This window comes from Actinoplanes sp. NPDC048988, assembly GCF_043197815.1.
GTDB lineage: Bacteria > Actinomycetota > Actinomycetes > Mycobacteriales > Micromonosporaceae > Actinoplanes.
Genome location: NZ_JBICTW010000007.1, coordinates 330,314 through 384,178 on the forward strand (window position 1 = coordinate 330,314; position 53,865 = coordinate 384,178).

General features: G+C 70.0%; 49 protein-coding genes and 1 pseudogene (1 of these 50 running past the window's edge). 24 read left to right on the forward strand and 26 right to left on the reverse strand.

The features are described 5' to 3' along the window. Together ACGFJ7_RS24385 and ACGFJ7_RS24390 are read left to right on the forward strand one after the other, a co-directional pair. On the forward strand, positions 1–530 hold the 3' portion of the coding sequence (locus tag ACGFJ7_RS24385) for a DUF2637 domain-containing protein (protein WP_392643938.1). 130 nt of this gene lie to the left of the window's left edge; only the last 530 of its 660 coding nucleotides appear in the window; its start codon lies off the left edge, out of view; the stop codon is at positions 528–530. A 16-nt stretch (positions 531–546) separates the two neighbouring features. Further along, complete coding sequence (locus ACGFJ7_RS24390) at positions 547–843, forward strand: hypothetical protein (RefSeq protein ID WP_392643940.1); 297 nt, start codon at positions 547–549, stop codon at positions 841–843. Between the two features lie 394 nt (positions 844–1,237). Here ACGFJ7_RS24390 and ACGFJ7_RS24395 read toward each other — a convergent pair whose 3' ends face one another. Beyond that, positions 1,238–1,471, reverse strand: a complete 234-nt coding sequence (locus tag ACGFJ7_RS24395; RefSeq protein WP_392643942.1) for a hypothetical protein — start codon at positions 1,469–1,471, stop codon at positions 1,238–1,240. 138 nt (positions 1,472–1,609) lie between these two features. Between ACGFJ7_RS24395 and ACGFJ7_RS24400 the strand changes: the two genes are divergently transcribed. Then, entirely contained in the window at positions 1,610–1,861 is a 252-nt protein-coding gene (locus tag ACGFJ7_RS24400; RefSeq protein WP_392643944.1) for a GntR family transcriptional regulator, read from the forward strand. Between the two features lie 420 nt (positions 1,862–2,281). On the opposite strand, the gene ACGFJ7_RS24405 is transcribed toward ACGFJ7_RS24400, so the two are convergent. The 6 genes from ACGFJ7_RS24405 to ACGFJ7_RS24430 form a co-directional block, all read right to left on the reverse strand. Next, positions 2,282–2,857, reverse strand: coding sequence for an HNH endonuclease signature motif containing protein (locus tag ACGFJ7_RS24405; protein ID WP_392643946.1), 576 nt, complete (start codon positions 2,855–2,857; stop codon positions 2,282–2,284). Between the two features lie 192 nt (positions 2,858–3,049). Then, on the reverse strand, positions 3,050–4,252 hold the full coding sequence (locus ACGFJ7_RS24410; protein ID WP_392643948.1) for a phage portal protein: 1,203 nt from the start codon (positions 4,250–4,252) through the stop codon (positions 3,050–3,052). A gap of 63 nt (positions 4,253–4,315) precedes the next feature. Then, positions 4,316–5,500: a phage major capsid protein gene (locus ACGFJ7_RS24415; protein WP_392643950.1), complete on the reverse strand. Its 1,185-nt coding sequence runs from the start codon at positions 5,498–5,500 to the stop codon at positions 4,316–4,318. Between the two features lie 1,847 nt (positions 5,501–7,347). After that, entirely contained in the window at positions 7,348–7,848 is a 501-nt protein-coding gene (locus ACGFJ7_RS24420) for a MarR family transcriptional regulator (protein WP_392643952.1), read from the reverse strand. Between the two features lie 256 nt (positions 7,849–8,104). Then, on the reverse strand, positions 8,105–9,748 hold the full coding sequence (locus ACGFJ7_RS24425; RefSeq protein WP_392643954.1) for a recombinase family protein: 1,644 nt from the start codon (positions 9,746–9,748) through the stop codon (positions 8,105–8,107). Next, positions 9,714–9,983, reverse strand: coding sequence for a hypothetical protein (locus tag ACGFJ7_RS24430; RefSeq protein WP_392643956.1), 270 nt, complete (start codon positions 9,981–9,983; stop codon positions 9,714–9,716). Before ACGFJ7_RS24430 ends, ACGFJ7_RS24425 begins: the two co-directional genes overlap by 35 nt. 97 nt (positions 9,984–10,080) lie before the next feature. On the opposite strand from ACGFJ7_RS24430, the gene ACGFJ7_RS24435 reads away from it, so the two are divergent. The 3 genes from ACGFJ7_RS24435 to ACGFJ7_RS24445 all read left to right on the forward strand — a co-directional run bounded on the left by ACGFJ7_RS24435 (position 10,081) and on the right by ACGFJ7_RS24445 (position 16,428). After that, positions 10,081–12,987, forward strand: coding sequence for an ABC transporter permease (locus tag ACGFJ7_RS24435; RefSeq protein WP_392643958.1), 2,907 nt, complete (start codon positions 10,081–10,083; stop codon positions 12,985–12,987). Continuing rightward, positions 12,984–15,929: an ABC transporter permease gene (locus ACGFJ7_RS24440; RefSeq protein WP_392643960.1), complete on the forward strand. Its 2,946-nt coding sequence runs from the start codon at positions 12,984–12,986 to the stop codon at positions 15,927–15,929. The genes ACGFJ7_RS24435 and ACGFJ7_RS24440 overlap by 4 nt, the downstream gene beginning before the upstream one ends. Before the next feature lie 91 nt (positions 15,930–16,020). Continuing rightward, complete coding sequence (locus ACGFJ7_RS24445; RefSeq protein WP_360249828.1) at positions 16,021–16,428, forward strand: hypothetical protein; 408 nt, start codon at positions 16,021–16,023, stop codon at positions 16,426–16,428. 11 nt (positions 16,429–16,439) lie between these two features. On the opposite strand, the gene ACGFJ7_RS24450 is transcribed toward ACGFJ7_RS24445, so the two are convergent. Next, positions 16,440–17,282, reverse strand: a complete 843-nt coding sequence (locus tag ACGFJ7_RS24450; protein ID WP_392643963.1) for a P1 family peptidase — start codon at positions 17,280–17,282, stop codon at positions 16,440–16,442. Between the two features lie 22 nt (positions 17,283–17,304). Next, positions 17,305–18,897, reverse strand: coding sequence for a methyl-accepting chemotaxis protein (locus tag ACGFJ7_RS24455; RefSeq protein ID WP_360249822.1), 1,593 nt, complete (start codon positions 18,895–18,897; stop codon positions 17,305–17,307). Between the two features lie 93 nt (positions 18,898–18,990). Between ACGFJ7_RS24455 and ACGFJ7_RS24460 the strand changes: the two genes are divergently transcribed. After that, positions 18,991–21,084, forward strand: coding sequence for an alpha-galactosidase (locus ACGFJ7_RS24460; RefSeq protein ID WP_392643965.1), 2,094 nt, complete (start codon positions 18,991–18,993; stop codon positions 21,082–21,084). 57 nt (positions 21,085–21,141) lie between these two features. Here the strand turns inward: ACGFJ7_RS24460 and ACGFJ7_RS24465 are convergent, their stop codons facing one another. Continuing rightward, a complete protein-coding gene (locus ACGFJ7_RS24465; RefSeq protein ID WP_392643967.1) occupies positions 21,142–21,708 on the reverse strand; it encodes an NADPH-dependent FMN reductase in 567 nt (188 codons plus the stop codon). Between the two features lie 202 nt (positions 21,709–21,910). On the opposite strand from ACGFJ7_RS24465, the gene ACGFJ7_RS24470 reads away from it, so the two are divergent. The 3 genes from ACGFJ7_RS24470 to ACGFJ7_RS24480 are packed head-to-tail and all read left to right on the forward strand — an operon-like array spanning position 21,911 to position 24,947. Beyond that, on the forward strand, positions 21,911–23,179 hold the full coding sequence (locus ACGFJ7_RS24470) for an extracellular solute-binding protein (protein ID WP_360249813.1): 1,269 nt from the start codon (positions 21,911–21,913) through the stop codon (positions 23,177–23,179). Beyond that, complete coding sequence (locus ACGFJ7_RS24475; protein WP_392643970.1) at positions 23,176–24,108, forward strand: carbohydrate ABC transporter permease; 933 nt, start codon at positions 23,176–23,178, stop codon at positions 24,106–24,108. Before ACGFJ7_RS24470 ends, ACGFJ7_RS24475 begins: the two co-directional genes overlap by 4 nt. Beyond that, the gene (locus ACGFJ7_RS24480; protein WP_360249807.1) at positions 24,108–24,947 is read left to right on the forward strand and encodes a carbohydrate ABC transporter permease; all 840 of its coding nucleotides are present in this window, start codon (positions 24,108–24,110) and stop codon (positions 24,945–24,947) included. Before ACGFJ7_RS24475 ends, ACGFJ7_RS24480 begins: the two co-directional genes overlap by 1 nt. Positions 24,948–24,995: 48 nt before the next feature. Here the strand turns inward: ACGFJ7_RS24480 and ileS are convergent, their stop codons facing one another. Then, positions 24,996–28,100: an isoleucine--tRNA ligase gene (gene ileS / locus ACGFJ7_RS24485; RefSeq protein WP_392643972.1), complete on the reverse strand. Its 3,105-nt coding sequence runs from the start codon at positions 28,098–28,100 to the stop codon at positions 24,996–24,998. 317 nt (positions 28,101–28,417) lie between these two features. Here ileS and ACGFJ7_RS24490 point away from each other — a divergent pair, with 317 nt between their 5' ends. Next, complete coding sequence (locus ACGFJ7_RS24490) at positions 28,418–30,139, forward strand: amylo-alpha-1,6-glucosidase (protein ID WP_392643974.1); 1,722 nt, start codon at positions 28,418–28,420, stop codon at positions 30,137–30,139. Here ACGFJ7_RS24490 and ACGFJ7_RS24495 read toward each other — a convergent pair. After that, positions 30,117–30,344: a hypothetical protein gene (locus tag ACGFJ7_RS24495; protein WP_392643976.1), complete on the reverse strand. Its 228-nt coding sequence runs from the start codon at positions 30,342–30,344 to the stop codon at positions 30,117–30,119. The two genes, ACGFJ7_RS24490 and ACGFJ7_RS24495, sit on opposite strands and share 23 nt — an antisense overlap. Positions 30,345–30,830: 486 nt before the next feature. After that, positions 30,831–31,676 (reverse strand): alpha/beta fold hydrolase, encoded by an 846-nt coding sequence (locus ACGFJ7_RS24500; protein ID WP_392643978.1) that lies wholly within the window; start codon positions 31,674–31,676, stop codon positions 30,831–30,833. 117 nt (positions 31,677–31,793) lie between these two features. On the opposite strand from ACGFJ7_RS24500, the gene ACGFJ7_RS24505 reads away from it, so the two are divergent. Then, positions 31,794–32,219 (forward strand): ArsR/SmtB family transcription factor, encoded by a 426-nt coding sequence (locus ACGFJ7_RS24505; RefSeq protein WP_392643980.1) that lies wholly within the window; start codon positions 31,794–31,796, stop codon positions 32,217–32,219. Then, positions 32,152–32,784 (forward strand): SRPBCC family protein, encoded by a 633-nt coding sequence (locus ACGFJ7_RS24510; RefSeq protein ID WP_360249789.1) that lies wholly within the window; start codon positions 32,152–32,154, stop codon positions 32,782–32,784. Before ACGFJ7_RS24505 ends, ACGFJ7_RS24510 begins: the two co-directional genes overlap by 68 nt. On the opposite strand, the gene ACGFJ7_RS24515 is transcribed toward ACGFJ7_RS24510, so the two are convergent. After that, a complete protein-coding gene (locus ACGFJ7_RS24515; RefSeq protein WP_392643982.1) occupies positions 32,763–34,835 on the reverse strand; it encodes a BTAD domain-containing putative transcriptional regulator in 2,073 nt (690 codons plus the stop codon). The two genes, ACGFJ7_RS24510 and ACGFJ7_RS24515, sit on opposite strands and share 22 nt — an antisense overlap. Positions 34,836–35,241: 406 nt before the next feature. On the opposite strand from ACGFJ7_RS24515, the gene ACGFJ7_RS24520 reads away from it, so the two are divergent. Continuing rightward, positions 35,242–35,775: an RICIN domain-containing protein gene (locus ACGFJ7_RS24520; protein ID WP_392643984.1), complete on the forward strand. Its 534-nt coding sequence runs from the start codon at positions 35,242–35,244 to the stop codon at positions 35,773–35,775. Positions 35,776–36,462: 687 nt separating this feature from the next. On the opposite strand, the gene ACGFJ7_RS24525 is transcribed toward ACGFJ7_RS24520, so the two are convergent. After that, positions 36,463–36,735 (reverse strand): hypothetical protein, encoded by a 273-nt coding sequence (locus ACGFJ7_RS24525; protein ID WP_392643986.1) that lies wholly within the window; start codon positions 36,733–36,735, stop codon positions 36,463–36,465. 49 nt (positions 36,736–36,784) lie between these two features. On the opposite strand from ACGFJ7_RS24525, the gene ACGFJ7_RS24530 reads away from it, so the two are divergent. The 3 genes from ACGFJ7_RS24530 (at position 36,785) to ACGFJ7_RS24540 (ending at position 39,367) form a co-directional block, all read left to right on the forward strand. Next, positions 36,785–36,925: a hypothetical protein gene (locus ACGFJ7_RS24530; RefSeq protein ID WP_392643988.1), complete on the forward strand. Its 141-nt coding sequence runs from the start codon at positions 36,785–36,787 to the stop codon at positions 36,923–36,925. 194 nt (positions 36,926–37,119) lie between these two features. Further along, positions 37,120–38,394: a hypothetical protein gene (locus ACGFJ7_RS24535; RefSeq protein WP_392643990.1), complete on the forward strand. Its 1,275-nt coding sequence runs from the start codon at positions 37,120–37,122 to the stop codon at positions 38,392–38,394. Beyond that, on the forward strand, positions 38,384–39,367 hold the full coding sequence (locus ACGFJ7_RS24540; protein ID WP_392643992.1) for a TIGR03617 family F420-dependent LLM class oxidoreductase: 984 nt from the start codon (positions 38,384–38,386) through the stop codon (positions 39,365–39,367). Before ACGFJ7_RS24535 ends, ACGFJ7_RS24540 begins: the two co-directional genes overlap by 11 nt. Here the strand turns inward: ACGFJ7_RS24540 and ACGFJ7_RS24545 are convergent. Continuing rightward, complete coding sequence (locus tag ACGFJ7_RS24545) at positions 39,325–40,269, reverse strand: alpha/beta hydrolase family protein (protein WP_392643994.1); 945 nt, start codon at positions 40,267–40,269, stop codon at positions 39,325–39,327. The genes ACGFJ7_RS24540 and ACGFJ7_RS24545 overlap by 43 nt on opposite strands. 243 nt (positions 40,270–40,512) lie before the next feature. After that, complete coding sequence (locus ACGFJ7_RS24550; protein ID WP_360249768.1) at positions 40,513–40,890, reverse strand: DUF427 domain-containing protein; 378 nt, start codon at positions 40,888–40,890, stop codon at positions 40,513–40,515. 187 nt (positions 40,891–41,077) lie between these two features. Here ACGFJ7_RS24550 and ACGFJ7_RS24555 point away from each other — a divergent pair, with 187 nt between their 5' ends. The 6 genes from ACGFJ7_RS24555 (at position 41,078) to ACGFJ7_RS24580 (ending at position 43,586) form a co-directional block, all read left to right on the forward strand. Continuing rightward, complete coding sequence (locus ACGFJ7_RS24555) at positions 41,078–41,422, forward strand: hypothetical protein (RefSeq protein WP_360249766.1); 345 nt, start codon at positions 41,078–41,080, stop codon at positions 41,420–41,422. 63 nt (positions 41,423–41,485) lie between these two features. Continuing rightward, positions 41,486–41,950: a YbaK/EbsC family protein gene (locus ACGFJ7_RS24560; RefSeq protein ID WP_360249763.1), complete on the forward strand. Its 465-nt coding sequence runs from the start codon at positions 41,486–41,488 to the stop codon at positions 41,948–41,950. 30 nt (positions 41,951–41,980) lie between these two features. Continuing rightward, positions 41,981–42,340 (forward strand): UBP-type zinc finger domain-containing protein, encoded by a 360-nt coding sequence (locus tag ACGFJ7_RS24565; protein ID WP_360249761.1) that lies wholly within the window; start codon positions 41,981–41,983, stop codon positions 42,338–42,340. A 100-nt stretch (positions 42,341–42,440) separates the two neighbouring features. Continuing rightward, positions 42,441–43,010, forward strand: a complete 570-nt coding sequence (locus ACGFJ7_RS24570; RefSeq protein WP_360249758.1) for a DUF2087 domain-containing protein — start codon at positions 42,441–42,443, stop codon at positions 43,008–43,010. Then, a complete protein-coding gene (locus tag ACGFJ7_RS24575) occupies positions 43,007–43,237 on the forward strand; it encodes a DUF6959 family protein (RefSeq protein ID WP_392643998.1) in 231 nt (76 codons plus the stop codon). The genes ACGFJ7_RS24570 and ACGFJ7_RS24575 overlap by 4 nt, the downstream gene beginning before the upstream one ends. 133 nt (positions 43,238–43,370) lie before the next feature. After that, entirely contained in the window at positions 43,371–43,586 is a 216-nt protein-coding gene (locus ACGFJ7_RS24580; RefSeq protein ID WP_392644000.1) for a hypothetical protein, read from the forward strand. Positions 43,587–43,593: 7 nt separating this feature from the next. Here the strand turns inward: ACGFJ7_RS24580 and ACGFJ7_RS24585 are convergent, their stop codons facing one another. From ACGFJ7_RS24585 to ACGFJ7_RS24620, 8 genes and pseudogenes are all read right to left on the reverse strand, one after another. Further along, on the reverse strand, positions 43,594–44,043 hold the full coding sequence (locus tag ACGFJ7_RS24585; protein WP_360249749.1) for a hemerythrin domain-containing protein: 450 nt from the start codon (positions 44,041–44,043) through the stop codon (positions 43,594–43,596). An 11-nt stretch (positions 44,044–44,054) separates the two neighbouring features. Beyond that, the gene (locus ACGFJ7_RS24590) at positions 44,055–45,242 is read right to left on the reverse strand and encodes an MFS transporter (RefSeq protein ID WP_392644027.1); all 1,188 of its coding nucleotides are present in this window, start codon (positions 45,240–45,242) and stop codon (positions 44,055–44,057) included. 6 nt (positions 45,243–45,248) lie between these two features. Then, positions 45,249–45,917 (reverse strand): annotated as a pseudogene (gene narI, locus ACGFJ7_RS24595) (respiratory nitrate reductase subunit gamma); the annotation flags it as partial. Further along, positions 45,914–46,489 carry a nitrate reductase molybdenum cofactor assembly chaperone gene (gene narJ / locus ACGFJ7_RS24600; RefSeq protein ID WP_392644002.1) on the reverse strand — a complete coding sequence of 192 codons (576 nt, stop codon included), beginning with the start codon at positions 46,487–46,489 and terminating at the stop codon, positions 45,914–45,916. The gene narJ and the pseudogene narI, both read right to left, overlap by 4 nt. After that, complete coding sequence (narH, locus tag ACGFJ7_RS24605; RefSeq protein ID WP_392644004.1) at positions 46,486–47,967, reverse strand: nitrate reductase subunit beta; 1,482 nt, start codon at positions 47,965–47,967, stop codon at positions 46,486–46,488. Before narH ends, narJ begins: the two co-directional genes overlap by 4 nt. After that, entirely contained in the window at positions 47,967–51,548 is a 3,582-nt protein-coding gene (locus tag ACGFJ7_RS24610) for a nitrate reductase subunit alpha (protein WP_392644029.1), read from the reverse strand. Before ACGFJ7_RS24610 ends, narH begins: the two co-directional genes overlap by 1 nt. A 76-nt stretch (positions 51,549–51,624) precedes the next feature. Next, positions 51,625–52,092 (reverse strand): GNAT family N-acetyltransferase, encoded by a 468-nt coding sequence (locus ACGFJ7_RS24615; RefSeq protein ID WP_360249741.1) that lies wholly within the window; start codon positions 52,090–52,092, stop codon positions 51,625–51,627. A gap of 116 nt (positions 52,093–52,208) precedes the next feature. Next, positions 52,209–52,343 carry a hypothetical protein gene (locus ACGFJ7_RS24620; RefSeq protein ID WP_360249739.1) on the reverse strand — a complete coding sequence of 45 codons (135 nt, stop codon included), beginning with the start codon at positions 52,341–52,343 and terminating at the stop codon, positions 52,209–52,211. Between the two features lie 140 nt (positions 52,344–52,483). Between ACGFJ7_RS24620 and ACGFJ7_RS24625 the strand changes: the two genes are divergently transcribed. Beyond that, positions 52,484–53,764: a hypothetical protein gene (locus ACGFJ7_RS24625; protein ID WP_392644007.1), complete on the forward strand. Its 1,281-nt coding sequence runs from the start codon at positions 52,484–52,486 to the stop codon at positions 53,762–53,764. Position 53,765: 1 nt separating this feature from the next. Here the strand turns inward: ACGFJ7_RS24625 and ACGFJ7_RS24630 are convergent. Further along, the coding region (locus ACGFJ7_RS24630) for an integrase core domain-containing protein (protein ID WP_139338182.1) at positions 53,766–53,865 on the reverse strand (100 nt) is incomplete at its 5' end.

Sequence of the window (53,865 nt, forward strand, 5' to 3'; positions counted from 1 at the left end):
CCGTGGCTCTGCCGTTCGCCATCGATGGCCTGATGGTGGTTGCTACCGCCGCCATGATCGAAGATCAGAGGGCCGGGCGTTCCGTCCGCTGGTCGGCCCGTGTCGCCTTTGTGTTCGGTGTGGTCGCCTCCCTCGGAGCGAACATTGCCAGTGCTCAACCGTCCGCCATGGCTCGCATCGTCGCTGCCGTTCCGGCCGTGGCACTGCTGCTGGCAATCGAAGTGCTCACCCGTTCTGGTCACGCTGCGCAGACAGCCGGCCTCACGGCCAGTGATGAAACACCCCTGGTCACCGAGGTTCCCCCGGAACAAGTGGCCGCAGTGGAGTCGCCTACCGAGGTGCCGCCTGTCGGTGGACCGGAAGTGTCGGAGCCTGTCCGTACGATCAACAAGCAACGTCGGCCCATCGCCGAAACGCGACGCCTGGCGGAACAACTTGCCAGCGAAGATCCCAGCCTCACCCGTGAGGCGATAGCCCAGAGGCTCGGCATCACGCCGCGCCGACTCCGTGTCGTCTTGAATGCCGCCTAGCCCCTCGGAGGCTCCCGTGTTCCGCTTCGTGAAGGACAACCCCCGCCTCAAGACGGCAATGCGCCTCACGGGCGTTGCCGACGTTCACGCCCTGGCGGCCATCCTGGACCTCGGAGTTTTGGACGCCTTCGACCTCATGACCGATGGGGCCGCGTACGACAAGATCCCGGATGCCGCCGTAGAGCTGGCGGTGTGGCTGCGGTGCCGCATGGCTGATGTCCTCTACGTGACCGATGACGCCCCGGATGCCGCCTCTCGGTGGGAGGCGCTACGAGCGGTAGACCATCTCATCGCCTCTGAACGGGCCGCGTAGCGTCCCAACAACCCAGATGGCCCCCGACCTATCCGGTCAGGGGCCATCGTTCGTCTGTGAGCCTCACAGAGCCTCTAGGGTCCCTCTTCGCCTTCATGGGTACCGCCGCACGTCTTACACAACGGCCGTATGGCGTCCTGGGGCTGCACATTGCCAGGGTCGTACGTGTGCTTCGGACGTGGAATCTGTTGGAGAACAACGTAATCCGGCAACATGTGGACCGGCCGTCCCAATGCCGACGTTGCCATGACGTCGATCGGAGTGCAGTCGATGTCCGGCATCGTGCCCGGAAACTGTTGCTGCACAACGGATTTCTCTAGAGCTAGGCCGTTGCCGCCCTCTACGCAGTGAGGGGCGTGAGCGATCGACCGAGGGGGGTAGTGCCGACGTTCGGTCATGCCGTCGCCTCAACGGTGAAGTGGGCAACCACCTTGCCGAGAGAGCCGGTGTAGTCCATCAGCGTCGCCGTCACGGTGCCGCTGTCGGGATCTGGCGTCACGTTGCGCCATATCTCGCCACCGTCGCCCCGGTGGCTCTCAAGCGCCCTCACTAGCTCCCAGAGAGCATCGGCCGGACCTAGGCGGGTATCGGCCCCATACGTGATGATCTTTGGCCCGTTGCTAGACACAGTCGGCCCCTTCCTGTCAACGCAACATGCAAAGTTGCACCGTCCAAGGATCTCGCAGCCCGTAGGGCCTTGTCTACCTACGTTGGGCAACGTAGGTGCCGATAGGTCTACGTGAGCACCGATCTAGGTTCCGGACCTATGAGCCGAACGATCCGCACCGACGGACCAATACCGGTCTACGTCCAGATTGCGGATTACATCGCTGCCGACATCAAGGCGGGCCGCATCAAACCCGGCTACGCCATTCCGTCGGAAACGTCGATGGTCCAAGAATTCGGCGTAGCCAGGGATACGGCACGTAGGGCGGTGCAGCATCTACGAGACCAGGGCTTGGTGCGAACGATCCCGCACCGGGGGACGTTCGTTGAGCCGGTAGACGCCGCAGAGTAGGTCTGGAACACAAAACCCCTGGTCAGAGAGTGCCGGCTAGAGGGCTAGAACGAACCGTGAGCCACGCAACGACAGAGGGGGCACCCGTAGGTGCCCCCTCAATGTCTACGGCCGCAGAGCGGCCCTCAAACGCTACAGATGGGCGACTGCCTCGGCCTTGCCCTTGGCAGTGAGCCGCCACTTAACTTTTCCGGTAATGGGATTGGTCTTCTTCTGGACCATTCCACGGCTCGCCATGCATTCTAAAACGAACTCGGTTGATGCAGGGTTAAGGTTGCCGGGGCTGTTACAGATAGGGTGCTCACACATAGCGTTCCTCCGGTTGACTGTGTTCGTTGCTGCGATATCTCCACACTAGGGCCGTCGCCACCGGCCATTCGCCGATCAGCCAGTGACGCCGACCACGCGTTTACACGCCGTCTAGGCGGCCATACAGTCGCCGCAGAGATGCTGACTGTGGCCGTTGGGGGTCATGTCGATAGGCGCATAGAAGTCGCGGCCACAGCCGACGCAGTACACAAAGGCAATGAGCCAGCGGTAATGCAACTCCCTATCGTCGGCAGAGAGCGGCTGGCCGCTGTAGTGCTTCATGTTCGCTTCGGTCGCCAGGGATCGCCGATAGTTGAGGCGTGCCGCATCGGCAACGTCACGGTTCCACTCAAGTTGCATGTGCTGTTCCTCTAGGTACTCTCTGATGAACGCCCTCCAACCCGCCGAATCTTTGCGACGGTTGTTCTCTGCTGGCGATACCGCCTCTAGATGCGATTCCCTCACGCATAATTTGTTTCTGCACCTGTGATCCACATGCGCCCCATCGATTCTCATGCCGTAGTGAGCGGCCATGACGCGATGGGTATAAACGGCCTTGCCGTCCACCCAGATTTGGCCATAGCCGCCCTGGGTGGCGTACCCCTGCCATTCGATACAGCCAGCAGGGCCGGGCTGCTTAACGGAGCGAGCAAGAACGCGTTCATACGGCTTAAGTGCGGACTTCATGGATACTTCCTCCTAGAAATGTATGAGAGTGAAGGCAAAATAAAAGAGCGACCAGAGCCGAAGCCCTGGCCGTCTATCGCCCGCACTCATCACTACTCGACAAAATGAACTGCTCAACTCCCCATGAACAGAGGCGAGACTTTTCTGCCACGAAAGGAAACCCCCAGAAAAGTCCCGACGCCGCTCACACGGCTAATCGGAGTGGTCCCTAGCGGGATTGACTCCGTTGTTCTGTTGCTTGGATTCTGGGAGAGGTTCCCTGTCCTCAAGCGCCCTGGCTTCGTTGACGGTAAGGAAGCCAGCACGAATCCCGATTTCGTGCGCCTCGTAACGTTCCTTGAGCTTCACCCTGACGCGAGCATCCGGGTTAAAGCGGAGACTCTGACCGGGCGGCAGCACCGCCGAGAAAGCTTGCTCAATGCGAGTAAGCCACGGTTGTACCGTCTGCTGCACAAACCAATTGTGTTGTTCCTCAACACCGCTACCCCATGAGCTAGCGGTTTCAGGATCAAGCATGTAAACGGGAACGCCGAAGAGAGCAGCGATGCTCGCCCTATTAAACTTCTGGGTCTCAAGGAACTGGGATTGCTCCGGCGTTACGCTGATCGGCTTAAAGGTGGCACCACCACCGAGAATGCCGATGATGTGTGAGTTAGCCAGGCCGGAATGCTTCTTGCGCATCATCCGGCCGATAGTCGCTAGCTCACCATTATTTGCCTTACCGGGATGCTCAATGACACCGGTCAAGCTGGTGCCCTGGCTAAAGAACCTAGCCCCGAATTCCTCAACGGCCATGCCAGCGCCGATGAGCTGCCTAGCCTCATCGATCGGCGAGACACCCCGTAGGCCGTTGTCCGAAGCAACAGCGAAGCCTTTGATGTGAAGTACATCCCGTGACGTCATTGTCACGTCATCAAACTTAAAGACAGGGTGCGTCTTGTCCTCTGAAAGGTCCACACGGATAGCCCGCGGATTCATTGGCAGCATCGCAACGATGCGACTATTTCCTGCCCGCACCACCCGAATGAAGGCGTTTCCGTCAAGCATGAGCGAACTCATGACTTTGAACCAGAATTCAACTGGCGTGTCAAACGGGTTCGGGTTAGAGAGCCATGAGGGCGCATTCACCGGCCGACGCTTGTCACCAACCGTCTGCACCACATCAACCGGCAACGTGGCCACAGCATCGGAGACGATGCGGACACACGTCATGACGGCGTTTAGCTGTAGAGCGTTGTTCTGCGACACGTTAACGCCTGCGTAGGTGTTGCCACCGGCGGCAGACGACGCAAGGTAAGGCTTGTTAGAGGTGCTTACTTGAGCACCTGGGAAGGCGTTGCGTTCCTCGGCCTGGTCGTCACGGAATGACCTTGTTACACGTTCAAAGAATGACATCAGGATGCCTCCTAAAAGCAGAGGGCCAGACCGTGTAAACGGTCTGGCACCTAACGTCAGTGATTAGAGAACGCCCTGAATGCGAACCACAGCCGACGGGTTAGCAACCAGAACATCGGCCCGCATCTCGGCCTGAAGAAGCGTCTGGCGCTTATCGCCGTAGATATAAGGATTAACGGTGAAGAGAGCATCTTCCCGAATGACGGCGTAGATGTGCGCCGGGTCGTAAACGTAAATGGAACTGGCCGCAGTGGCGCTGCCCTGCGTCTCGTTAAGAGACAGGTTGGAGCACAGGTAAACCGGCCGACCAAGAATGGTCTTGGAAACCTTGCCACTACCCGAGCCGGCACTGTCCTGCATAAGCAGCTTGTTACTACCGGTAGAAAGCTCTTTAAGCTTGAGAAGCTTGGCCCACGTGTCAGGCGGCATAACGATGGCGGCGTTGTCGTCATCGGCACCGGCCGAAACGAGCTTCCCGAGAGCATCCGCGATCGGGTCGAGGTTTGTAAGCTGACCGCCGTTGGTGCCCATCGAAACCGACTGAATGCCAGCTACATTGCGCAGTCCCTTGATATTGGGGGCAACGCCCGAGCCTTCAAATGCCGCAACGTCAAAGGCGTTGCCTACAGAACGGAGAAGCTGTGCCGAAAGCGCCTCAAGGCTCGACGGAGTGGAGTCCGCAAGCACCTCGTTGGAAACCGGGGTGCCCTGCGCAAAGGCGCGCGGAATGGCGGTCAGGGACTCCGCAACGGGGTCCGACATCGGAATCTGCGTCGCCTCTGCCACGGCGGCGGCGGTGCCGTCCGACGTGAGGTGAGGGATAACGATGCTGTCGCCGGTGGTCGGGATGACCTGAACGCCACTAGCCAGGAAGGCCGTACGCTTCACCAGATAGTCAAGGGCGTAGTTCGCATTCTCGGCGGGCGTAAAGGCCGCACCGTGGCCGCTGCCGCCACTAATGGCGCGCACCTCGGCGTGCAGCAGCTCGCCGCCCCGAATCTCCCGGTCGCCACCAGGAACGCCAATAGGGTTCGCCTTGATGGCCGAACGAACCTCCGCATCCTGCTCCGCGCGCTCAACGTAGTAAGTCGCCTCCCGGTAGAGGCGGTCAATGTCGGCATCAATCTTGGCGGCGCGCTGCGCCTTGTCGGCATCCGTGAACGAGCCAGTCTCAAGAACAGCCTTGCGCTGCTCAACGAGACGCTTACGGTCCTCAATTGCCTTGTTAGCAAGCTCGATGTAATCCATAAGGGGTGTAGTCCTTCTTTCGTAATGAGTTGCCCTGGCCGGGCGTGGGCCGTTTTGGGCACGAAAAAAGGGGCCACCGATTGGTGACCCCTCAAGAGACTTTGAAGTTGTGTATTCAGTTAGGGAGACGGTTTAACGCTGCCGTGAGCAGACGGATTGACGCACCGTCGAGCGAGATTAGGTGTCCCGATATGGCGCTCGGGACCACACGCTCTCAATGCCGTCCAGTCCCCCTGGTTGCTTTGAGAATGGCCACCCGTTGGAAGAGGCAACGGGAGATTTAGGGTCCCTCTTGTGCCGACCGTGAGGGATTAACGGCCAATCGCCGCGCAGAGCTGGGAGAAAGGTATTACCAGCCGTACGCGTTGGCACTTCCCGTGACTTGTTTAGACACGCTCATGGGCAAGCGTGCCGCCGGTGCTTCAATCCGGCGTTTGAACCGTGGCGCGGTTCGGGTGACCCGTTCGACCAAAACAGGGTTAAGGTCTGACGGTCAATTCTCCCGGCATCGGGCCGGAAGTCTTTAGGCTGCGTCGTCCAGATAGACGGCGCGGAACTGCTTTCGCTGCCTCTCATGGAAGGCGGCACGCTCAACCTTGCTACGGGCGTTCCTGGCGGCACGCTTGCAAGAAAGGGAGCAATAGCGAGGCGGCCTACCGGGGCCGCTGATGGTCAATGGGTTGCTACACACCCAACAGGGGGCAGCACTCATGGTTCCCTCCTAGGGAAGTCGTTGATTGGTGTTGCATTAGGTACATCCTTGATTCTGTCGGCTTGGCTGACAGGATTTCGGGAACTTTTTCAGGGGAGTTGCGTCCCTAGTAAGTACATCCTCTTACAAGCGGCCGATCCGTAACTGACTGTGGCCTACTTCACTAGATACATCCTGGTGCACCGCCGTTAGCTGCACCCATGTTGAGGCGACTTTCCTAGTGGAACGCCTCACAATAGATACATCCTCTTGCAAACCCGTCAGGGTTAGCCGGATTTCGGTAACGGATGTATCACGGTTAAGGGCCGCGTTTCGGCCCCTACATGTATTACATCCTGTTCCGGTGACTCACGTCCGGAAGCGATAAACGGCGTGATCTGCGTCTCACTTCAGGAGGCGCCTACTAATTGCCGTCGGCATAAACAATTCCTTTTGACAGGGAATTGCAATTGCCGAATAAGGGGCCAATTTCGATTCCCACAAAAGCGGGCCACACTGCCGAGACGTGAGCCGGGTGGAACCCATGGGTCTTGAAGTGCCATCCCCCAGAGTCTCAGAGCGACTAGCAACGCTCTGACCAGGGCAAACGTCCATGCCGGCCCATGGGGGCCGCAAGGCCGTGAGCACCCACCAGGGGGCTATTGCCGTCGTTGAATTGATAGGGGCCTAGCGAATGGAATTCCATTCCGTGAGCTAGTGGCCTCTGTTGCAACAATGAGTGAGCCCTTTGTCAGGCTCACTCTGATGCATTAATGGATGCATCAGTAAATACTCTATTAGTGAATGAGTAACCATCGACGGTTACTCATTACATGGTTGCAGTATGGCAATAGGTATGTAGTACCCCTTTGGGCTGGGGTACCCACTGCAACACCAAGGGCCGAACCCTCAACGTCGGCCCCACTACTAGACCCATCTAGCCCTGACGCCACAACGGCTAACGGGCTAGGCATGCATTCATTATCGCGGCACCCTGGCCGCCGCTGCATAGTCATCGGAAACCCTACCGAGTTTCCTCACGACGGATACCCATACAACTAGATAGAGAGAAGATCAGCGTTTGTGCAGGTCAACCTCAACATGAGTAATGCTGTAGCGATTACCTGGTAATGCTGTACTGGTTACCTACTATGCATCACACGTCATGATGGCGGCAGAACGTGGTGCCCTTACCTGCCTTTTGAAAGTGGCCATCAGACAATACTAGGCAACGTGCGCCGGAGATGTCGGCGACTAGGCCGCGACGCTTGGCCTCCTTGATGGCCGTGTGTACGCCCTGCTTCGTGGTGCCAAGGATCATCCCTAGTTGGCCAGGGCTAAACTCGGCGTGTCCTATACGGTTGGCGTATCCCTCGGCCGCGTACTGCACTCGCAACCAGCGAGGAAGTGATCCGTCGTTGATTTCAGCTAGCCGTTTGCGGTGCCGCTGATTGATCGCACCCCATTGGACGTTATGGCCAAAGTCGATACCCTGGAAAGCATTACGACTGCCACGGCTGATGGTCGCACTTTCGATATTGCCGACATGCTCCCATTCGTAGAGGTCACCGTCGGGTGAGCCGTCAGGGACTCCTAGTCCATCGAACGGATTAGTGATTGATGCAGACAGAATTGCCTCCCGAAGATTTTTATGCATGCCTGATACGTGAGCCGGTAACCCCGTGATGGTTACCTGGTACAGCTTAAGCCGCGCCGGACCGGCCATTCTCTCTCGGCGAAAATTTAGGTCATGACGCAACGGCGCTCCGTGACACCGGCCACGCGTTTACACGGGCTCGGATGCCGAAGCACTGGTCAAGAACGTCGGCCAGTGAGGAGCCGGCATGGTCATATGACTAGTCCAAAGCAAGACCCCCCGCCGTCATCGGCGGGGGGTCGCGTAGGGAAGTGCTCTACTCGGCTTGCTTGCTCATGTCCTCGGCTAGGCCGGTACTGATGAAAGCTTCAGGGCTCAATTCCGCCCGTGGCGTGATCATTCCGTCGGCAGAAACCGCGAACGGCAATTGCGAATCAGGCCCTGCCATATGGCGCGTGGCGTAGTCCATTACGCGTTGAAACATGTCGCGTCCCAACTCAACGGGGATGCGTGGCATTCCGGGATAATCGGGATCGCTCGGTTCGGCGTATACGTGAACCTTCATTCCCGACTTGACGAGAAAGTCGCGCCGTTCCTTCGCCGTCTCTAGGGAGTGCCACAATTCGCGGAATGAGATTCCGGTCGGTACGTCCTCCCATCGGTCCGGCCGATTAGGGAGGGCCGACAATTCCTCTTGCTGCGCCGTCAGGCTCAAATACATTCGCCGGAAAGACTCACGGCCGTGAGGCGTGGAATAGAGACCGGCCTCCCGGTCGTCTTCTAGCTCTCGCATCGTTTCTTCGGTGCGGCGTAGCTTTTCCGTGTGATCCTCGCCAGGGATCAACTTCTTTTCCATCACTTCAAGGTCACCGACCAGCGAGAGGAAAGCGTCAGAGGCGTACTCCTCAAGCGCTGCCGCCCTCACTGGCTTGAGGTCACAGCCGCCCTTACTCTTGCGCCGGTTGGGACACCGGTAATACCGGTAATCCTTGTTGCGGCGGGTGTTGTCCTGATGGTGCAACACCAACCCATGCTCACCGCAGAACGCGACCCCTACTAGTTCGCCAGCATCCGAGGTGCGAGTCTTGCGACGGCTCGCCGACTCTAGAACCTCCTGAATCTTCTTCCACTCGTCTAGAGAGATCAGGGGCTCCGCCCGCTGAATCGGTAGGCCGCTCTCTTCGTCGCGTACCACCTGGCCGTTGTGCTCCGCCTGGCCGAGGATCGAACGGCTAGTCAGCATCCGCTGAATCACGGTGTAGTGCCACCGTCGCGGCTTCCGGTCCGCCTTCGGTTCCTTGTCGTCCCGAATGGCCGCGTAGTCCAACGGACTAGGGACGCCACGGGCGTTAAGGTCATCGGCTACCGCATTCATCGGCTCACCGCCTAGAACGCGCCTCACGATCTCTTCAATGACGGCCTTTGCAACAGGGTCCGGCACCAGTCGCCAACCCTGGCCCTTGGCTTGCTTCACGGCCTTATAGCCGTACTTGACGTTGCCGCCGTGCCACTTGCCCTCTTTCCTAGCGTGCGCCCTGGAATCAAGGTTGCGCTTGGCAATCGTCTTTCGCTCAAACTCGGCGAAGATGGCAAGGATCTTCGCCATGAGTGCGCCTACGTCGGTGGAGGTATCCACGCTGTCTTTGTAGGCAACTACGTACTTGCCGTGCGCTTGCGCCCAATCGATGAGTTGGACGAAATGCAACAGGTTCCGTGACAACCGATCAATCTTGATCGCTGCGATCACGTCGTAAGGGACCGGGGGATTGTCAGAGAGCCACGGCCCCAGCTCGGGCCGCTCCGTGGGGTGAACGTCGCCGCTCACCGTGAGGTCTTCCGCCCATCCAACGATGACGTGGCCGTGAGCTTCGGCCCACGCCGTCAGGCCGGAACGCTGCCGTTCCGGGGAGGTGGTTTCGTCTGTCTCAAGGGACAGCCTGATCACGCCTAGAACCCGCATGGCCAGCAGCGTAGCAGTGTTGTGATACCTTCACCGTCCAGCATTCGAAGGTCGTGTTCATGGACGGCTCGGGCCAGGTGTGGAAGTGGTCGTACAACCAGATCGAGTCCCACGGGCCGGCGTCGGCGACCCGGGCCACAGCGGTCATCGCCTCGTACTGCTCCTCCGGGTCGGCGATCTCGACCAGGTCCATCTTCCAGCCCTGCGGCACGAAAACCCCGAAATCAACGCTCATGCCCCGACCTTATCGCCGGTAACGGATCGGCATCGAGGGTTGGCTTACCCTGTCGGCCGGACGAGAGTGTCTGAGGATTCGCACATCGGGGGAGCGGATGTACTACGTGAGCTGGGGTGCCGTGCGCCGGCGCTCCGGGCAGGCGCTGCTCGTGCTGCTCCTGGCCGCGCTCGCGGCCACGGCCGCGTCGGCCGCCGCCTGGTACGGGCTGACCGTGGCGTCGCAAGCGGCCGGCAGCGACGTCCGGAACGCGCCCGCCGTCCAGCACGTGATCCTCGCCCACGGCCGGGGCCCGGCCGGTGAGCTGGACGCGTTCGCGGCCACTGTGGACGGTCTGCTGCGGCTGCCCGAGGGGCGGCCGGTGCTCGGCCTGGCCGCCGACATGACCTACATCTATCCCGGCAAGCCGGGCTCCGCCTCGGGCATGCCGGCCGCGTACCGGGACGGGTTCTGCGCCCACGCGCGGATCACCGGCGCCTGCCCGGCCGCCGCGAACGAGGTGGCGGTCAGCCTCGACGCCGCCCGCAAACTCAAACTCCAGCCGGGATCGTCGTTCGACGCCCGCGCGGTCACCGACGCGACGCCGGTGCGGTTCCGCGTCACCGGCGTCTACCAGGCGAGCGACCCGAACGGCCCGTACTGGTCCGACCAGCTGTTCCGGTCGCAGGGCTCGCTCGACCCGTTCTTCACCCCGCGGGAGACGTTCCGCGGGCCGCAGCTGCGCGACACCGTCCGGGCCTGGGCCGTCGAGGTGCCCGAGCCGTTGCTGCGCGGCGACGGCGGCTACGACCTCAACGGCCTGATCAACGCGGCCCGGCCCCGGTTCGCGGCGGCCCAGCTCGACCTGGACACCGAGGCCGGCCGGCTGGTCGACCAGGTCCGCGGCTCGCGGCTGGCGGTGGCCGAGGGCGTGCTCGTCGCGGCCGGGCAGACGCTGCTGCTGGCCTGGTTCGCGGTCGGGCTCGCGGGGCGTTTCACCGGGCGGGACCGGCGCTCCGACGCCGGCCTGCTCAAGCTGCGCGGCACCACCTACGGCGCCATCCTGCGCCTGGCCGCCGGGCAGCATCTGGTGCCGCTGGCCGGCGGGGCGCTGATCGGCTGGCTGGCCGGGCCGCTGGTGGCGTGGCCGTTCGCCGGCGGCTGGCCGGTGCCGGTCGAGCTCTGGATCGCGGCCCTGCTGTCGCTGGCGGCGGTGCTGGCGGTCACCCTCGTCGGGCTGGCCGTGCTGGTCACGGTCGACGCGATCGCGACCCGGGCGCCGGTGGCGGTGCTGCTGCGCCGGGTGCCGGCGCACCGGCGCGACTGGCGGTCCGGCGTCGTCGACGTCGCGCTGGTCGCGCTGGCGGCGGGGGCGGTCTTCCAGGCCCGCAACGGCGGCGCCGGCTTCGGCGTGGTGGCGCCGGCCATGGTCGCGCTGGCGGTGGGCCTGCTGCTGGCGCGGCTGCTGCGGTGGATCGCCGACCGGGCCGGCGCGGTGGCGTTGCGGGCCGGCCGGATCCGGCTCGGGCTGACCGCGGTGCAGGTGTCGCGCCAGCCGGGCGTGGACCGGGTCTTCGCGCTGGCGGTGGTGGCGATCGCGATGGTCGGCCTCACCGCCGGGGTCTTCTCGGCCGGGCGGGCGTCGCGGGCCGATCGGGCCGGCGCCGAGCTCGGGGCGGCCCGGGTGCTGACCGTCACGGCACAGACCAGGACCCAGCTTCTGTACGCCGTCCGTCAGGCCGACCCCAGCGGGCGGTACGCGATGGCCGCCGTCCTCGACACCGCCAGCGCGCCGCCGGTCCTGGCCGTCGACTCCGCGCGCTTCGCCGCCGTGTCCGCCTGGGACAACGTCGACATCTCGGCGCAGTCGCCGCCGGGCCCGGTGGTGACCGGTGGCCGGATGACGGTCCGCGTCGACAGTGAGCGGCGGACGACCACGCTGCTCGGGGCCGTGTTGCAGCAGGAGGCCACGGGGGAGGGCGTCCAGGTCGAGTTCCGCGGCATCCACCGGGGCGCGCAGAGCGTGACCGCCGCCGTGCCACGCTGCGCCACCGCGCCCGGCTGCCGCCTGGTCAGCTTCCAGCTCTACACGCCGGCCGGCTCCGACAACGGCGCGCTGACCGTGCGCGGCGTCTCCACCCCGGCCGGCGAGGTGCTCACCGGCGCCCAGCTGGCCGACGTCACCCGCTGGCGGGCCGGCTTCACCGGCGCCGCCGTGCGGGCCACGTCGGCCGGCGACGGCCTGCGGCTCTCCGTCGACACCGTCGACGACGCCGGGACGGCCGTGTACGCCGTGGACACCCCGCTGCCGCTGCCGATCGTCCTGGCCGGCCCGCGCCCCGACTCCTGGCAGTTCGACGACGCCTCCCTCGACCGCTTCGGCGACCCGGCCACCCCGGTCCGGGTCGTCGCCACCCCCGAGGTGCTGCCCGTCCTCGGCCGGGCCGGGATCCTCACCGACCTCGACGCCGTCCGCCGCCTGGCCGGGGCCGGCGACCAGGGCGGCACCATGCAGGTCTGGCTGACCGAGGACGCGCCGGCGGCGGTGGTCGACGCGATCGGCCTGCCCGTGCTGGCCGACCGCACCACCGCCGGCCGGGCCGAGCAGCTGGCCGGGCAGGGCCGGGTCGTCACCGCGCCGTTCGCCCTGGTCACCGTCGCGATCGCGCTGCTGGTGGCGGGCGCGCTCGTCGCGGTCGCGGCCACCGTCGACCGCGAGGCCCAGCTCGAACAGCTGCGGGCGCTGCGCACCCAGGGCCTGTCGCGGCCCACGGCGCTGGCCATCGGCTACGCCGGTCAGGCCGCGCTGGTCGTGGCCGCCCTGGCCGGTGGTGTGGTGGCGGCGCTGGTGGCCCGCCCGGTGGCGGATGTGACGGCGCCGCCCTTCGCCGACGGCTGGCGGGTGATACCGCCGCCGGGCGCGCTCGGGCCCGTACCCCTGGCCCTGGCCTGTCTGGCCGGGCTGGTCGTGCTCGGGGTGACCGCGGGGCTGTCCGCGCGCCGCCTGCGGGGAGGCCTGAAATGATCTCCCTGGTCCTCGCGATGGTCTGGAACCGCCGCGGCCAGGCCCTGGTCGTCGCCCTGCTGGCGCTGTTCGGCGTGGCGGCCGCGGTCGCCGCCCCGGCCTACCTGCGCGCCGCCGACCGGGCCGTCGCGGCCGGCCAGGTCGCGACGGCGCTGCCCACCGAGCGGGCGATCGAGGTCTCCACCCAGATGGTCGACCATCGCGAGGACGCGCCCGGGTCCACGCCCTCCGACGTCGACCTGACCCGCACCGGCGCCGCCCTGACCGGCCTGAGCGGCTTCACGTACGTCTACTCGGCCGAGTACCCGACCGTCGGCATCGAGCCCGACACCCGCGACCGCACCCGCTTCGTCTTCCGGCAGAACGTCTGCGGGCACCTGACGATGACGGCCGGCCGCTGCGCGATCGCCTCGGGCGACGTCGTCCTCGGCGCCGAGACCGGCCGCCGGATGGGGCTCGAGCCGGGCGACTCGGTCACGCTGAGTTTCGCCGTCCGCCCGGATCCCCGCGAGCCGGACTACGTCCCGGCCGGGAAACCGAAGCAGTTCCTGGTCGCCGGCCTCTACCGCGCCACCGACCCGGGCGATGCCTTCTGGGGCACCCAGAACTACTTCGGCCCCGACTCCGGCGACCGCCCCGGCGAGCCCGCCTTCGTCACCAGCGCCTCGCTGCGGACCATGGATCACGGCGCCGTGCGGACGACCCTCGACGGGTACGCCGGGCCCGGCGCCCTCGACGTCGACCGACTGCCCGCGCTGCAGGCCGGCCTCGACCAGCTGCGGACCGACGTGGGCGGCCTGGGTGCCGGCGTCGACCTGCGCTCCGGCCTGCCCGACCTGCTCACCCGCGTCGACGAGGGCCGCCGGGCCGCCCACCGCATCGTCCCGGTGCTGGCCGTGGCCCTGGTCCTGCTGGCCTGCCTCACCATCTTCCTGGCCGTCGGCTACGGCACCGAGGGCCGCCGCCCCGAGCTGGCCGTGGTCGCGCTGCGCGGCGCCCGGTGGGGTCAGCGCTGGTGGCTGGCGACCGGCGAGAACATCGTCGCCATCGTGGCCGGCGCGATCCTCGGCTGCCTGGCCGGCCAGCTCCTGGTCACCCTGTTCGCCGCGTGGCGGTTCCCGGGCGTCGGCGCCGACCCCGGCCTCGACTCGCTGCGCTGGGCGCCCGTGGCCGCCGGCGCGGCCGTGCTGACCGCCCTGCTCGCCGAGCGCCGCCAGATCGCCACCCCGGTGGCCGAGCTGCTGCGCCGGGCCCCGGCCGTGCGGGGCAGCGCCCGCGCCGTGGCCGTCGAGGCGGTGGTGGTCCTGCTGGCGGCGGTGGCCACGGTCCAGCTCTCGGCCGACCTGATCGGCGTCGGCACCTTCGCCGTGGCCCTCATCGTGATCGCCGCCGCCCTGGTCATCGCCCGTCTGCTGCTGCCGTGGGCGACCGTCCTGGCCCGCCGCGCGCTGCGCGACGGCCGCCTCGGCGCCGCCCTGGCCGGCTTCCAGCTCTCCCGGCGGCCGGGCGCGGCCCGTTTGTTCGCGCTGCTGACGGCGGCCGTCGCCGTGGTCGGCTACGCCGGCGCCGCGGTCGACGTGGCCGCTCGCGGCCGCGCCCTGGAGTCCGAGGTGGGCACCGGCGCCACCCGGGTGCTCACGCTGGCCGCGACCGGCCGCCAGAACCTGCTGCACGCGGTCCGCGCCGTCGACCCGGACGGCGCGTACGCGATGGCCGCGGTCCGCCTCACCACCGACCCGGGCCGCCCCGCCCTGCTCGCCGTCGACACGACCCGCCTGGGCCGGGTCGCGCTCGGTCCCGCCCTGGACGCGGACGCCCTGCGCCCGTCCGCCCCGCGACCGGTCGAGCTGAAGGGCTCGGCCGTGGGGTTCGACATCACGGCCGCCGGCTTCGCCCCGAACAAGACCGTCGACCTTACGGCCGTGCTGTCCCCACGCGAAGGCGGCCCCGACGAGGTCGTCCCGTACGGCGTGATCAACAACGGCCGGCAGACCTATTCTCAGTCCGTGCCGGCCTGCGCCGACGGCTGCACCCTGAACTCGCTGCGCCTGACCGGCGGCCAGGGCACCCTGGACGTCGCCGGGAAGCTGACGGTCCACTCCCTGTCGTCGGCCGGCTGGCGCGCCTCCGAGGGTGGCTCCGCGGCCACGTCGGCCGACGGCCTGAAGATCGACGTGACGTCCCTGAACGACCTCCCCAACGGCCTGGTCGTCCAGCCCGCCGACGCGCCCTGGCCGCTGCCGGTGGCCACGGCCGGGGTGACCGCGGTGCGGAGCGTGGGCGGCCTGGACGCCCGGGAGATCCCGGTGACGGTCGCCGTCACGGCCGACGCCATCCCCGGCGCCGGCGCCCCCGCCGTCCTGATCGACCTCGACTACGCCGACCGCCTGGCCGCCGACGGCGCCCCGACCAGCGGCGCCCAGGTCTGGCTGAACGCCCGCGCACCGGCCGACGTGGTGGCCCGCCTCCAGGCCCAGGGTCTGTCGGTGATCGATGACGTGCGCGCGGCCCAGATCCGGGCCCGGCTCGACAATCAGGGCCCGGCCATCGCCCTGTGGTTCTACGTGATCGTCGCGGTCCTGGCCACGGCCCTGGCCGCCGGCGCCCTGATCCTCTCGGCGTCGGTCGACCGGGCCCGCCGCGTGGAGGACCTGTCGGCCCTGCGCGCCCAGGGCCTGAACCGGCGCGCCCTGCGCCAGGCCACGTTGTGGACCTACCCCGCCCTGGTGGCGATAGCGGTCCTGGCCGGCATGGCCGTGGCCGCCCTGGGCTGGTGGCTGACGGGCTGGGCTCTTCCACTGGCCGGCCTGACCCGCCCCGAGGTTCCCCTGCCCACGTGGCCGAACCCCCTGGTCTTCACGGCCACGGGGCTGGTCGCGGCGGCGATCCTGGCCGCGGTCGCCCTGGCCGCCGGCCGCCGGACCCTGCGCGAGATCCGCTGACACGCGCTCTGCGTGGACAAAGCGATCACGCATCGATACGATCCCTCGCTATATCCAATGTGGACAACGGGGGAACGGCATGCGAACGAACGTGAGAAGACTGATCAACGGAGTGCTCGGGACGGCGGCCGCGACCGGGGTGGCGCTCGCGCTGGGCGCCGCGCCGGCGCACGCGGAGACGAACCTGACCCTGGTCACCAAGGCGGGGAACGGGTACGGGGCCAGCGGCGGGGGCGTCTTCTTCAACGCCACCGGCGAGATCTTCACCGTCTACGACCAGAGGTCGGACGGCGCCGGGGTGAACGTCAGCTACCACTACCAGCGCCCGGACGACGTCTGGGTCTACCCGGCCGACCTCTACAACGGCGACGGCGCGGGAACGTCGAAGTCCTTCAACAAGAGCATCGTGGACGGCTCCAAGGTCTACATCACGCTCTGCCTCATCGACGGCGGCGACATCAAGGAAGCCACCTGCGTGTCGGGCACCGCCATCGCCTGACCTCGGCGGCCTCAGCGCTGGGACGGGCCGGGAGCGATCGCGCGGCGGATGGCGCCGGCCGTGACCTCGGTGACGGTGGCCCGCAGCAGGTCCAGGTCGGCCTCCCTCTCGCCGGTGGCCAGGGAGACCACGGCGTCGCCGTCGTAGCGGGAGTGGGCCGGGTTCAGGGCGCGGGCGTAGCCCGTGTGGCCGCTCTGGGCGAGCAGGAAGCAGTCCGTCTTGCTCAGGCGGGCGTCGGTGGCGACCACGGCCAGGGTCGTGTTGGTCATGCCGAAGCGGGGGACCGGGGCCAGGCCGGGGTCGCCGGCGGCGTTCAGGACCTCGCCGCCGGGGCCGATCACATCGCCCCAGGCGTTGGCCACGGCCACCACGACCACCGACGCCTCGCCGGCGGTGCCGTGGGCTATGCCCAGGCCGCCGGGGGAGAAGCCGCCTCGCCACTTGCCGACGGTCGCGCCCGTGCCCGCGCCGACGCGGCCCTGGGTCAACTCGGTCGTCGCCGCCTCGAGGGCGGCGCGGCCGTCAGCGGCGGTGGGCGGGGTGCCGGCCACCGAGGCGTCGAACAGCGACATGCCCACGACGATCGGGACGGCGCCGGCCGGGGTGGGGAAGCCCCGGCCCTGTTCCCACAGGGCGCGGGCCACGCCGTCGCCGGCGGCCAGGCCCAGGGCCGAGCCGCCGGACAGGACCACCGCGTCGACCCGGTCGACCAGGCGCGTGGGGTCGAGCAGGGCGAACTCGCGGGTGGCGGGCGCGCCACCGCGTACCTCGCCGGAGGCGATCGTGCCCCCCGGCGGGACGATCACCGTGACCCCGGTCCCGTCGCCTGTCCAATGGCCGATCTTCAGCTGCATGTGTCCTTGATACCTCAGGGACTCAGTATCTGAAGGTCGAGACCAGGCTCGTCAGCTCCGACGACATGCGGGCCAGTTCGTTCGTCGCCTGCTGCGACTGCTGGACGCCCTCGGTGGTCAGGCGGGCGGCCTCGGCGACGCCGGTGATGTTCTGGGCGATCTCGTTCGTGCCGGTGGCCGCCTCGCCGACGCTGCGGTTCATCTCGGCCGTGGTGGCGGTCTGTTCCTCCACGGCCGAGGCGATGGTGGTCTGGAAGTCGCTGATCCGCGCGATCACGCGGGTGATCTCCTCGATGGCGCTCACCGCGCCGGAGGCGTCGGTCTGGATGGCCTCCACCCGGCGGGAGATGTCCTCGGTGGCCCGGGCCGTCTCCTGGGCCAGATCCTTCACCTCGGAGGCGACCACCGCGAAGCCCTTGCCCGCGTCGCCGGCCCGGGCCGCCTCGATGGTCGCGTTCAGGGCCAGCAGGTTGGTCTGCTCGGCGATCGAGGTGATCACCTTGATCACGTCGCCGATCTCCGAGGACGACTCGCCGAGCTGGTTCATCCGGCCCGACGTGGTCTCGGCCAGCCCCACCGCCTCGCCGGCGACCTGGGCCGCCTCGCTGGCATTCTGGGAGATCTCCCGGATGGCGGCGCCCATCTGCTCGCTGCCGGCCGACACCGAGTCGACGCTGCGCGAGATCTCCTCGGCCGCGCTGGACACCACCTGCGCCTGCACCGAGGTCTGCTCGGCCGACGCGGCGATCTGCTGGGCAGCGCCGTTCATCTCCTCGCTCGCCCCGGCCAGCTGGATCGCCGAGGTGTCGATGGTGGCCACCGTGCCGCGGAGCTTCAGCAGCGCCTCGTCGAGGGCGCGGCCCATCCGTCCCGGCTCGTCGGCCGACAGCAGGCCCGTCGTCCGGGTCAGGTCGCCGGCGGCCAGGCTCTCGCAGACCGCGCGGACCCGGTTGAGCGAGCGCACGATGCCGCGAGCGATGACGACGCCGAGGCCGAGCGCGGCCGCGCCGCCGGCGACGACCAGCAGGATGGTCTCCCGGCGGTTCTGCCGGTACCCCTCGCGGGCGTGGGCCGCGGACGCCGCCGCCTCGGCCTGCTCGGCGGTGCCCAGCTCGTCGATGCTGCGGGTGAGGTCGGCCAGCAGCGGGGTGATCTCGGTGTCGCGGACGGTCTGCCAGGAGGCGTAGTCCTTGCGCGCGCCGGCGACCAGCTGCTTGGTGGTGGCCAGCTCGACGTAGGCGGCCCAGAAGGCCTCGAGCGCCGCGATCTCCTCGGCGGTGGCGGCGGGGCTGCCGTCCTTGTACGCGGCGAGCGCGCTCTCGAAGACCTCGACGTCGTCGGCGAACTTGGCCGTGTACTTGGCGGTGGTGGCGTCGTCCCGGGAGACCAGCTGGTTGGCCAGGTCGACCCGGGCCACGCCGAGCGCGGCCTCCAGGGCGCCGACCTCGGCCACGTTCTCGACGTTCACCGCGTGGATGTCGGAGGCGGCGCCGGCCGCCTCCTCGAGCGCCACGAGCGCGAGCAGGCCCACCACGGCGGCCACCACGACCCCGATCGCCGACACGATCACGATCTTGACTCGGACGCTGAGGTTGACGAAGAACCCACTACTCACCTGGCAACCGTACGTTTGCGAAATATTCGATGCGTGGCTTTTGCGGGAGAGCAAGGGTTGACACGCCCCCGGCGTCGCACCAATCTGTTCAGCGTGCGGGATGTCGTCGCGCTCACCGAGGCCGGGGTCACGCTGGTCGTCGACGCCTCGGGACCGGGCCTCCCGGTGATCGCCTACTGGGGTCCCGAGCTGCCCGCGCTCGACGACGGCCGGCTGGCCGCCCTGCTGCGCGCGTCGCAGCCGGTCGCCGGCACCAACAACATCGATCCGGTGCCGCGCGTCGCCGTCCTGCCCGAGCACCGCACCGGCTGGACCGGCCGCCCCGGCCTGAGCGGTTCGGCGTCGGGCCGTGGGTGGTCACCCTCGTTCCGGTCGTACGCCGTGCCGGGCGGCCCGCTCGTCTACGAGGCCGTGGACGAGGAGGCGGGCCTCACGCTGCGCCTCGAGATCCAGCTGCTGCCGTCGGGGCTGGCCCGGCAGCGCGCCACCGTCCGTAACGATCACGACGTCCCGTACGTCCTGAACGACCTGGTCCTGTCCTACCCGGTGCCGGCCGAGGCGACCGAGCTGCTCGACTTCGCCGGCCGGCACAACCGGGAACGCGTCCCGCAGCGTTCCCCGCTGCGCACCGGCATCCACCTGCGCGAGAACCGCAAGGGCCGCACCGGCGCCGACAGCGCCTACCTGCTGCACGCGGGCACGCCCGGCTTCGGCTTCGAGTCGGGCCGGGTCTGGGCGGTGCACACCGCCTGGAGCGGTAACCACACCCACTACGCGGAGCGGGTCTTCACCGGCGAGCAGCGCCTGGGCGGCGGCGAGCTCCTGCTGCCGGGCGAGGTGCGGCTGGCGCGCGGCCAGGCGTACACCAGTCCCTGGGTGTACGGCGGTTTCGGCGTGGGGCTGGACGAGGTGGCGCGCCGGTTCCACCGGCACCTGCGGGCCCGCAGCCGGCCGGTCGGCCCGCGGCGGCCGGTGACGATGAACGTGTGGGAGGCGGTCTACTTCGACCACGACCTGGACCGGCTCACCGAGCTGGCGTCGCTGGCGGCGTCGGTCGGCGTCGAACGCTACGTGCTCGACGACGGCTGGTTCGGCTCCCGCCGGGACGACACCGCGGGCCTCGGCGACTGGGTCGTCTCGGCCGACGTGTGGCCCGACGGCCTGCACCCGCTGATCGAGCGGGTGCGAGGACTCGGGATGCAGTTCGGCCTCTGGTTCGAGCCGGAGATGATCAACGAGGACTCCGATCTGGCCCGCGCCCACCCCGAATGGATCATGGCGGCGCGCTCGGGCCGGCCGGTCGAGTCACGGACCCAGCAGGTCCTCAACCTGGGCCTTCCCGAGGCGTACGCGCACATCAAGGCGAGGATCCTGGCGATCCTCGGCGAATACCCGATCGACTACATCAAGTGGGACCACAACCGGGACCTGATCGACGCCGGCACCCGGCCCGGCGGCGAACCCGGGGTCCACGCCCAGACCGAGGCCTTCTACCGGCTGCTCGACGAGATCCGCGCGGCCCACCCGGCGCTGGAGATCGAATCGTGCTCGTCGGGGGGCGCCCGGATCGATCTGGGGGTCCTCGAGCGTACCGACCGGGTCTGGGTCTCCGACAACATCGACCCGCACGACCGCCAGCACATGCTCCGCTGGACCACCCAGCTCGTGCCGCCCGAGTTCCTGGGCTCGCACGTCGCCTCGGGCCGCTCCCACACCACCGGCCGGCGGCACGACCTGTCCTTCCGGGCCGGGACGGCGATCTTCGGCCACCTCGGCATCGAATGGGACCTCACGACCGCGTCGCCGGCCGAGCTGTCCGAGCTGACGGACTGGATCGCGCGCTACAAGGACTGGCGCGACCTGCTGCTCGGCGGCGACCTCGTCCGGATGGACGGCTACGGCGACGACGTGCTCGTGCACGGGGTGGTGGCCCCCGACCGTTCCCGGGCGCTCATCGCGATGGTGACGATGGCCAGCCCGTACCCGGACCCGCCGGCGCCGTTGCGGTTCCGCGGCCTGGACCCGCGACGCCTCTACCGGCTGCGGCCCCTCCAGCCCGTCGACCACCCGCCGCGCTGGTGGGCCGAGGACCTCGTGCTGACCGGCGCGATCCTGGAACACGCCGGCGTGGCCGGCCCGCGCGTACACCCCGACACCGTCGTCCTCTACCAAGCCGACGCCGTGTGACCTCCTGGCCAGGCAGGTCTCGCTGTGCTGGCCGAAGTGGGTTTCGGAAGGTGCGGGTTACTTGCGCAGGGGCTTGAGGGCGGCGGCGACGCGGCCCAGCTCGTCGAGGACGGCCGTGGCGGCGGTGCGCATGGTCTCGTTCGGCTGGATGTGGCCGTCGACCAGGAAGTTGTTCACGAACGGGATGTTCACCGACTCGGGGACCACGAACAGCTTCAGCGGGTACGCCGGGACCTGGAGGCCGAGCGCGGAGCGGGTGCCGGCCGAGACGCCGCCGTAGCTGACCACGCTGGCCGCCTTGTAGGCCCACTCCTGGTGCAGGTAGTCGATGGCGTTCTTCAACGGCGCCGAGATGCCGTAGTTGTACTCCGGCATGACGAAGACGAACGCGTCGGCCGCGTCGACCTTCTCGCTCCACCGCTTGGTGTGGTCGTGCTGGTAGTTGCGGGCCCGCGGGTGGTGCGGCTCGTCGAGCAGGGGCAGGCTCTCCTCGGCCAGGTCGGCCACGTTCACCTGGAACCCGCCGTGCGCCTTGGCCTCGTCGACGAACCAGTCGGCCACCTTCGGCCCGATCCGCCCCGGCCGCGTGCTCGCCACGATCACCAACAGATTCAGATCACTCACAGCGGTCCCGTTTCCCTCAGACACAGACTATTTGCGTACGCAAACATAGCCTGGCCGGATCGCCGGGACACGGACAAGTTGCCCGGTTCACATCAGAGCGCGCCGAGAACGCTCCGCCTGCTCGCCCGTGTGCGAGCAGGCGCCGGGTTAGTTAGTTTCAACCTTGTCGAAATTAACATGCTCGATATGTTGGGAGGTCCTCGTGGTATCACGTCGACCGACGGCGAGCGGTTCCCTCTTCCTGGTCGCTGTCCTTCTCGCCGTCGCCACCCTGAGCGGCTGCTCGGGCGACGACCGCACCACCATCACGTTCTTTCAGTTCAAGTCCGAGGCCCAGCAGTACTTCCAGCAGCTCGCGGCCCAGTTCGAACAGGCCAACCCGGACGTCCGGGTGGTCGTCGACAACCCGGCCGACCCGGAGACCGCCCTGCGTACCCGGCTGGTCAAGAATGATGTCCCGGACGTGATGACGCTCAACGCCAACGGGACCTTCGGCGAGTTCGCCAGCGCCGGGATCTTCCGGGACTTCCGCGGCGACCCGGCGCTGACCGGCGTCAACCCGGCCTACCTGTCGGTGATCGGCAACCTCGGGCAGGGGTCGAAGGGCGAGGTCAACGGGGTGCCGTTCGCGGCCAACGCGAGTGGGCTGCTCTACAACAAGGAGCTTTTCGCCGGCAACGGCGTCGCGGTGCCGAAGACGTTCGACGAGCTCGTCGCCGCGGCCGAGAAGTTGAAGGCGGCCGGGGTCACCCCGTTCTACGGCATGCTGGCCGACTCCTGGACGGCCCAGTCCCCGCTCGCCCCGCTGTCGGCCCAGTTGCAGCCGGCCGACTTCTTCCCGAAGCGGTTCGCGGGCGAGACGACGTTCGCCGAGGGCTGGCGCAGCACCGCCGGGGAACTGGCGAAGCTCTACAGCTACACGCAACCGGATCCGCTGTCCAAGGGCTACGAGGACGGCACCGCCGCGTTCGCCAAGGGCGAGTCCGCGATGCTCCTGCTGGGCAGCTACGCCGTACCGCAGATCCGCGCCTCCAAGCCCGACTTCACGGTGGGCAGCATGGCCCTGCCGGCCACCAACGACCCGGCCCGCACCACCTTGGTCTCCGGCGTCGACGTGGTGATCACGGCCGACCGCGACGGCGCCCACCCGGCCGAGGCCGGCAAGTTCATCAAGTTCCTGATGGACGAGAAGGTCATGCGGGACTACTGCAAGGCCCAGGTCGCCATCCCGACGCTGAAGGGCCTGACCAACGACGATCCGGCGCTGGCCGACGTGCAGAGCTACATCGACGAGGGTCGCATCGTCGGGTTCACCGACCACCAGTTCATCCAGGCCATCCCGCTGGGTGCGCTGCTGCAGGAGTTTCTGATCAGCGGGGACGAGGACCGGTTCCTGCGCAAACTCGACGACGACTGGGACAAGGTCGCCAAGCGGCGCACCTGGGGACTGGGGGCGGTGATGCGATCATGACCATCGAGACGCCGAGCCGTACGGCCGCGAGCGCCGGGAGCGCCGAGGGCCCCCGGCGCAAACGGGGCATCCGCCTGTCGGGCGCCTACTACCTGATGGTGCTGCCGGCCTTCGTCCTGTTCTTCGTCTTCCACACGGTCCCGGTCATCCAGGGCGTCTACTACAGCTTCACCGACTCGCCCGGCTACGGCCCGGCCGACTTCGTCGGGCTGCGCAACTACGTCGCCCTGTTCACCGACCCGCGGGTGCTGCACGCGTACTGGTTCACGTTCCTCATCGCCGCCGTGGCCACCATCGCGGTCAACATCGTCTCGCTGGCCATCGCGGTCGGGCTCAACGGCCGGATCAAGTTCAAGAACGGGCTGCGCGGGATCTACTTCATCCCCAACGTGCTGGCCATCCTGGTCGTCGGCTACATCTTCAACTACCTGTTCTCCAACTCGCTGCCGGCGCTGGCGGCCAAGCTCGGCATCGACTCGCTGTCGACCTCGCTGCTGACCAAGGCCAGCACGGCCTGGATCGCCATCGTCATCCTGGCCGTGTGGCAGTCGGCCGCCTTCAACATCATCATCTACATCGCCGGCCTGCAGACCGTGCCGACCGAGATGTACGAGGCGGCCGACCTCGACGGCGCGAGCGCCTGGCGGCGGTTCCGCAGCATCACGTTCCCGATGATCGCCGGCTTCTTCACCATCAACATGGTGCTCTCGCTCAAGGGCTTCCTGCAGATCTTCGACCACATCGTCGCGCTCACCGGCGGCGGGCCGGGCACCGACACCGAATCGGTGGCCCTGCTGATCTACAAGGGCGGATTCCAGGGCGGCGAGTACGGCTACCAGAGCGCCAACTCGGTCATCTTCTTCATCGTCATCGTCGGATTCTCCATCGTTCAGCTGCGCGTGCTGCGGCGCCGGGAGGTCGAAGTCTGATGTCCACCACAGCCGTCTCGGGACGCAACCGGGTCAACTGGTGGCTCACCGCGCTGCTCATCGTGCTCGCGCTGACCATCGCCGTCCCGCTCTACTTCGCCGTGGTCACCGCGCTGAAGACCACCGATCAGCTCGGCGGCACCGGGTTCGGGCTGCCGACCGACGTCCGGTGGGAGAACTTCGCCGACGCCTGGCGGCTCACCGACTTCCCCACGACCGCGCTCAACAGCGCCGTCATCACGGTCGGGGCGGTGGTCCTGACGCTGCTCACCAACTCGATGGTGGCGTACGCCATCGCCCGCAACATGCGGCGCCGGCTGTTCAAGGGCCTGTACTTCTACTTCGTGTCGGCCCTGTTCGTGCCGTTCCCGATCATCATGCTGCCGGTGGCCAAGGAGACGGCGATCCTGCACCTGGACAACCGGGTCGGGTTGATCCTGCTCTACGTCGTCTACGGCCTGGCCTTCAACATCTTCATCTTCACGGCCTACATCAACAGCATCCCGCAGGCGCTGGAGGAGGCCGCCCAGATCGACGGCGCCTCCACCTGGGGCGTCTTCTGGAAGGTCATCTTCCCGCTGCTGGCCCCGATGAACGCCACCGTCGGCATCCTGACCTGCCTGTGGGCCTGGAACGACTTCCTGCTGCCGCTGGTCATCCTCTCCGACCCCGAGTCGGCGACGCTGCCGCTGGTGCAGTACGTCTTCCAGTCGCAGTTCCAGACCAACTACCCGGCCGCGTTCGCCAGCTACCTGATGGCCATGGCGCCGCTGCTCATCGTGTACGTGTTCGCGCAGCGCTGGGTGATCTCCGGGGTCACCCGGGGCGCGGTGAAGTAGCGCGATCCGGCGGCGGGAACGTCGGGCGTTCCCGCCGCCGGGTGCCGCCTACCGGCCGGCTTTGCGCAGCCAGAACGTCAGGCCGAGCGACTCGTCGGTGAACGGGGCCGGCCAGCCGGGCTCGCCCACCTCGTAAGAGACGGCCAGGACCTCGTCGGCCACGAGCGCGCTGTGCTCCTCCAGGGCCTGCGCGGTCTCGTCGGACGAGGTCGTATAGCGCAGATCGATCCGGTCGGACACGTCCAGGCCCGACGTCTTGCGGGCCTCCTGGATCTGGCGGATGGCGTCGCGGGCCAGCCCGGCCCGGCGCAGGGCGTCGGTCAGGTGCAGGTCGAGGGCGACCGTCGCGCCCGAGTCGGAGGCCACGGCCCAGCCCTCGCGCGGGGTCTCGGTGATGATGACCTCGTCGGGGGAGAGCACGATCGGCTCACCCTCGACGTCGACGGTGGCCGTGCCGGCCGTCCGCAGGCCGGACGAGAGGGCCGCGGCGTCGGCCGCGGCCACGGCCTTGGCGACCTCCTGCACGCGCTTGCCGAAACGCTTGCCGAGCGTACGGAAATTGGCCTTCGCCGTGGTGTCGACGAACGACCCCGCGACCGCCTCGACCGAGCCCACGTTGAGTTCGGCCGCGATCTCCGCCAGGAGATCGGCCGGCAGCGCGGCGAAGCCGGGCGCCGAGGCCAGCGCCCGCGACAGCGGCTGGCGGACCTTCATGCCGGACTCGGCCCGGGCGGCCCGGCCCAGCTCGACCAGGCGGCGGGTGGTGGCCACGTGCTCCGACAGGGACGGGTCGATCAGCGCCGGGTCGGCGACCGGGAACGCGGCCAGGTGCACCGAGTCGGGCGCCGACGGGTCGACCGCCACGACCAGGTCCTGCCAGACCCGCTCGGTGATGAACGGGGTCAGCGGGGCCATCAGCAGCGTGACCGTGCGCAGGGCCTCGTGCAGGGTGGCCAGCGCGGCCGGGTCGCCCCGCCAGAAGCGCCGGCGGCTGCGGCGCACGTACCAGTTGGACAGGTCGTCGACGAAGGCGGCCAGCAGCTTGCCCGCCTCCTGGGTGTCGAACGCCTCGAGGGCGGCGTCGACCTTGCGGACCAGCTCGTTGAGCTCGGACAGGACCCAGCGGTCGAGCACCGGCCGGTCGGCCGGCGCCGGGTCGCTCGCCGACGGCGACCACGTGGCCGTACGGCCGTACAGCGCCTGGAAGGCGACGGTGTTCCAGTACGTCAGCAGGGTCTTGCGCACGACCTCCTGCAGCGTCGTGTTGCCGACCCGCCGGGCCGACCAGGGCGAGCCGACGGCGGCCATGAACCAGCGGACCGCGTCGGCGCCGTGAGTGTCCATCAGCGGGATCGGCTCGAGGATGTTGCCGAGGTGCTTGGACATCTTGCGGCCGTCCTCGGCCAGGATGTGGCCCAGGCAGACCACGTTCTCGTACGGGGACTTGTCGAACACGAGAGTGCCGACCGCCATCAGCGTGTAGAACCAGCCGCGGGTCTGGTCGATCGCCTCGGAGATGAACTGGGCCGGGAAACTCTTCTCGAACTGGGCCTGGTTGCGGTACGGGTAGCCGAACTGGGCGAACGGCATCGACCCGGAGTCGTACCAGGCGTCGATGACCTCCTCCACCCTCCGCGCCTCAGCGCCGCAGTCCGGGCAGTCGAACGTCACCGCGTCGATGAAGGGCCGGTGCGGGTCGAGGTCCGACAGGTCGGACTTGCTCAGCCCGGACAGCTCGGCGAGCGAGCCGACGCAGGTGAGGTGACCCTCGGCGCAGCGCCAGATCGGCAGCGGGGTGCCCCAGTAACGCTTGCGGGAGAGAGCCCAGTCGACGTTGTTGTTCAGCCAGTCGCCGTACCGGCCGTGCTTGACCGTGGCCGGCTGCCAGTTAGTCTTCTCGTTCTCGCGGATCATCTCGTCGCGGACCGCCGTGGTCCGGATGTACCAGGACGGCTGCGCGTAGTAGATCAGCGCGGTGTGGCACCGCCAGCAGTGCGGGTACTGGTGCTCGTAGTCGTCCTTGCGGAACAGCAGCCCCTTCGCGCGGAGCTCCTCGACCAAGGGCGCATTGGCCGTACGGAAGAAGAGCCCACCGACCAGCGGAAGGTCCTCCTCGAAGGTGCCGTCCAGCCGCACCGGGTTGACCATCGGCAGCCCGTACGCCCGGCAGCTGGCCAGGTCGTCGGCGCCGAACGCCGGCGACTGGTGCACGAGCCCGGTGCCACTGTCGGTGGTCACGTAGCCGGCCAGGATCACGTAGTGCGCGTCCGGCACCTCGACCAGGTCGAACGGCGGCGTGTAGGCCCACCGCTCCATCTCGCGCCCGGTGAAGCTCTCCCCGGTCTTCGCCCAGCCCTCGGGGATCAGCTGCTCGGCGACCACCAGCTTCGCCGCGCCGTCGGTGATCACCACGTACGTCACGTCGGGGTTGACCGCCACCGCGGTGTTGGAGACGAGCGTCCACGGCGTCGTCGTCCACACGAGCAGGCTCGCCTCGCCCGCGAGCGGCCCACTGGTCAGCGGGAAGCGCACGTAGACGGCCGGGTCGACGTCGGTCTCGTAGCCCTGGGCCAGCTCGTGGTCGGACAGGGTGGTCTGGTCCCGCGGGCACCACGGTGCCACCCGGAAGTCCTCGACCAGCAGCCCCTTGTCGAAGATCTGCTTCAGCGACCACCACACCGACTCGATGTAGCCCGGATCCATCGTCCGGTAGGCGTCGTCCAGGTCGACCCAGTAGCCCATCCGCTCGGTGAGCTCGGCGAACGCGTCCGTGTGCCGGGTCACCGACGCGCGGCAGCGCGCGTTGAACTCGGCGATCCCGAACTTCTCGATGTCGAGCTTGCCGTTGAACCCGAGCTCCTTCTCGACGGCGAGCTCCACCGGCAGGCCGTGGCAGTCCCAGCCGGCCTTGCGGGCCACGTGGTAGCCCTTCATCGTCCGGTAGCGCGGGAACACGTCCTTGAAGACCCGGGCCTCGATGTGGTGGGCGCCCGGCATGCCGTTGGCGGTCGGCGGCCCCTCGTAGAACACCCATTCGGGACGTCCCGCCGACTGCTCGAGACTGCGGTGGAAGACGCCCTTGTCACGCCAGAAGGCGAGCACGTCGTGGTCGAGGGCGGGCAGGTCGACCTGGGCCGGCACCTGGGGGTACATCGTGTTCCTCCGTCGGATCGTTGCGCTTCCAACGGAGGGACGAGGCCGTTCGGGGCCCCGCGGTACCACCCTCCTTGACCGGGTGAACCCGGCCCACTCGAGGTGCTTGCGACCGGCTTTACTGGGCCCGGGCGGGCTTTTCCTCCGGCAGCTCCGGGGTGATCTTCCGACCGCGCACACCCCCGGGCTCACACCACCCCCGGGTCGCTCCCGGCTGCGTACGGCCGTACTCGTCCCCATCAACGCCTTGCCGGAAAATGGTACCCCGCCCGCCCCGCTGACCACCGGGGACCTCTAGAGCCACGAAAGCAGGAACTGTGTTCTCCCTCCACGACATCCCGTTCTCCTACCGCGGATCGTGGTTCGACGTCTCCCCGGTCATCGCCGAGAAGACGTACGCCGAAGATCTGCACCTGGTCTCCCACCAGACCGGCATGCATCCGGTCGTCCGGTTCCTGCCCTGGCACGATGACGCGCGCGCCGACACGCGCGTCACCGCCACGCCGTCGCGGCTGACCTGGCACAGTGACGGCGGCCGGGTCGAGCTGGCCTACGAGAACCCCGAGACGATCCGGCTCCGCGGCGACGGCCTCGGCCTGCGGATCGAGGTCGCCGCCGGCGTCCTGACCCCCTTCACCGGCAGCTACCTGTTCCACGACCCGGTGGCCGGCGCCCACGTGCTCACCTCGTACGAGACCGGCCGCCGCTACCGGATCACCGTTCTCACCGGCGAGATCACCGGCCTGGCCGGTGTGGAAGCGCTCGGCCACGGCGACCGGCACCTCACCCTGCCGGCCGGGACCGGGTGGGAGATCGCGATCGAGGAGTACCGGACGGGCCGCCCGCCGTTCCGCTCGAGCCTCGGCTTCGACGAGGTCGCCGCCGCCGCCGCGGCCCGGTTCGCCGCCTTCGCCGACGCGGTGGCGCCGTGGCGCAGCTCCCGGACACCGGCCGCGGAACTCGCCGCGTACGTGCTGTGGTCGGCCACCGTCGACCCGGCGGGCATGGTGAACCGGCCCGCCGTCCTGATGTCCAAGCATTGGATGGACAAGGTCTGGAGCTGGGACCACTGCTTCAACGCCCTCGCCCTCGCCGCCGGCGAACCGGGCCTCTCCTGGGACCAGTTCCAGCTGCCCTTCGACCACCAGGACCCGACCGGGGCGCTACCCGACTCGATCGCCCACTCGGAAGTGCTGCACAACTTCGTCAAACCACCGATCCACGGCTGGGCACTCCGGCGGCTGCGCGGACAGCTCCACCTCGACCCGGAACAGCTGAGCGAAACCTACAAGCGGCTCGCCGCCTGGACCCGGTTCTGGCTCGACCAGCGACGAGTGACCGGCCACCGGCTACCGCACTACCAGCACGGCAACGACAGCGGCTGGGACAACGCCACCACCTTCGACGACGACCGCGTCATCGAGACAGCCGACCTCGCCGCCTTCCTCATCCTCCAACTGCGAGAGCTGACCTCGCTGGCCGGCGAACTCGGCCGTCCGGCCGACGCCCAGGAGTGGGAAACGACAGCCGATTCTCTCCGCGACGCACTGCTGACGGAGCTGTGGCAGGACTCCCGGTTCGTCTCGGCGGCCGCCCGAACCGGGAAACTGCGCGCCAGCTCGAGTCTGCTCGACCTCATGCCGATCGTGCTCGGCGACGACCTGCCCGCCGACGTCCGAGCCCACCTGGCGACCCGTATCGAACAGCACCTCACCGCCCACGGCCTGGCCACCGAACCCACCACGTCGCCCCACTACGCCGCCGACGGCTACTGGCGGGGCCCGATCTGGGCGCCCGCCACCGTCCTCATCGAAGACGGCCTGCGCCGCGCCGGCTACCCCGCACTCGCGGACACCATCAGCGACCGCTTCCGCGCGCTCTGCGAGAAATCCGGCTTCGCCGAGAACTTCGACGCCGAAACGGGAAAGGGACTCCGCGACCGCGCCTACACGTGGACGGCCAGCAGCTACCTGATCCTCGCCGCCGCCTACGAGCAGCATCCCCGATCGGGATCACTCACCAGCGGGCGCCGGCAGTGACGGCGGGGCGGACCACCCGGCCGGCGGGGTCCAGGCCGGCCGGGTGGTCCTCGGAGAAAGGCCGGTCCCAGCGCCGCACGCGCTCGATCACGCGCGTCAGCTCGATCTCCACGTGTGCGGCGGAGCCGGCCGAGACATGACCGGCGGCGACGGCCCGGCGATAGTCCTCGGCGTCCTTGACCCGGTGGGTCCGGTCGGAAGCCACGACCAGATCGACGACGAGGTCGTCGGTGTCCAGCCCCCGCGCCGTGCGGTGTCGTGCACCTTGCCGCCGCCGGCGGTGCGCGCCGACTTGAAGGCGGTGTCCGGCGCCTGGTAGAGCACCACCCGTTCCGGCGTGTCCTCGACGACCCGCAAGGGCGCCGCGAGCATCACCCGGCCGCCGCGCACCTGGCGGTAGCGGATGGCCTCGCCGCGCTCGAAATGCCGTTCCACCGCACCTCGCCTACTAGAGATCGGCGGTGGCGCCGGCCCGGAGGGAGCCCACCCGGTCGTCGGCCAGGGCCGGGTCGTCGCGGTACCGCTCGTCCCCGTCCCGCAACTCACCCACCGGTGCGCCTCCTCGTGACCCTGTGACGGCGAGTATTCCGCCCACATGGCCGCAAGCGGCGTGCGGCCTTGCGTTGCCGGGAGAGTAGGCCCCTCGGCGGTGGCGCCGCCTGCTGTTGTGGGGGTTGAGAATCCCGTATCTCTAAAGGGGTTGCCGGTGGGTGTTGGTGGCGATGGCGTCGATGATCGTGGGCCAGAGAGGCTGCGGGAGGTCGTGGCCCATGCCCTCGATGACCAGGAGTTCGGCGCCGGGGATGGCGGCGGCGGTGGCCCGGCCGCCGCTGACGTCGATGAGCGGGTCGGCCGCGCCGTGGATGACCAGGGTGGGGGCGGTGATCTGGCGCAGGCCGGAGGTGCGGTCGGGGGAGGCGATGATCGCGGCGTACTGGCGCTGGGTGCCCAGGGGGTTGAAGGCCCGGTCGAACTTGACGGCCGCGCGCTTGTGGAGCCACTCGTCGCTCGCCGGGTAGGCCGGGGAGCCGATGACGCGGGACGTGGCGGCGGCCCCGGCGATGATCTCGTCCCTGGTCGTGGCCGGTGGGCGGGCCAGGGCGGCCGCGGCCTCCGGGGTCGGGCGGCCCACCTCGCGGTCGCCGGTGGTGGACATGATGGAGCAGAGGCTGGCCACCAGTTCCGGGTGGTCGATGGTCAGCTGCTGGGCGATCATGCCGCCCATGGAGGCGCCGACCACGTGGGCCTTGTCGATGTCGAGGGCCTTGAGCAGGGCGGCGGTGTCGGCGGCCATGTCGGAGAGCAGGTAGGGCGCCTTCGTGGGCACGCCCAAGTCGTCGAACGAGGTGGACAGTCCGGCGTCGCGGTTGTCGAACAGGATCACGTGGAAGCCGCGGGCGGCCAGGCCTTCGCAGAACTCGAAGGGCCAGTCGATGAGCTGCGCGCCCAGGCCCATGATGAGCAGCAGGGCGGGGCGGGCCGGGTCGCCGACCGTCTCGTAGCGCAGATCGATGCCGTTGGCACGCACGTCGGGCACGGGTGGCCCTCCTTTCCGTCCCGGCCAGCATGCCCCAGGAGATCGTTTCCGGCCACCGCGAGAATCGCCGGTACCTAAGCCCTGGCTTATATAAGAGATGATTGATAACGTACGGCCGTGCACGCGTTCGATGTTCTCGGTGACCCGGTTCGCCGGCGGATCCTGGAGCTGCTCGCCGAGGGGGAGCAGTCGTCCGGGGCGATCACCCGGGTGGTTCAGGCCGAGTTCGGCATCTCCCAGCCCGCGGTCTCCCAGCACCTGAAGGTGTTGCGGGACAACGGCTTCGCAACGGTGCGGCCCGAGGGGGCCCGCCGGCTGTACGCGGTGGACGACACCGCGCTGCGCGAGGCCGACGCGTGGCTGGCGCGGTTTCGACGGTTCTGGGCTCCTCATCTGGCCGCCATGGCCACCGAGGTGGCGCGGGGCAAGCGACAGCGCCGGCTCGCCGGCGAGCTGAATCAGGAAAGGACCGAAAGTGGACGTCAAGGAACAGATCAGCCAAGTACGCCGCACGCTCGGAAGCCGCGTCCTGGAGGCGGGTGAGGCCCGCGTCATGACGATCAGCCAGGTGTACGACACGGACATCGACGACCTGTGGGAGGTTGTGACGAGCGCCGAGCGGATCCCGCGCTGGTTCCTGCCGATCTCCGGCGAGCTCAAGGAGGGCGGCCGCTACGAGCTCACCGGCAACGCGAGCGGCACGATCTCCCGCTGCGACAAGCCGCACGGTTACGACGCGACGTGGGAGTTCGGCGGGCAGATCAGCTGGATCGAGGTGCGCCTGAACGCCGAGGACGGCGGCACCCGCTTCACGCTGGAGCACGTGGCGCATGTCGAGGAGCAGTTTTGGGACGTGTACGGGCCGGGAGCCACCGGCGTCGGCTGGGATCTCGGGCTGTACGGGCTGGCCAGCTACATCAGCGAACGGGAGAACGCGCCCCACCCGTCGACCATGCAGGACTGGCACACCACTGTGGCGGGCCAGACGTTCATGCGGTCGAGCACCGACGCGTGGGCGGCGGCGTCGGTCGCCCAGGGCGAGGACCCGGAGGCGGCGAAGGCGAGGGCCGACCGGACGTACGCGTTCTACACCGGCACCGAGGCGTAGCCGGCGACCGGTCCCGCCGTGAGGAGACCGCTGGCCGCGCCGGCGATCTCCCTGGCGGCCGGGGCGAGCGCGGCACGGGCCCGGTCTCGTACGGGCTGGTCGCCCAGGAGGGTGGCGGCGCGCGCGAGCAGGCACCAGAGGGCTTCGGCGAGCAGGTCGGCCGGCGGGTCGGGGGCGTTTCGCAGGGCTTCACGAGCTTGGGTGGTACGCCCGTCGGCGATCAGCACGAGCGGACGGCACCACGGCTCGTACGGCCCGTAGTCGTCGTCGGGTGCCGGTTCGGCGTGCCAGACCCGCAGGCAGAGCACGGCCAGGGGGAGCAGGCCCCGCTCGAGGCCGGGCATGCCGGCCCCGTCGAGCCGGTCCGCCGCCCGGCGGAAGGCCGCCTCGGCCACGGGGAGGGGTGTGCCGCCGGTCGCGGCTTGGCGCAGGGCGCGGAACCAGGTGGTGAAGACGGCGACCAGGGGCAGCTCGTGCCGGGCGGCGAGCCGGTCGGCGGCGTCGGCGTGGCGGCCGGCGCCGGCGAAGTCCCCGCGCGCCGAGAGGGCCTGCAGGCGGATCAGATGGCCGAGCACCTCGGCGGTGACGAGGCCGTGGGCGGCGGCCAGCCCGATCAGCTCGGCCCCGACGGCGTCCCGCTCGGGGGACAGGCCGGTGCGGTGGCAGCTCTGCATGAAGACGCCGTTGAGCGCGAAGGCGAGCAGCCCCGGATCGTCCAGCTCGCGCGCGAGCCGTTCGGCCTCGAGCGCGCACGCGCGGGGATGATCGTCGCGGACACCGCGCGACTCGACGGCGATGGTGGCCAGCAGCCGGGCCCGAGCGGCGGCGGCGTCAAGCGGGAGGGCGGCCAGGGTCCGCTCGGCGGCGGCGACGATGCCGGCGGCCTGAACCGGGTCGTCGGAGCGGGTCCAGACGGCCGGTACGTCGTACGACCCGATGACCCTCGCGGTCAGCGCGGGATCCCCGAGTTCCTCGGCGGCCGCGATCGCGGCGACCCGATGCCGGCGGGCCGCGGCCAGGCCACCGCCGCCGGTGACGGCGAGGCCGCGCAGCAGCCCGACGGTGGAGTCGAGGCGGGCCCGGGCTCCGGCGGCGACCAGCCGATCGTAGTCGGCGGCCACGCCGGCCCAGACCTCCCCGGCGGGCGCGGTCCGCTGCCGTCCGCCGTCGTGCCGTTCGCCGTCGTGCCGTTCGGCGTCGTGCCGTTCGGCGTCGTGCCGTTCGGCGTCGTGCCGTTCGGCTTCGTGCCCTTCGGCTTCGTGCCGGAGGATGTCGGTCTCGAGGCGGCGCAGCGCCGGGCCGGGATCGATGCCGAGCCGGTCGGCCAGCTGCGCGCGGGCCCGGCGGAGAACGGCGAGGGCGTCACCCTGGCGATCCGACCGGTAGAGGGCCAGGGCGAGAAGGCGCCAGGCCTCCTCACGCCAGGGGTGTTCGGTGACGTGGGCGTCGAGGTCGGCCACGGCCGCGGCGGGCCGCCCGGCGGCGAGGCGGGCTTCGGCGAGCCGTTCCACGGCCCGCAGGCGAAGCTCGGCGAGGCGGGCTCGGTCGGCGCGGGCCCAGGGAGCTTCCGGGAAGTCGGCGTAGGCGGGTCCACGCCACAGGGCGAGGGCGGTGGTCAGTTCGTCCTCGCCGAGCGGCCGGTCGGCGGTGACGACCCGCTCGAAGCGCCACGCGTCGACGCTGTCGGGGCCGGCCCGCAGGGCATAGCCGGGGCCTTCGGTGACGAGAAGCGACGCGGGGGCGCGGCGGGGCCGGTCCGGTTCCAGGGCGCGGCGGAGGGCGGCGACAAAGGTACGTACGGCGGCGACCGCCCCATCGGGCGCCGCCACCGGCCACAGATCGTCGACGAGGTGCCCGACCGGCACGACACGCCCCCGTGCGACGACAAGACGTGCCAGCACAGCGCGGTGAGCAGGTCCTTTGAGCCCGATCGCCGCCCCCGCCGCGGAACCCTCCAAGCCGCCGCCCGGAGCGGATCCGGCCCAGCCGGCCGCCGGAGCCGCCACCGACCAGGCGGTGACCGGACCCAGAACGCCGATCTCGACCCGCACTCCCACCTCACACGAAAACAGCACAAACCCGGATAAAGTGGACGTCATGCGCCTCTCTGCTGCCGCCCTCGCCCTGAGTGCTGCCCTGTCAGTGTGCCTTTCGGCCCCGCCGCTCGCGGCGCAGGCCGCTCCCATGGCCCCCGACGGCACGGCCGTATCCAACAGCCCGGCGTCCCCGGCGTCCCCGGCGTCCCCGGCGGGCCCGGCGTCCCCGGCGGGCCCGGCGGCCCCGGCTGGCCCGGCGGCCCCGGCTGGCCCGGCGTCCCCGGCCGGTGCGGCCACGTCAGGCGGTTCGGCATCGCAGGCCGGCCCTGCGGCCTCCGGCGGTTCGGCGTCGCAGGCCGGTCCCGTGGCCTCTGGCGGTTCGGTGTCGCTGGCCGGTCCTGCGGCCTCTGGTGGTTCGGCGTTGCAGGCCGGTCCCGTGGCCTCCGGCGGTTCGGCGTTGCAGGACGGTCCGGCGGCCTCCCGGGGCGGGGCGGTGTCCGGTGGCTCCGCGGGCGCCGGGCGACCGGGGCCCGTCGACCTGATCGGGCTCGAGTTCCAGATGATCAACGCGGCCAGCCGGCAATGCCTGACCACGGCGCTGGTGCAGCGGCCGTGCGGGCGCGGTGAGGCCTTCCGCTGGCGGCTGCGGCCGACTACCGACACCGGGGGCGCGCTTCAGGTGCTCAACGTCGCCACCGGCAAGTGCCTGTCCATCGTCGGGGCCGGCACACGGGACCACGCGCGCGCCGACCTCTACACCTGCGACAGCCACGCCTCCCGCCTCTGGCGCCTGCGCGACTCGACCGGCGAGACGGCCCGCTTCCAGAACGTCCACAGCGCCAAATGCCTGACCTTGGCCGGCGACGCCGCCGTCCAGCGCCCCTGCCCCCGGTCCCAGCGCTGGACGGTCGACGTCATCAGCCTGCCCCTGCCCATCTTCGGCGCCGGCGCCTAACCGGAAGCCGGCCCGGCTCCGGGTATCGCGGCCCAGCACCCCAGCCGATTTCTGCCGGTCTCCGGTGCCCGCGGGAGTCGGCTCTCGCCTGTCTGCGGCAGCCGCGGGAGCCGGCCCTCGCCTGTCTGCGGCAGCCGCGAGAGCCGGCCCTCGCCCGTCTGCGACACCCGCGAGAGCCGGCCCCCCCCGCCCGCCTGCGGCGCCCGCGAGAGCCGGCCCTCGCCCGTCTGCGACACCCGCGGGAGCCGGCCCCCCCCGCCCGCCTGTGGCGCCCGCGGGAGCCGGCCCTCGCCTGTCTGTGGCGCCCGCGAGAGCCGGCCCCCGTCCGTCTGTGGCGCCCGCTGCGCTCTGCGTGAGAGCCAGCCCCTGCCGGTGTTGCCGCCGCCCGCTGCGTTCTGTGTGAGAGTCAGCCTCCGCCCGTCTCCGGCGCCTGCGCTCAGCGCACGAGCGTGCCCCTCCCCGGCTTCGGGCGCGTACCACAAGATCGCGGGTGATCCGGGGTTGTCCACACTCGCCGGCTATCCACAGGCGACCTGCGGAAGCTCGTGACTGGCTGCGAGACTTCTCGACAAGTTCAGCAAAGCGCTCGGCGGGCGACCCCGGTCGAGGGTCGTCCGGGGTCGCCGTCGAGTTCGGCGGCGACCGCAGAGCGTGTGTCCGGGAGGAGGCCGGTGCTGTTGGGGAAGGCTATTTCGGCAGCGTGTAGCGGATTTCGCGATAGGTCGACCAAGGCACGCGCGGGCGGGCCAGGCCACGCTTCGTGAGGTAGCGCTGTGTTGTGGCGCGCAGACCGCGGATCAGCTGAATCTGGCCGGCGACCCTGGCCTTGTGGTGCGCACCGGGCTCGACCAGCCGGGACGGTGCCAGCAGCCACGTGTCCTCACGAGACGGTGTCAGCGAACCGACCACGCTGGCGCTGTGCAGTTTGTCGAGTCTGTCGTCGTGGCGGCGGACCAGCACACTGCGCCGGGCAGGCCGCCACCGGGAGCGCCGGCTGGAGGGTGAAGATGTGCCGCCAGAAGTCGGCCAGGTCACCGGCCGGGCCGGTGTGGATCTCGCCGGGGCAGGCGGCGGTTCCGATGACCGGCACCTGTTCGGGGTGGTTGTGCTGATGGCGTACGGCTCCGATGTCGTGCGCCTAGCTCACTGACGTGGTCAGCGGGAATGCCCCGTCGGGGCGGGTGATCCTGATGTCGGCCTCGCCGAGTGGTTGGAGGGTGACGAATGCGCAGGTCCGGGCGGCGTTCAGGAGGTCGCTGACGGGGGGTGAGCAGATGCGGCATGGCGGTGACCTTGAGTGGCGGGTGTAGATGTCTGTGCCCGCTATTTGCTTAGATCCGAGGCATGACGGAGACGCGCAGCCGAGCCGCCTTCACCGCGTGCGTTCTGGCCGGCGCCCTCCTGCTGACCGTCGGTGTGGTCACGTCGCGGCCCGAACCGGAGAGGGCCGTGGCCGTGCCACCCCGGCCGGGGCCGTACGACCGGGCCGTGGAGTCGCTGCGGGAGCAGTCGGCTGCCCTGTTGCGCGGTGACGAGCGGGCCTGGCTGGCCGTTGTCGCGCCGCCGCTGCACCGGCGCTACCGGGCCGTGTTCCGGTCGTTGCGGGCGCTCGAGGTGACCCGGTTCGACTATGCGCCGGGGGTCGGCCGTCCGGTCCGCGACGATCGCGCCGCCGTGGAGTTTCGGGTGGAGATCTCGTACTGCCTCGGCACCGACATGTGCCCGGGACGGCCCGGGGCGCAGTGGCAGCAGCCGCCGCGCGTGGAGCAGAAACTGATTCTCAAACCCTTGGGTGCCCGGTACGTGATCAGCTCGATCACGCCCGCACCGGAGGCCCATCCGCGGCATCCGGCGCCGTGGGAGGCCGGTGATCTGGCCGTGCTGCGCGGGTCGCGGGTCACCCTGCTGGCCGCGCCGGCCGAGCGGCGGCACCTGGCCCGGCTGCTGCCGGTGGCCGAGGCGGCGGCGCGGGCCGACGACCGGTTCGCCGCGCTGATGGGCACGCCGCAGTCGCGGTACCGGATCTACCTGGCCGGGGATCGGCAGTGGCGGACCTGGTACGGCGGGGAGGAGAACGACTGGGCGGTCGGGCTCGCCGTGCCGCTGAACATGTACGCCACCGACGTGGTCCTGCGGATGAGCAAGCTGGCCGACCATCCGGAGTTTCTGCGGGTCGCCCTCCAGCACGAGCTCGGGCACGTCGTGACGCTGGCCGGCGCCTACCGGGCCGACGCGGCCGCCGACACGTGGCTGTCCGAGGGCGTCGCCGAGTACATCGGCTGGTCGCCGCGGACCGCCGCCCGCAGCCTGCGCCGGGACAGCGTGCGGTGGCAGCTGCGGGCCGGGGCGCCGCGGTCGATGGTTCCGGTCAAGCCGGGACCGGACGCGCCGAGCCGGGCCGGGGACGCCTTCTACGGGCTGAGCCACTTCGCCGTCGACTGCATGGCCCAGCGGTACGGCGAGCCGAAGCTGTTCACCTTCGTCCGGCTCGTGCTGACCCGGGACAACGAGTACGACCAGGCCGCGCGCGAGGCGTTCGGGGTGCCGTTCGCGGCGGTCGACAAGGCCTGTGTGAGCTGGATCCGGGCCCGGGTGCTATCAAGAGATCATGCTGGTTGACTTCGCCGCCGACGTCGCGGCCACGCCCTCGCAGGTGGAGGCGGCCGCGGCCGCGGCGGAGCGGGACGGGTACGACGGGTTCGCGGCGGCCGAGACGCGGCACGACGTGTTCCCGGCCCTGGCGCTGGCCGCCCGGGCCACCGAGCGGATCACGCTGCAGTCGGCGATCGCGGTGGCGTTCGCCCGCAACCCGATGAGCGTGGCCGTGCTCGCCAACGACCTGCAGCTCATCTCGGCCGGCCGCTTCCAGCTCGGCCTGGGCTCGCAGGTCCAGGCGCACATCGAGCGCCGCTTCGCGATGCCGTGGGGGCGCCCGGCCGCGCGCATGGAGGAGTTCGTCCGGGCGATCCGGGCCATCTGGCATTCGTGGGCGAGCGGTGACCGGCTGGCGTTCCGGGGCGAGTTCTACCGGCACACGCTGATGTCCGACTTCTTCAATCCGGGCGAGAACCCGTACGGGAACCCTCCGATCTTGATTGCCGCCGTGGGGGAGCGGATGACCCGGGTGGCCGGCCGCGTCGGTGACGGGCTGCTCGCCCATCCGCTGACCAGCGCCGCCTACCTGCGCGAGCGCACCCGGCCGGCGCTGCGGGAGGCCCGTGGCGGCGAGCTGGACGGCTTCTCGCTCGGCCTGTCGGCCATGGTCGTGCTGGGGGCCGACGCGGCCGCGCGGTCGCGGGCGGAACAGGCCGTGAAGGGGCAGATCGCCTTCTACGCGTCGACGCCCGCCTACCGGCCGGTGTTCGAGCTGCACGGCTGGGGTGAGCTGGCCGACCAGCTCAACGGGCTGTCCCGGCGGCAGGCGTGGGCCGAGATGACGGCGCTGATCACCGACGACGTGCTGGACACCTTCGCGGTGGGCGGCGACGTGGGGACGAACCTGCGGGAGCGCTTCGGCGGGCTGGTCGACCGGATCTCGCTGTACACGCCCTACGAGGTGGATCCGGCGCTGGTCCGGGCGGCCTGGAGCTGATTCTCGACGGCGCCGAGAGTGCCCGCCGACAGTGCGGGCACGCCGCCGTACAGCGACCAGCGCAGGAAGCGGGCTCCGGCCGCGCTGAGGAGGGGAAACTCGGCCGTGCTGGTGTGGTGGCCGCCGTCGGTGAACGACAGCATGGCCCGTGACCAGGGCACCGCCTCGAAGACGGTGTGCCCGGCCGGCCAGCTCACGGTGTCGTCCCGGCGGCCGTGCACGAACAGCATCGCGGCCGGCGGCCCGCCGAACGGGGTGGCCAGGAAGTCGGTGCCGGCCAGCACGATCCCGGCCCGGAGCCGCTCGTCGCGGTAGGCGCTGAACATCCCGGCGGTGGTGATCCCACCGGCCGAGTGCCCGCCGGCGGCCATCCGCGAGGCGTCGACCCGGCCCTGCAACGGCCCGGCCACCGTGTTCTGCGCGGCGATCTCGGTGAGCACGTGCGAGGCGTCCAGGGGCTGATTGGCGACGTCGTACGCGTTGAACGCGGCCGTGCCGAGCGAGGTGTGCGGATAGAGCGGGGCGGCCACCACCACCCCGGTCAGGGCCCAGCTGATCAGCAGCGCGGCGTAGTCGTCGGGCTGCGACAGCATGCCGTGGCTGAACACCAGCACCGGGTAGGGGCCGGGGCCGACCGGATACCAGACCCGGGTCGGCAGCGACCGGCCGTCGCGGGTGAAGGTGTAATCGGCCCGCCCGACCGAGTTGACCCCGGCCGGCGGGGTGCCGCCCGGCGGCTCGTACGCCGTGACCGGTCGCGGCGACAGCGTCGAGGTCTTGACCGAGGACAGGATCCGGGACGCGGACGCCGTCCCCCGGCCGGCCGCGCCGGCGGCGGTCGCCCTCACGGCCACGGCTCCGGCCGCGACGGCCGTACCGAGCAGTAATGATCTTCTGCGCACGCGGACGACGGTGCCTCGCGTTCCTGTGCCCGCGCTATGTCCTGCCTGTGGGGCCGCTCGGCTGACCGGCGGCCGGCGCAACAGGCGACCCCTTTCGAGGTAACAGCGGCCCGGCTTGACCGCCAAGCCGGGCCGTACCGGATCTCCTTGATCCGTGCCGTTCCTCCGTTTGCTCGCGCTCCTGCTGCTGCTGTCCGCCCTGCTGGGGGTGGGCCGGAGCGCGGCGGTGACGATGGCCCCCGCTCAGTCCTCGATCGAGATCGAGTCGACCCGGTCGGGGTAGAACGCCACATGGTCCTTGATCTCGGCCACCGCCGGGCGCGGGTCGCGGTAGACCCAGATGGCGTCCACCGACTTCTCGCCGCCGGCCGGGATCGAGTAGTAGCTGGCGTCGCCCTTGTAGGGGCAGTAGCTCTCGGTCTGACTGTCGGCCAGCAGCGACTGGTCGACGTCGCTGAGCGGGATGTACGGCACCGCCGGATACGTCGACTCCTGCAGCGTCAGAGCGTTGCGGGTGTCGGCGACGACCTTGCCGCCGACGGTGACCACGATGTGCGCCGGGTTCGGCGTGATCGTGATCGGGTGGTCCGGTCCGGGTTCCAGGACGGGCTTGCCGGTCATGCGGAGCTCCTTCGCTCATGATCTTCGCTTTGCACATTGTTTCTCGGCGCGCAGCCGATCGTCCAAAATCCGGCCGGTCATCCAGGGCCTCCTCGACCGAACGCCCCAAAGGTGGCTGTTGCCAGGTATGCGGCTTGCGAGCGTGATGGCCTGTAGGCGAACACATCGGCTCGAGGAAAGGTGAGACATGAAAACCGCAACGCGGATCCTGACACTCGTCGGACTGAGCCTGGTCACGGGCGTGACGATCGGTGCGGGTCCCGCACAGGCGGCCACGGCTGCCTCGTCTCCGCAGGGCGCGACGCAGACCCAGGTGCGCCCGTGGGACGACGACGATGACGACGTGGCCGGCTACTACGACAGCCGCCGTGACTGCGAGCGCGCCGGCTGGCGTGGCGAGCGTCGCGGCTGGTGGGAGGACTCGGACTGCGAGTACGTCTGGCGTGGCCCGCACCGCGGCGACTGGAAGCTCACGGTCGACCGGGACGACGACCACGACGACTGGCGGGACCACCGCCGGGGTCGCGACTGAACGCGCGTAGAACAGGCCACATCCGCTTCGGATGTGGCCTGTTCGCTGTCTACGGTTGATCACATGTCGAATCCCGCCGAAACCGCCGCCCTCGCGCTGGGCGTCTCCGCCAAGCTGCTGCGCCACGGACCCGTCGCCAGCGTCGCCGAGGCCGCCCGGGCCCAGGGCGTCGAGATCCAGGATCTGGTCAAGACCTTGGTGGTACGGCGGGCCGACGGCGACTACGTGCTCGTGCTGGTCCCGGGCGACCGGCAGATCTCCTGGCCCAAGCTGCGCGCCCTGCTCGGCGTGAACCGCCTCTCGATGCCCGACGCCGCCACCGCGCTGGCCGCCACCGGATACGAGCGCGGCACGATCACCCCGTTCGGCGCCGCCGGCGACTGGCCGGTCATCGCCGACGAGCGCACCCGCGGCCGCACGATCAACCTGGGCGCCGGCGAGCGCGGGGTGGGCCTTCAGGTCGCGGCCGACGAGGCGGTCGCCGCCCTGGGCGGGCAGTTCGCCGATGTGACGGACGATGCAGCCTGACGCATGTGTCGCTCGGGTAGGTTGCTCCTCGTGACCAGCGAAGTGACGAACGACCCGATCCAGCCCCACGTCCCGCCGTCCGGCACCGGCTGCGTCGAGTGCCTCGAGGCCGACGGATGGTGGTTCCACCTGCGCCGCTGCGCCCAGTGCGGGCACATCGGCTGCTGCGACTCCTCCCCGTCGCAGCACGCCAGCGCGCACTGGCGCGAGACCGGCCACCCGATCATCCAGTCCTTCGAGCCCGGCGAGGACTGGTTCTGGGACTTCAGCACCGAGGAGGCGGGCAACGGCCCGCGCCTGGCCCCGGCCGACAGCCACCCGATCGACCAGCCGGCGCCCGGCCCGGCCGGCGCCGTCCCCGCGGACTGGAAGCACCACCTGCACCGCTGACGGCGGTGTGCCGTTCGCGCTGACCGGTGGCCGGCCGCCGGTCAGCGGGGCCGCCCGAAATGGGGTCGCGCGCCGAGCCGTGCCGCCCTACGGTGACGGGATGTCCGCCGACGCCGCCCGTGCGGCCGAAATGCTCAGCCAGCTCGCCGTCCCGCACCGCTTGGCGGCGTACGCCGAACTGGTGCGCCGGGGCGCCGAGGGCGCCACGATCGCCGAGCTGGCCTTCACCATCGACGTCCCGGTCCAGAAGGCGGGCGAGAGCCTGGCCCGCCTGGTCGCGGCGGGCCTGGCCACCGGAACGGGCAACGGCGTCTACCGGGCCGACGCCGGCGCCCTGCGCGAGGCGGCCTCCGCGGTGGACGCCCTCCAGCCGATGGCCCCGCTGCTGCGCGACTATCCCCAGCTGCGCGGCAACTTCGCCCACGGCCGCCTCACGAGCCTGCCACCGACGCTGGGCGAACGCTACGAGCTGATCGGCGAGCTGTTCGCCCGCTACCTGGCCCTGGACGGCCTCTGCGACGAGGATCAGATCAACACCCGCCTGGCCCAGGTGACGGACGACGTCGCGGGCGTACGCCGGATGCTCGTCGACACGGGCTGGCTGGAACGCGACCGGGCCGGCACGACGTACGGCCCCGGCCGCCCGTTACCCGCCCAGCTGACGCCGTGACCGGCGAGAGCGCCCACATCCTGGCCCGCGAGGGCAACCTCGCGGTGACCCACCTGCCCGGCCGAGCCCATCCCGGCATCCACATCCAGGGCGACACCTTCCTCGAGCTCCACCGCCAGCTCACCGCCGCGGCCGCCCGCGTGCACGACGCACCCGCCGAGCTCGAGGTCGCGATCGCGGAGCTGACCGCCATACGCACCTTCTACGAGGAACGCTGGCGGTGCTGAGCCGCGGGCACTTCGGTGCCTCGCCCATCAGCGCGCGGGGCGCCTCGGCGTAGGCCCGGCTGCGGCGGGCGGGGCAGGCCGGTCGACGCGGCGGGCGATGGGCAACGACCCGCCGGCCGTGGAGAGTGACGTCATGACGTGCATCGTGGGGATCACGGATGGGCGTACGGTGACGGTGGGCGGGGACTCGGCGGGCAGCGACGGATGGCACGTGGTCGCCCCGGGGTCGCTGCACTCCACGGCCAGGTCGTCCGCCGGCAGCCGGCACCGTGCGGTCATGGCCCTCGAAACGGCGGCCGAGCTCACCGAGGGTGTCCGGCCGCCGTTCACGGTGGTGGAGTCGGAGTGAACGGGGGTCAGCTTGCCTGTGAGACCGCGGCCCGCACCTTGTCGACCGTGTCCCAGTCGGTGCCGGTGAGGGTGGTCAGGGCGGCCGGGAAGACGCCGTCCTGCTCCTTGAGGATGTGGTCTCTCAGGAGGTCCAGGGTCACGATCAGGCGGTGCGGCCACGCCGGGTCGGTGGGGGTGCCGTGGGCGGCCTCGGCCAGGACGGCCTCCACGTGGCGGTGCTCGGACTCCAGGGCGTGGATCTGGTCGGGGAAGTCGCCGGCCAGCAAGGGGAACAGGCCGTGCTCCTCCACTTCGGTGTGTGGGCCGAGGACGGCGGCGATCTCGCGAGACAGGGCCGCCATCCGGCCGGGATCGGTGGTGGTACGGACGGTGCTGATCAGGGCCACGACGGTGTCGTGTTCGCGGGTCAGCTCCTCGATGGCGGTGACCGACTGGCAGCCGCAGTATTCGCACATGGGTGAGTCCTTCAGGCGGTGGCCGCGCGGCGGCGGCCCACGGAGATGAGGTCCAGGGCCAGGGCGGCCAGCGCCACGATCGCCAGGAGGACCAGGCCGAGGGCGTACGAGTGGTAGCTGCCGTAGACGGCGCCCATGATGAGCGGGGGGACGAAGCCGCCGAGGCCGCCGGCCGCGCCGACGACGCCGGTCACCGAGCCGACCTGGTTGGCGGGCGCCTTCTGGGCCACCAGGGCGAAGGTGGCGCCGCTTCCGGTGCCCAGGGCGGCCGCCATCAGCAGGAAGGCGGCCGTGCCGACGGGGGCCAGGCCGGGGGTGAAGGCCTGCACCAGGGCGCCGCCGACGACGGCGGCCAGGCTCAGGGCCAGGACGCGGCTGGCGGCGACGCGGTCGGAGAGCCAGCCGCCGACCGGGCGCATCAGGACCGCCAGCAGGACGAAGCCGGCCATGCGGTTGGCGGCGTCGGCGTGGGTCAGGCCGTAGGCGTTCTTCAGGTACGCGGGCAGGTAGACCGAGAAGGCGACGTAGCCGCCGAAGGCGACCGCGTACAGGGCCGCGGCCTGCCAGGTGATGCGCAGCCGGACGGTGGCGCCCAGGCGTGACGTGAACGGGGTCGTGGGGACGGCGCGGCCGGGGGCGTCGCGCAGTACCAGCCAGGCGATGACGGCGTACACCGCCAGGACGGCCGCCGTCAGCAGGAACGGGGTGCGCAGGGTGCTCGCGTCGACCAGCTTGACCGTGGTGAGGGCGCTGATCGCGGTGCCACCCATGCCCATGCCGAAGACACCCACGGCGAAGCCGCGGCGTGACGGCGGGAACCAGGCGTTGACGAACGGGACGCCCACGGCGAAGGCGGTGCCGCCGATGCCGAGGAAGAAGCCGCCGATCAGCAGGGCGGCCAGCGAATCGTGGCCGAGCAGGCCCAGGTAGAGCACCGGGACGATCGTCGCCAGCGACACCAGCGGGAACATCACGCGGCCGCCGAAGCGGTCGGTCAGCGCGCCGACCGGGATCCGGCCGAGCGAGCCCACCACCACCGGCACGGCCACCAGCAGCGACTGCTGGAAGGAGCTCAGACGCAGGTCGGTGGTGAACGTCGCGGCCAGCGGGCTGAGCAGAGCCCACGCCCAGAAGTTCACCGCGAAGCCGATGGTGGCCAGGGCGAGCATGACGCCCGGCCGATTCCGAGTTGTGCTCATGGTGGTCCGCCTTCCGCGGTAGACGACGTAGGGGCGCCAGAGGTACGCCATGGGGGCCGACCACACGTGCACGAGGCGGGTGAACGGCCACAGGGCCAGGAACAGGAAGCCGCCCACGGCGTGCAGCTGGTAGACGAGCGGGGCGCCGGTCATCAGCGACGTGTGCGGCCGGAACCAGAAGATGCCGCGGAACCAGACGGCGATCGTCTCCCGGTAGTCGTAGCCGCCGCCGAGCAGGTTGCGGCCGATCGTGGCCGACATGCCCAGCGCGACCATGAGCGCGAGGAACGCGTACAGCACCTTGTCCATGGTTGTGGTGACCCGCCGGACGCGGCCGCTGACGAGCCTGCGGGCGATCAGCAGGGCCAGGCCCACGACCAGCATCAGGCCGGTCACCGTGCCGGCCGAGACCGAGACCAGGTGGTACGCGTGTTCGGAGACGCCGATCGCCGCGGTGGCCGAGGCCGGGACGACCAGGCCGAGCGCGTGCCCGCCGATGACGCCGAACGCGCCCAGGTGGAACAGGGGCGAGCCGAGCCGCAGCAGGCGGTTCTCCAGGAGCTGGCTCGTGTGCGTCGTCCAGCCGAACTGGTCGCGCCGCCACCGCCAGATGTGCCCGGCCACGAAGACGGCGAGGCAGGCGTACGGCAGCACGACCCACACCAGCGTGCTCATTTGTATCCCTCCACAGACACGCCGACGCTTTCCACCGGCGGCCCGTCGACGGCCAGCGCGGTGATCGCGGCCAGGTCGTCGCCGGTGAGCGGCGGCAGGATCGCGCAGACCGCTTCGAGCAGTTCTCGGTACGGCGAACCCGACTCGCTCAGCGCCGACCGGAGCAGTTCGAGCCCCTGCCGGTGCTGGCGCAGCGGGGCCTCCCCGTCGCCGGGACCGGCCACCGCCGCGAACTCCAGCACCACCGGCAGCAGGTCGGGCAGCTCGCCACCGGCCAGGGTCAGGCCGTGGGCGCGGTAGCGCTGCTTCAGCACGAGCAGGGCCATGCCGCGCTTGCGGGTGTCGCCGTGCAGGTAGTAGGTGAGGTAGAGCCCGGAGCGCCGGCGCAGGTCGAAGGTCTGCACGTAGTGCCGCTGGCAGTCGATCAGGGGCGTGCCGAGCAGCCAGTCCAGGAAGGCCGTGATCGGCTCGTTGCCGGCCGCCGCCGCCCGTAGCTCCGGCCCGGCCGCCAGCAGTTCCTCGTCCGGGTAGGTGAGCAGCAGCGAGGCCAGCTGGAACGTCCGGGCCCTCATGACCGCACCCGCAGACCGCCGGCCGGGAAGAACGGGCCGGCCTCGGAGCCGACCGGGCAGGCCACCTCCTCCTCGAGCGCGGCCGCGTCAGCCGACAGGGCGGCCGGCACCACGTACCGGTCGCCGTACTTGGCCACGGCCAGCAGCCGGTACATGGCCTCGACCTGCTCGGCGTCCATCCCGATGGTGTCCAGCAGGTCCTGGGCGACGGTGCCGTCGAGGGTGCGGGCCCGCATGTAGGAGCGCATCGCGGCCAGCTTCATCAGCACCCCGCCGACCGCGGCCGCGTCTCCGGCGGTGAACAGCTCGGCCAGGTATTCGACCGGGATCCGCAGCTCGTCGATCGTGTGGAAGACCTCGTCGGCGTCGGTGTCGTCGCGCCCGGCGGCCCCGGCCGCGTCCAGCACCGGCGACAGCGGCGGCACGTACCAGACCATCGGCAGCGTGCGGTACTCCGGATGCAGCGGCAGCGCGATCCGGTACTCGCTGATCAGCTTCCACACCGGGGAGGCCTGGGCCGCCTCGATCCACGTCTCGGCGTACCCGGCCTCTCTCGCCGCCTGTCGCACTTGCTCGTCGTACGGGTCGAGGAAGACCCCGCGCTGCGCGTCCAGCAACTCGGACTCGGGCGCCGAGGCCGCGGCGAGCACGGCGTCCTCGTCGTACCACAGCAAGCCCAGATAGCGCAGGCGGCCGACGCAGGTCTCCGAGCAGATGGTGGGCTGACCGGCCTCGATCCGCGGGAAGCAGAAGGTGCACTTCTCGGCCTTGCCGGTCGCGTGATTGACATAGACCTTCTTGTACGGGCAGCCGGTCACGCACATCCGCCAGCCGCGGCACTTGTCCTGGTCGACCAGCACGATGCCGTCCTGCTCACGCTTGTACATGGCGCCGGACGGGCAGGCCGAGACGCAGGCCGGGTTGAGGCAGTGCTCGCAGATGCGCGGCAGGTGGAACATGAAGGTCTTCTCGAACTCGAACTTCACCTTGCCGGCCATCCGGGCCAGGTTCGGATCGTCCCGGCCGGACTGACCGCCGAGCGAGTCCTCCCAGTTGGCGCCCCACGTCACCGCCATCGGCTCGCCGGTCAGGGCCGAGCGCGGCCGCTTGACCGGCGTGTCCTTCAGGCCGCCGGGCGCGCTGACCAGAATGTCCTTGTCGAACGTGGCCGGCTCGTAGTAGTCGTCGATCGCCGGCAGGTCCGGGTTGGCGAAGATCCGGCTGAGCCGCTTGACCCGGCCGCCCGAGCGCAGCGTGAGCCGGCCCTTGGCGTCCAGGACCCAGCCGCCCTTCCAGCGTTCCTGGTCCTCGTAGTGCTTCGGATAGCCGATGCCCGGCTTGGTCTCGACGTTGTTGAACCAGACGTACTCGGTGCCTTCCCGGTTGGTCCAGGTCTGCTTGCACGTCACCGAGCAGGTGTGGCAGCCGATGCACTTGTCGAGGTTCATCACCATGGCGACCTGGGCGCGGATGCGCATCAGTACTCCACCTCCTGGGTCCGGCGGCGGATCACGGTGATCTCGTCGCGCTGGCTGCCGATCGGGCCGTAGTAGTTGAAGGCGTACGTGAGCTGGCCGTGCCCGCCGGCCAGGTGGGTGGGCTTGATGAGCAGCCGGGTCATCGAGTTGTGGTATCCGCCGCGGCGGCCCGACTTCTCGGCCTTGGGGACGTTCACCGTGCGCTCGGGGGAGTGGTACTGGAAGACGGTGCCCTCGGGCATGCGGTGGCTGACCACGGCCCGGGCGACGACGACGCCGTTGCGGTTGTGGGCCTCGATCCAGTCGTTGTCGGCCACGCCGATCTTGGCGGCGTCCTGGACGCTCATCCAGATCACCGGGCCACCGCGGGACAGGGCGAGCATGAGCTCGTTGTCGTGGTACATCGAGTGGATGGACCACTTCGCGTGCGGGGTCAGGAAGCGTACGGTCACCCCGCCGTCGACCGCCTCGCCCGGGCCGCCGAAGTGCCGGGCCATGTTCAGCGGGGGCCGGAAGCCGGGCAGCTGCTCACCGAGCTCGGCGATCCAGTCGTGCTCGACGAAGAAGTGCTGCCGGCCGGTGACGGTGTGCCAGGGCTTGAGCCGTTCGACGTTGAGGGTGAACGGCGAGTAGCGGCGGCCGCCCTTCTCCGAACCGGACCACTCGGGGCTGGTGAAGACCGCCTGCGGCGCGCGCTGCGTGTCCTCGTACGTGATGTGGTCCTGCTCGTGCCCCTCGATCAGATCCAGGAACTGTTGCCCGGTGCGCTTCTCGAGCGCGGCGAAGCCGGCGGCGGCGACCCGGCCGTTGGTGGTGCCGGAGAGGGCGAGGATGGCCTCGCACATGCGGTCGGCGGTGGCCAGGGACGGGCGGCCGTCGATGACGCCGTTCTGGTGCTTCAGATAGGCGATCTCGGGGGTGACGTCGACGGTGATCGCCTTGGTGGTGGTGCCGGCCGAGTCGAGCAGCGGGCCGACCGTGCGCATCTTGCGCCCGATCGCGGTGTAGTCCCGTTCGATCTCGACGAGCTTGGGCATCGTCCGGCCGGGGACCGGCTCACACTCGCCGCGCTTCCAGTCGCGGACCCGACCGCCGGGCATGGCCAGCTCGTCCGGGGTGTCGTGCTGCAGCGGCACGGCCAGCACGTCACGGCGTACCCCCAAGTGGGTCTCGGCCAGGTCGGAGACCTTGTCGGCCAGGGCCAGGAACGCGTCGTAGTCGGTGCGCGCGCCGGCCGGCGGCTCGACGGCCGGGCTGAAGGCGTGGACGAACGGGTGCATGTCGGTGGTGGAGATGTCGTTCTTCTCGTACCAGGTGGCGGCCGGCAGGACGAGATCGGAGTGCAGGCCGGTGTTCGTCATCCGGAAGTCCACAGTGGTGAGCAGGTCGAGCTTGCCGGTCGGGGCCTCGTCCCGCCAGGCGACGTCGCGGGGGCGATGGGCGGGGTCGCACTCCTCAGCCGTGGCGGCGCCGTCGACGCCGAGCAGGTGGCGCATGAAGTACTCGTTGCCCTTCCCCGACGAGCCGAGAAGATTGCAGCGCCAGAGGGTGAGGCAGCGCGGGTAGTTGGCCGGGTCGTCGGGGTCTTCCGCCACGCTGGCGAGCTGTCCGCTTCTCAGGGCGCCGACAACGTACTCGTCCACCGGCCGGCCCGCGGCTTCGGCCTCGTCGCAGAGGTCGAGGGGATTGCGGTTGAAGAACGGGTGGCCGGGGGACCAGCCCATGCGCTGGGCGGCCGCGACCGTGTCGGCGAAGGCCATCCCGGCGAACCGGCCCGTGCCGAGCGGGGACGAGAGCTCGTCGGCGGCCACCCGCTCGTAGCGCCACTGGTCGGTGTGCAGGTACCAGAACGGGGTGGCGGCCTGGTGCCGCATGGGGCGCTGCCAGTCGAAGGCGAACGACAGGTGCTGCTGGCCGGTGAGCGGGCGGGCCTTCTCCTGGCCGACGTAGTGGGCCCAGCCCCCGCCGTTGACACCCTGGCAGCCGGTGAGGGTGACCAGGGAGATGAAGGCCCGGTACGTCATGTCGGAGTGGAACCACTGATTGGCGCCGGCGCCCAGCACGATCATCGAGCGGCCCCGGCTGCGTTCGGCGTTGCGGGCGAACTCGCGGGCGATCCGGGTCGCCACGGCGGCGGGAACGCCGGTGATCTGTTCCTGCCAGGCGGGGGTGTTCAGGGTGTCGCCGTAGCCCGGCAGATCGCCCCGCTGCACGCCGTACTGGGCCATGACCAGGTCGAAGACGGTGGTGACGGCGTGGCCGGCGATCCAGCGGATGGGGACGCCGCGCCTGATCGTGGTGCCGCCCTCGGTCTCGCCCACGTCGAACCGGGGAAGGTCGACTTCGACGTTCTCGCCGGGCGTGATCCCCAGGGCCGGGACCACGTCGCCCAAGTCGAGGTTCCAGCGGCCCTCTTCGCCGTACCGGAAACCCAGGGATCCGTTGGGTACGTGTGGTTCGCCGGTGCGTTCGTCGATCAGTACGGTCTTGTGGTCGCCCCGGTCCTGGCCCAGGTCACTTGCGGTGAGGAAGCGGTCGGCGGCCCACACGTCGCCGCTGCGGCGGAGCGTGACCAGGAACGGCAGGTCCGTGTACTTCCGGACATAGTCCAGGAAGTAGGGGACCTGGCGGTCGACGAAGAACTCCTTGAGGATGACGTGGCCCATCGCCATGGCCAGGGCGCCGTCAGTGCCCGGATGAGGGGCGAGCCAGTCGTCGGCGAACTTCACGTTGTCGGCGTAGTCCGGGCTGACCGCCACGACCTTCGTGCCCCGGTATCGGGCCTCGGCCAGGAAATGCGCGTCCGGGGTGCGGGTCACCGGGATGTTCGAACCCCACATCATCAGGTACGTGGCGTTCCACCAGTCGCCGGCCTCGGGGACGTCCGTCTGGTCGCCCCAGATCTGCGGGGAGGCCACCGGCAGGTCCGCGTACCAGTCGTAGAAGCTCAGCAGCGTCCCGCCCAGCAGCGCGTGATAGCGGGTGCCGGCCGCGAACGAGGCCATCGACATGGCCGGGATGGGCGAGAAACCGACGACCCGGTCCGGCCCGTACGTCTTGGTGGTGTAGACGTGCGCGGCCGCCATCATCTCGATCGCCTCGTCCCAGGAGGCCCGGACGAAGCCGCCGCGGCCGCGCTGCGCCTTGTAGGCCCGCGCCTTCAGCGGCGTCTCCACGATCTCGGCCCACGCCAGCACCGGGTCGTTCAGGCGCTGCCGCGCCTCCCGGAACATCTCGGCCAGGACCCCGCGGACGTACGGGTGGCGCACGCGCGACGGCGAATACTCGTACCACGAGAAGGAAGCCCCCCGCGGGCAGCCGCGCGGCTCGTAGTCGGGCGTCTCGGGCCCGGTCGTCGGATAGTCGGTGGCCTGGTGCTCCCAGGTGATCAGCCCGTCCTTGACGAAGACGTTCCACGAGCAGGAGCCGGTGCAGTTCACCCCGTGCGTCGAGCGGACCACCCGGTCGTACTGCCACCGGTCCCGGTAGAAGGACTCCCATCCGTTCCGGCTGACCTCGTGGAGCGTACGGCCGTGGTCGCCCACGGTCTCCCCGGTCAGAAAGCGGCGGGCCGCCAGCAGCGGCGCGGTTCCGGGCACGACATCGGTCGCGGGTTCTCTGGACACGCCCTCAGCGTGGTCCGCGGTACCCCGAAGGTCAGGAGGAGCAGGTCCCGCCCAGTCCGGGACCTAAGTCCCGAACCGTCTTGTGATAGAGGAACTCGTCCTCGGTCTCGCCGAACCGCCGGTAGCCGAGCCGCTCGTAGAGCCGCCGCGCGCCGTGGTTGTCCTTCTCGACCCCGATGAGCACGGGTACGCCGTCCCGCGCGGCCGCGCGTTCCAGGCCGCGGACGATCTCGGTGCCGAGGCCCCGATTCCGTACGGCCGGATCGAGCTGAATCCCGGCCAGCCGAAGGCCTTCGGCGTCCCGCACCACACGCAGCCGCCCGGCCACGGCCCCATCGACCTCGATGACGGACAGCACGTTGGCGGGATCGGCGTCCACTATGGTCCGCCGGCTCCACTCGACGAAGCGGGCGCGCCACTCCGCGTCGTACCCACCGGCCTCGACCACGATGTCAGCGAGCCGCTCGACATCCGCCACCGTCGCCGGTCTGATGATCACAGCACACCCCCGCCCCCGTCCGGTCCCGCCGATGCTTCAGCGGGACCCGGCCGTTGCCTAACGGTACGGCGAACGGACCCGCCGCGCGTGAACCGACGGCCGGGGTCCCTCGACGCTCAGCGGCCCCGAATCCGCCGGGTCGCGGCCTCGACAGCAGCGGCGGCGGCAAGGACGACGGCGGTCGCGAGAGGCAGCGACACGACATATCCCGCGGCGATCCAATGGCGCTTCATCACAACCTCCGAGTCCACTGGTGACACCTTCAGCAAACGCCCCGGAGCGGACGCCCGGCAGAGGCGGACGGGGGCCGGGCGCGGGCCGTCCGGCCCTGGGCGCGGCTGGGCGGGGATGCTGGGCGGGTGTCGCGGGCCGGGCTTGCTACCGTGCGCTCATGACGGCGGGGGAGCGCGGCAAACGAGTCAGTGGCCTGGTTTTCGCGGCGATCACCGGGGCGCTGGCCGGGGCCGCCGTCGCGGGGCGGCGGCCCGGGCGTGGGGCGGTGCTGGGGGCGGCCGCGCTCGCCGCGGCCGAGGCGGTGTCGCGGGCCCGTCAGAAGCCCGGGGAGATTCCGGCCTGGTGGTCGCGTGTGGTCATGAGCGGCGCGCTGGCGGCGCCGGCCGGCTGGCTCGGCGGCCGTGTGACCGGCGCCGGCCCGGTGGCGGTGGGCACGGCGGCCGGGGCGGTCGCCGGGGCGCTGGGCGTGCGGCCGCAGAAGGTGGCGCTGGGTCCCGTGGCCGGAGCCGCCGTGGGGGTCGCGTGGCGCCTGGCGACCCGGCGTGCGGCGCCGCCGGCCGCGGTCGCGGCGAGCGCCGTCGTCGGCTACCGCGCCTTGGCGGCCGTGCTGTTCCGCGATCCGCAGGTGGGTCTGCTCGCCGAACGGGTGCCGGCCGGGGAACTGCCGTTCGTGGTGCCGCTGGAGGCGCGCGCCGGCTACGTCGGCACCGGATACGTGCGGGAGCTGGCCGGCGTGCTTGGCGGCACGTACCAGGCCGGCGCCGACGACGTGGGCATCGTCGCGTCGCTCGACGACCTCGCCGGCCCGCAGTTCGACCCCGCCGGCGTCGACCCGCTGGTGCGGGAGTTCTACGAGCACACGACCCGATTCCGGCTCGACATCGTGCCCGAGTGGCGGCTCTGGGTGCGCCCCGGCTACCTGCTCTACCGCACCTTCGTCGCCCGGCCGCTGGGCCAGGCCAACGTGCCGATGAACCAGCGCGAGACGCAGCGCGGCGTCCGCAGCCGCATCGACACCATCACCCCGCGGGATTCGGAGCTCATCGGCGTACGGGGGTGGATCCGCTCCTTCGCCGACACCGACGAGCCCATCTACGTCGGCATCTACACCACGTACCGCCATGACGGCCGCGGTTACGTGAGCGTCGGTTTCCCCGTACCCCAGGGCAATTTCACCGCGACCCTCCTCCCCGAGCCCCGGCCCGGCGGCGGCCTGGTCCTGACCAGCCGCAGCTCACTGCCGCACCCCGGCCACTACCTGACGTACATCGATCCCGAAACCCGCGACCTGACCACCTTGGCCGTGCACGGCTTCACCGAACAGCTCGACGTCCACGTCGAGGACGGCGTCCTGCGCGCCGACCACGCGTTCTCCCTCTACGGCTTCCCGTTCCTGGTGCTGCGCTACACGATCGAGCACCGTCGTCGTCACGGCTGACCTAGGTGTGCTGTCCAGGGACGTTGGTCAACCTGGTGATGGGTGGTAGGCCACCGATTGCTGAGTGGGGTCGGTGGTGATTGTAGTGATGCAGGAAGGCC

What these genes read in the sequence shown, in the direction of transcription:
- ACGFJ7_RS24400 (WP_392643944.1), top strand. Translation starts at nt 1,610, where the DNA reads ATGAGCCGAACGATCCGCACCGACGGACCAATACCGGTCTACGTCCAG.
- ACGFJ7_RS24405 (WP_392643946.1), bottom strand. Translation starts at nt 2,857, where the DNA reads ATGAAGTCCGCACTTAAGCCGTATGAACGCGTTCTTGCTCGCTCCGTT.
- ACGFJ7_RS24410 (WP_392643948.1), bottom strand. Translation starts at nt 4,252, where the DNA reads ATGTCATTCTTTGAACGTGTAACAAGGTCATTCCGTGACGACCAGGCC.
- ACGFJ7_RS24415 (WP_392643950.1), bottom strand. Translation starts at nt 5,500, where the DNA reads ATGGATTACATCGAGCTTGCTAACAAGGCAATTGAGGACCGTAAGCGT.
- ACGFJ7_RS24420 (WP_392643952.1), bottom strand. Translation starts at nt 7,848, where the DNA reads ATGCATAAAAATCTTCGGGAGGCAATTCTGTCTGCATCAATCACTAAT.
- ACGFJ7_RS24425 (WP_392643954.1), bottom strand. Translation starts at nt 9,748, where the DNA reads ATGCGGGTTCTAGGCGTGATCAGGCTGTCCCTTGAGACAGACGAAACC.
- ACGFJ7_RS24430 (WP_392643956.1), bottom strand. Translation starts at nt 9,983, where the DNA reads ATGAGCGTTGATTTCGGGGTTTTCGTGCCGCAGGGCTGGAAGATGGAC.
- ACGFJ7_RS24435 (WP_392643958.1), top strand. Translation starts at nt 10,081, where the DNA reads ATGTACTACGTGAGCTGGGGTGCCGTGCGCCGGCGCTCCGGGCAGGCG.
- ACGFJ7_RS24440 (WP_392643960.1), top strand. Translation starts at nt 12,984, where the DNA reads ATGATCTCCCTGGTCCTCGCGATGGTCTGGAACCGCCGCGGCCAGGCC.
- ACGFJ7_RS24450 (WP_392643963.1), bottom strand. Translation starts at nt 17,282, where the DNA reads ATGCAGCTGAAGATCGGCCATTGGACAGGCGACGGGACCGGGGTCACG.
- ACGFJ7_RS24475 (WP_392643970.1), top strand. Translation starts at nt 23,176, where the DNA reads ATGACCATCGAGACGCCGAGCCGTACGGCCGCGAGCGCCGGGAGCGCC.
- ACGFJ7_RS24480 (WP_360249807.1), top strand. Translation starts at nt 24,108, where the DNA reads ATGTCCACCACAGCCGTCTCGGGACGCAACCGGGTCAACTGGTGGCTC.
- ileS (WP_392643972.1), bottom strand. Translation starts at nt 28,100, where the DNA reads ATGTACCCCCAGGTGCCGGCCCAGGTCGACCTGCCCGCCCTCGACCAC.
- ACGFJ7_RS24535 (WP_392643990.1), top strand. Translation starts at nt 37,120, where the DNA reads ATGACGGAGACGCGCAGCCGAGCCGCCTTCACCGCGTGCGTTCTGGCC.
- ACGFJ7_RS24540 (WP_392643992.1), top strand. Translation starts at nt 38,384, where the DNA reads ATGCTGGTTGACTTCGCCGCCGACGTCGCGGCCACGCCCTCGCAGGTG.
- ACGFJ7_RS24550 (WP_360249768.1), bottom strand. Translation starts at nt 40,890, where the DNA reads ATGACCGGCAAGCCCGTCCTGGAACCCGGACCGGACCACCCGATCACG.
- ACGFJ7_RS24555 (WP_360249766.1), top strand. Translation starts at nt 41,078, where the DNA reads ATGAAAACCGCAACGCGGATCCTGACACTCGTCGGACTGAGCCTGGTC.
- ACGFJ7_RS24560 (WP_360249763.1), top strand. Translation starts at nt 41,486, where the DNA reads ATGTCGAATCCCGCCGAAACCGCCGCCCTCGCGCTGGGCGTCTCCGCC.
- ACGFJ7_RS24570 (WP_360249758.1), top strand. Translation starts at nt 42,441, where the DNA reads ATGTCCGCCGACGCCGCCCGTGCGGCCGAAATGCTCAGCCAGCTCGCC.
- ACGFJ7_RS24580 (WP_392644000.1), top strand. Translation starts at nt 43,371, where the DNA reads ATGACGTGCATCGTGGGGATCACGGATGGGCGTACGGTGACGGTGGGC.
- ACGFJ7_RS24585 (WP_360249749.1), bottom strand. Translation starts at nt 44,043, where the DNA reads ATGTGCGAATACTGCGGCTGCCAGTCGGTCACCGCCATCGAGGAGCTG.
- ACGFJ7_RS24590 (WP_392644027.1), bottom strand. Translation starts at nt 45,242, where the DNA reads ATGAGCACAACTCGGAATCGGCCGGGCGTCATGCTCGCCCTGGCCACC.
- narJ (WP_392644002.1), bottom strand. Translation starts at nt 46,489, where the DNA reads ATGAGGGCCCGGACGTTCCAGCTGGCCTCGCTGCTGCTCACCTACCCG.
- narH (WP_392644004.1), bottom strand. Translation starts at nt 47,967, where the DNA reads ATGCGCATCCGCGCCCAGGTCGCCATGGTGATGAACCTCGACAAGTGC.
- ACGFJ7_RS24625 (WP_392644007.1), top strand. Translation starts at nt 52,484, where the DNA reads ATGACGGCGGGGGAGCGCGGCAAACGAGTCAGTGGCCTGGTTTTCGCG.